Genomic DNA, 56,649 nt, shown 5'->3' on the forward strand with positions numbered 1-56,649 from the left:
GGGTGCCACCGGGTCCGCGGGTGCCACCGGTTCCCAGGGCGCGACGGGGGCCCAGGGTGCCACCGGGTCCGCGGGTGCCACGGGCGCGACCGGTCCGACGGGTGCCGACGGCCCGACCGGGGCCACCGGCCCGACCGGTCCGGTCATCTGCTTCGCGTCCGGAACGATGATCCTGACGCCGGAGGGTGAGCGTCCGGTCGAGGCCCTGCGGCCCGGCGACGCCGTCGTCACCGCTTCGGGCGAGACGGTCGCCGTCGCTTGGGTCGGCCACCGCCATCTCGACCTGCGGCGCCATCCGCAGCCCGAGCGGGCCCAGCCGGTCCGGGTCGCCGCGCACGCCTTCGGCCCCGGCCTGCCGCACCGCGACCTCGTCGTCTCGCCCGGCCACGCGCTCTTCGTCGAGGACGTGCTGATCCCGGCCGGTGTGCTCGTCAACGGCACGTCGGTGGTGCAGCTCGACCGCTCGGAGGTGGTCTACCACCACGTCGAGCTGGCGGTGCACGACGTCCTGGTCGCCGACGGCCTGCCCGCCGAGAGCTACCTCGATTGCGGCAACCGCGGCACCTTCGAGAACCACGACGGCCCGGTCACCCTGCACCCGGACCTCGTCGCCTCGGCGCTGAACCTGGAGCTGGCCTGCGCGCCGGTCGTCCTCCACGGCCCGGTCGTCGAGCGGGTCCGGGCCCGGCTCGCCGCCAAGGCCGAGGTCGAGGCCGAGGTCAAGGCCGGGCGCTCGGTCCTCGCGCGCCTCTTGCGGCGGGCTTGAGGACGCCGCGCCGGCTCCGGCCGGCGCGACCTTCCGCGACGAACCCGGCCCGCGGCGCCCCGACGGGCGCGCCGCGGGCCTCGTCGTGACAGGGCCGCGGCAGCCCGGGGGAGGCGATTCCACCCAGGCCGCGTCCCGGACTCATTCTCGGATCATCCCCGCCCGAACCGTCTCACCCGGCGATCCCCGGCGCCTCCGCCCGTCACCAGGAACCCGCATGACCCCATCCGGCCAGACCGTCTGCCTCGCGATGATCGTCAAGAACGAGGCGCCGGTGATCCGCCGGTGCCTGGAATCGGTGCGCCCGCTCATCGATCACTGGATCGTCGTCGATACCGGCTCCACCGACGGGACCCAGGACCGGGTGCGGGCAATCCTGGCCGACCTGCCGGGCGAGTTGGTCGAGCGCCCTTGGGTCGATTTCGCCCATAACCGCTCCGAGGCCCTGGCGCTGGCGCGCGCCCACGGCACCTACACCCTGGTCATCGACGCCGACGACGAGATGCTCCTGCCGCCCGGCTACGGGCTGCCCGACCTCACGGCGGAGGCCTACGAGGTCACCATCACGGATGCCCCGCTGACCTACCGGCGGATCCAGCTGGTGCGGAACACCCTGCCGTGGCGCTACCGCGGGGTGCTGCACGAATTCGTCGAATGTCCGGAAGCGACGAACCGCGCCGTCATCGACCTGACCATGCGGCGCAACCACGACGGCGCCCGCCGCCGCGACGGCGAGACCTACCGGCGCGACGCCGCGATCCTGGAGGCGGCGCTGGCGACGGAGACGGACCCGTTCTTCATCGCCCGCTACACCTTCTACCTCGCCCAGAGCTACCGCGATTACGGCGCCCACGAGCAGGCGGTGGCCGCCTACCTGCGGCGGGCGGATCTCGGATACTGGCAGGAGGAGGTCTACGTCGCGCTGCTTGCCGCCGCCCGGCTGATGCCGGGCCTCGGGCGCCCCGTGGACGACACCCTGGCGGTCTGTCGCCGGGCGATCGCGCTCTGCCCGCACCGGGTCGAGGCCCATCACTATGCCAGCCACGTCTGCCGCCTCGCCGAGCGCTACGAGGAGGGCTTCCGCTTGGCCGAAGCCGCGTTGACCTTCAGGCTGCCGGAGGGCGCCCTGTTCATCGAGCCCTGGATCTACGACTACGGCCTGCGGGACGAATACGCGGTCAACGCCTACTGGGCCGGCCATTACTGGCACAGCCTTGCCGCCTGCCTCGACCTCATGGCCTGCCCGACGGCGCCGGAGGGCGAGCGCCAGCGCTTCGCCGTCAATGCCCGCTTCGCCCTCGAGAAGCTGCCGATCCCCCTCGAAGGGCGGCGCGGCTTCCTGCAGACGACCCGCCCGGGCCTCGCCCCGAGCGACTTGCCGGGCTTCTGGTCCGGCTTGACCCGCGCCGCGCCCTGGGTGCCGACGCGCCCGCAGGGCGGAACGGAGCTGATGCACGAGGGCCTGTCGCGGCGTCTCGGGCCGGCGCTCGCGGGTATTCAGCTCTGCCTCAACGGCTACGACGAGGGCCGGATCGACGGGCGCCCGCTCGTGGTCTGGATCCACCACGCCCCCGACCAGCCGGCCGTGGCCTGGCTCCGCGAGCCGGCCAAGGTCGCCCGCGTGGCGCGCTTCGTCTTCGTCTCCGAGTGGCAGCGGGCGCAGTACCTCGCCACCTTCGCCCTCCCGGCCGAGCGCTGCCTGGTGCTGCGCAACGCCACCGAGGTGCCGGAGCGCGACCGCGCCCCCGGCCGGCGCCGTCCCCTCAAGGTCGCCTATACCAGCACGCCCTATCGCGGGCTGTCGGTGCTGCTGGACGCCTGGGCGCAGGCCGCGCCCGAGGCGGCCGAGCTGCACGTCTGGTCGTCGCACAAGCTCTACGGCCCGGGTGCCGACGACGCGCCCTACGCCGAACTCTATGCCCGGGCGGCGGCGCTGCCGAACGTGCACTACCACGGGCTCCTGCCCAATGCCGAGCTGCGCGCGGCGCTGGCCGACATCGACATCCTGGCCTATCCGAACACCTTCGCGGAAACCTCCTGCATCGCCGTCATCGAGGCGATGGCGGCGGGCTGCCGGGTGATCTGCCCGAGCCACGGAGCGCTGCCGGAGACCACCGCCGGTTTTGCCCGCCTCTACCCCTTCGTCGCCGATCCGGCCGAGCACGCGCGCGTCTTCGCAGCGATCCTCGCCGAGGAAATCGCCGATCCGTGGCGGGGGGAACCCGAGCGGGCGGCGGCCCAGCAGGCGCATTGCCGCCTGACCTACGACTGGACCGCCCGCGTGCCGGAGTGGCAGCGCCTGATCGGGGGCTTGCGCGCGCCCGCACCCGCGCCTCGTTTCGCGCCGAGCTTCCGCCGGGTCGAGGCGCGACACGGCGCCTTCCTGGTGGTGGAGCAGGACTTCATCGGCCGGACGATCGCCCAGACCGGCGAGTGGGAGCCGCACCTGATCGACTTCGCCCGCCTGGTCCTCGACGAGGCCTCGCACGTCGTCGATCTCGGCGCCAATCTCGGCTACCACACGGTCCGGCTCGCCGGCCTCGTCCCGCGCGGCTCGGTCCACGCCTTCGAGCCGCTCGACCTGTGCTTCTCGCTCCTGCAGCAGAACGTGCTGGCCAACCGCTGCGACCACGTCCGCACCTACAAGATGGCGGTGACCGACCGCTCCGGCGACACGGTCGAGATGGAGCCGCTGGAGGCGACCCTGACGGCGGCCGGCACCGTCAATATCGGCCATACCGGCATCGGCCGGAGCAGCGCCGGCCAGGCCGGAGACCTCGTCTTCACGGTCCGGCTCGACGACCTGCCCCTGCCGCCGATCGCCCTCGTCAAGATGGACATCCAGGGCGCGGAGGCCGCGGCGCTCGCCGGGATGCAGGACCTCATCGCCCGTGACCGCCCGGTTCTGTTCATCGAGATCGAGGAGGAGCACCTGCGCCGGCACGGCTCCAGCTCCAAGGCGGTGATGGAGCACCTGCTCGGCCTCGGCTACAGCCTCCTGCGGATCCGCAACGAGTGGCCGACCGACCACCTGGCGATCCCCAACGAGCGCGCCGACCTCATCGCCCGCTGCCGCGGCCAGACGCAGTACGCGACGGACTGGATCGCCGGCTCGCGGGTCGAGCTGCATTTCGAGACGACGCATCACTACGCGTCGGTCGTGGCGTCGTGACGGGCGCCAGCCGGTCCGGCGCCCGCTCCGCCGTCGCGCCCGATACCCCGGATGGCCGTCGTTTCCCCGGCGCGCCATGACGAGAGCCAGCGACGACGACCTCATCGCCCGCTCCGGGCTGTTCGACGTCAACCACTACCTGCTCGAATCGCCCGATGTCGTGGCGGACGGGGCGGATCCGCTGGAGCATTTCTGCCGCTTCGGCGCCCGCGAGGGTCGGCGCCCGAACCTCTATTGCGATCCAGCCTGGTACGCAGCGCTGTATCTCGGCGGGAATCCGGAGGGCGTGAACCCGCTCTGCCACTATATCCGGATCGGCGAGCGCTCAGGCTACCGGCCAATCCCCTATTTCGAGCCGGCCTGGTACGCGCGCGTCTACGCCTTGCGCCCCGGCACCTCTGCGCTGCGGCACTACCTCACCCATCGCCGCAGCCAGCTCTACGCACCCAATTCCCGCTTCGACCTCGCCCACTACCTCGCGCGCTACGGCGCCGAGATCGGCCGCAACCGCGACGCCTTCGCGCACCTGCTGCGCCACGGCGCGCGGCGGGATCTCGCCTCGTCGGCGGATTTCGACGCGGCAGCGTACCGGGTGCGGCATGGCCTTCCGGCGCAACCCGCCTCGGCGCTCATCGCCGATCAGGAGGCGTGCAACCCGCTGGTCCACCGCCTGACGCAGGAGGCCGCCGAGGAACAGGCCCGGCGGTCGGGTGCGGGGCGATCCTCGTGGTGGCGGTGCCTCCTGAACCGCACCCGATGACGATGCGCCGGTCGCTGCGCGGCCGGCGCATCGCGCGGGGATCGCGCCTCAGTTCAGGAGGGTTTTCGGCTTCACCAGCGTGCCGCGAGCGGAGAGGAACGCCACCACGATCCACGGGCAGACGAAGACCAGGAAGAACAGCAAGCCCATCACGCGCCTCCTTCGGTTTCACCGGATTCCAACCCCGTCAATGCCGTGCGGCCGGCGGGGGTTGCACGCCTCGGCCCCACGCTACTCCTCTCCCGCCGGCGCGCCGGTGTCCCGGGCGCGGTGGAGCAGGAAGATCGACGCCACCATCACCAGGATCAGCCCGGCGAGCACGCCGAGCTCGATCATCGAGGCGCGAAACAAGGCCTCCTTCTGCGGGCTCCACTCGGTGGCGTGCATCTGCTCGGCAGTCTGGAGCGTCAGCACCAGCACGCGCCGGATCGAGGCGATCAGCCCGACGATCAGGAACGGCTCGCAGGTCAGCCGGCCCGAGCGCATCGACACCCGCACCGTGTGCAGGATCTCGACCAGCATCAGCAGGAAGAGCAGCCGGTCGACCACGTCGAGGAGCTGCGCGGCGGCGCCGACCGCGGTCACCGCCTTGAGGGTCATGCCGGCGGCATCGATCAGCGCCATCACGGCGGTCAGCGCCAGGAGCACGCCCAAAGCCGCGTAGATCGCGTGCTCGGTATGCAGGAAGACGAAAGCCGAGAGCCGGGTCAGCCACCCGCCCTCCTTCTCGGCCTTCTCCAGTTTCGCGGTCTCCACCATGGCGGTCTCCGGGGGCGGGTGGCGCGGCAGGCTCAATGCCGGGGACGGGGCATGCGAAAGGGCAGCATGAACCGCACCAGCGGGTGGGTGAGCCGGTCGCAGTCGAGCGATTCGTGGACCGGCCGCACCGCCTCGCCGCAGATCCGCGCCGAGAGGAGCGAGCGGGAGTAGAACGGTGCGTCCTCGAAGCGGCGCAGCAGAGCGGCCTGCCCGTCGTCGCTGCGGGTGGCGCGGGGCAAGCGCCAGAGCGTGCGCGGGAGCGCGGCAGGGACCGGCGGCGCGATCGGGCGCGGGGTGCCGTCGGGGTCGAAGCGCAGGGACAGGTCCTGGCGGCTGCCGTCGCGCCGCTCGACGTCGTAGAGGATCGCCGCGCCGTGCGTCAGCGTCGCGCGCGACCAGGTCCAGCTCCTGAAGGAGTCCTCCAAGGGCACGTCGCCCTCGTTGGTGTCGAAATAGGCGTGGCCGCTCCAGCGCAACGAGGGCTTGTCGAACGCGACCTCGACCCGCGAGGAGGGAGCGAGCGGCCACCAGCGGTGGCGGCCCTCGCCGTCGAGGGTGAAGGGGGCGGGCGTGAACCCGCCGGGGCGGACCCGGATCGTGCCCGCGAGCCGCGAGGGTAGGGGGGTCGTCACCTCGTCGACCCGGATCGTCAGGCTGGTGCCGTCCCAGTCGAGGGAGCTCGGGCCGATGGCGAGCGAGGTGGCGGTCCGGTTCACGTGGCGGCGGCTGCGCTCGGTCATCGCCCAGGCCTTGGGGCGACCGTACAGCACCACGTTGATCGCCGAATGGTTGATCGGGTCGCCGCGCCCGCTCCAGGCGTAGTAGGGCGAGAACACGCTGCCGAGGAACGCGATGATCGTGAGGCCGTGCTGCCCGTCGTCGCTCACCGCATCGACGTACCACCAGGCATAGCCGCCCGGCGCGACGGGGAGGTCGAAGCGAGGTCCTGCAGAAGGCTCGCCGCCGCGAGCCGCCCCGATTGCGCCGCCATCGGCACGCCCGGCCCCGGATGGGCGCTGCCCCCCGCCAGGTAGAGCCCCGGCAGCTTCGTGCGCGCGCCCGGACGGCGGAACGACGCCATCCAGCCGTGCGACGCCCGGCCGTAGAGCGCCCCGCCCGTCGCCGGAAACAATTTTTCGAAATCCGCCGGCGTCGTGGTGGTTTGCGCCGTCTCGTCGATCGTCAGGCCGCAGGCGGAGAGCCGCCGGCTCATCGTGTCGTGGCATCGGGCGATCTCCTGAGGCGACAGGGCGGCGCCGCGGGCCGGCGCGTTGACGAGGCAGAGCAGGGCTTCCGGCGCCTCCGGCGGCGCGCCGTCATCGCCACGATCCTGCGCGCAGACGTAGACGGTCGGGTCCCGCGGCGGGCGGGCGCGGTCGGTGAGGTCGGCGAACTCGGCGGCGTAGTCGCCCGAGAAGAAGACGTTGTGGCGCACGAGCGGAAAGCCCTCGGGCCGCCCCGCCACCGCGAAGGTCACCGCCGAGAGCGAGCGCTCGCGCTCCGGTACCGGATCGGCCGCCCGGGCGCCCTCCGGCCCGAACAGCCCCTCGGCCAGGGCGGCGGCGTCGCAATTCGCCACCACGGCGGTGGCGGGCAGCCGCTCGCCGGTGGCGAGGAGAACGCCGGCGACCCGCCCGCCCTCGACCAGGATCCGCTCGACGGCGGTGCCGTAGCGCAGCTCCGCCCCGTGCTCGGCGGCGAGTTCCGCCACGGCGCCCGCCAGCCGCGACAGGCCCCCCGCCACGGTCCAGACCCCCGCCATCTCGACATGCGCCACCAGCATCAGGGTCGCGGGGGCGGAAAACGGCGAGGAGCCGCAATAGGTGGCGTAGCGGCCGAAGAGCTGGCGCAGGCGCGGATCGCGAAAATGCTCGCCCAATGCCGCCCACAGGGTGGTGAAGGGCTGGATCCGCATCAGCCCGCCGAGGCCGCGCGGCCCGGCCCGCCGCACGAGGTCGAGGGGGCTCGGCCGCTCGCCGCGGATGAACGGTCCTTCGAGGGCGCGGTAGATCGCGCCGGCCTGCTCGCGGAAGCGCAAGAAGCCCTCGGCCTCCCGGGGACCCGCGAAATCCGCGATGGCCCGGGCGGACCGGTCCGGATCGGCGAAGAGGTCCAGGCGCTCGCCCGCGCCCCAGGCGTGACGGGCGAGGATGTCGGCCGGCCGCAGGGCGACGCGCCGGGAGAGGTCCGCGCCGCACTCCGAAAAGATCTCGTCGAAGACCCACCGCATGGTGAAGACCGTCGGCCCGGCCTCGACCGTGAGCGGCCCGGCCGGGACCCGGCGCATCTTGCCGCCGGGAGTTTCCGCCTTCTCGGCCAGGGTCACCGGCAGGCCGGCGGCGGCGAGCCTCAGGGCGGCGACGAGGCCGCCGATCCCTGCACCGATCACCACCACCCGTTCGTCCGGCACGGCGTCGATCCTCCCTCGTCACTGTCAATCTAAATTGACAGTTTGAAATGTTCAAACAAAATGACGCCTCGACGCGAGGCCCGGGACGACGACGCGAGACGACGGACCGTGACCGGTGCGCGGCAGGATCCCAAGGAGGAACGCATGGACGACGGTCGGCGCATCGAGCAGGCCCTGGACGTGGCCGTGTCCTACGCGGAGGCGCCGGGCGCCCCGCCGCGCCTGGCGGAGGCGATCCGCTACGCGGTCTTCCCGGGCGGCCACCGGATCCGGCCCAGGCTCTGCCTCGCGGTGGCGCGCGCCTGCGGCGACGACGACCCGGCGACGACGGACGCCGCCGCCGCGGCGATCGAGCTCCTGCACTGCGCCTCGCTGGTCCACGACGATCTGCCCTGCTTCGACGACGCGGCGGAAAGGCGCCGGAAGCCGGCGGTCCATGTCGCCTACGGCGAGCCGGTGGCGGTCCTGACGGGAGACGCGCTGATCGTGCTCGCCTTCGAGACGCTCGCTCGCGGCGCGGCCCGCCGTCCCGCGCGCCTGCCCGCCCTCGTCGGGCTGGTGGCCCGCGCCGTGGGCTCGCCCGCCGGCATCGTGGCGGGACAGGCCTGGGAATCCGAGCCGCAGGTCGGGCTCTCGGCCTACCAGCAGGCGAAGACCGGGGCGCTCTTCGCCGCCGCCACCGTGACGGGTGCCGCCTCGGCCGGGGCCGAGCCGATGGGCTGGCGGCTGCTCGGCGAATATCTCGGCGAGGCCTACCAGGTCGCGGACGACTTGCGCGACGTCGCCTGCCGCCAGGAGGAGGTCGGCAAGCCGGTCGGGCGCGACGTCACCCTCGGGCGCCCCAACGCGGCGGCCCTCCTCGGCATGGACGGGGCCCTGCGCCGCCTCTCCGACCTTGCCCACGAGGCGATGGAGGTCATTCCCGATTGCCCCGGGGTCGCGGCGTTGCGGGAGGAGATTTTGGCCCAGACCCGGCTCTTCCTGCCGGCGCGGCTGGCGCAGAGCCTGGTGGCTTGAAGCGATGGCCGGGGTCGCTCGCGCACGAACCCTTCCCCCTCTGCAAAGGACTGTCCGGGGACAGGAAAAGGCGCGGGTTTCCCCTCTCCCCGCGGGCGGGGAGAGGGCTGCGAACCCCCTGTCGGGTTCGCGGCGAGCCCGCAGGGCGAGGGTGAGGGGGCGGTTCCGGATGAGACTCCTCCGGCACCCCCCCCTCACCCTCGCTCCGGCTGCGCCTGCGCTTGCCGACGACACGACAAGGTGTAGTCGGCCCTCTCCCCGCCCGCGGGGAGAGGGGATTGCCCGCGACAGACCCTTCCACAGACAGCCCTGCGCAGAGGGGGGAGGGTCATGAGGCCCGGCCCGCACGCACTTCCGACAGCCCCGATCGCCTCGCCGTCACATCCCGGATGGCGCGACCGCCTCCTCGCCTGGCGCCACCGCCTGATCGCGAGCCCCCGCTTCCAGCGCTTCGCCGCCGCCTTCCCGCTCACCCGGCCGACCGCGCACCGCAACGCCAGCGCCCTGTTCGATCTCTGCGCCGGCTTCGTCTACGCGCAGGTGCTGGCGGCGTGCTTGCGCCTCGACCTGTTCCGGATCCTCGCCGACGGCCCCCTCGCTCCCGACGACCTCGCCCGGCGCCTCGACCTGCCGCCCGACCGGGCGCTGTGCCTCCTGCGCGCCGCCGCCTCCTTGAACCTCGTGACCGCCTTGCGCGACGGGCGCTTCGCCCTCGGCGATCTCGGCGCGGCGCTCCTCGGCAACCCGTCCGTCGCCGCGATGGTCGCGCATCACGCCATGCTGTACGACGACCTGCGCGATCCCGTGGCGCTGCTGCGCGGCACGCACGCGCCGACCCGGCTCTCGGGCTACTGGGCCTATGCGGGTTCCGACGATCCGGCCGGCATCGATGGAGCGGCGGTCGAATCCTACAGCGCCCTGATGGGCGCCTCGCAGGCGCTGGTCGCCCACGACATCCTCGACGCCTATCCGCTCAAGCCTCACGCTCATCTCCTCGAGGTCGGTGGCGGGGAGGGCGCCTTTGCGGTCGAGGCGGCGCGAAGCGCTCCTCGGCTGCACGTCACGTTGTTCGATCTGCCGCCGGTCGCCGCCCGGGCCGAACGCCGCTTCGCCGCCGAGGGGCTGGCGGGGCGCATGACGGCCCGCGGCGGCAGCTTTCACGAGGGGCTGCCGCATGGGGCCGATGCGGTGTCGCTGGTGCGCGTGATCCACGACCACGACGACGGGCCCGCCCTCGCGCTCCTGAAGGCGGCCCGCGCGGCGCTGCCTCCCGGCGGCACGCTGCTTCTCGCCGAGCCGATGGCCGGCACGCCCGGCGCCGAGCCGGTCGGCGACGCCTATTTCGGCTTCTACCTCCTCGCCATGGGAAGCGGCCGGCCGCGCACGCCGGGCGAGCTCACCGGCATGCTCCGCGAGGCGGGCTTCGCGCGGGTGCGCGAGCACCGGACCCGGCGCCCGATGCTGGTCCGCCTGCTCGTCGCGACGGCTCCCTGACCGATGCAGCCCGCGGTAAAAGTGTAAAGTAAACTTGACGCATGATGATGTTGAACTAAGATGACATTCGCCGCTTCGAGCGGCGTCATCCGCATCAGGCGGGAGGCCGAACCGCATGCACGCGCAGGCCGTGATCCTCGACCGTCCCGAACGGCTCGGCCTCGCCGATCTCGCTCTCGACGCGCCCGGCCCCACGGACGCCGTCGTGGCGGTCGCGTGGAGCGGCATCAGCACCGGCACCGAGCGGCTGCTCTGGTCGGGCCGGATGCCGGACTTTCCCGGCATGGGCTACCCGCTGGTGCCGGGCTACGAATCCGTCGGAATCGTCGTCGAGGCCGGCTCCGAATCCGGCCGGCTCGTCGGCGAGACGGTGTTCGTGCCGGGCGCCCGCTGCTTCGGTCCCGTCCGCGGGCTGTTCGGCGGCGCGGCCTCGCACCTCGTCTCCGCCGGGAGCCGGCTGCGGCCGATCCCCGAATCGCTGGGCGAGCGCGGCATCCTGCTGGCGCTCGCCGCCACCGCCCGTCACGCGCTCGAAGGTAGCCGGGCCGAAGGGCGCCAGCTCGTCGTCGGGCACGGCGTGCTCGGACGGCTCCTCGCCCGCCTCCTGCGGGCCTCCGGCCTCGATCCGGTGGTGTGGGAGCGCGATCCCGCCCGCCGTGACGGCGCCGACGATTACGCGGTGATCGATCCGAGCCAGGACGAGACGTCTTACGCCCGCATCATCGACGCCAGCGGCGATGCCGGCCTCCTCGACACCCTGATCGCCCGGCTCCAGCCCGGCGGCGAGGTGGTGCTGGCGGGCTTCTACGAGGCGCCGCTCGCCTTCGCCTTCCCGCCGGCCTTCCTGCGTGAGGCGCGCATCCGCGTCGCGGCGCAGTGGCAGCCCGGCGACCTCGACGCCGTAGCGGCGCTGGCCGGCGCTGGGACGCTGTCCCTCGACGGTCTCGTCACCCATCGCCGCCCGGCCGGGGAGGCGGCGCAGGCCTATCCCGTCGCCTTCGGCGATCCCGCCTGCCTCAAGATGGTCCTCGATTGGAGAGCCCAGTCATGAACGCTTCGCTGACCGGCGCCGCCCTCCAGGCCTCGATCCTGCGCGCCGAGGCCGCGATCCCGCCGGATCCGGTGCCCACCACCGCGACCCGCGAGACGCAAGTGATCGCGATCTACGGCAAGGGCGGCATCGGCAAGAGCTTCACCCTCGCCAACCTGTCCTACATGCTGGCCCAGCAGGGCAAGCGGGTGCTGCTGATCGGCTGCGACCCGAAGAGCGACACGACCTCGCTGCTGTTCGGCGGCCGGGCCTGCCCGACGATCATCGAAACCTCGACCCGGCGCAAGCTCGCCGGCGAATCGGTCGAGATCGGCGACGTCTGCTTCAAGCGCGACGGCGTCTTCGCGATGGAGCTCGGCGGGCCGGAGGTCGGCCGCGGCTGCGGCGGGCGCGGCATCATCCACGGCTTCGAGCTCCTCGAAAAACTCGGCTTCCACGAATGGGGCTTCGACTACGTCCTGCTCGATTTCCTGGGCGACGTGGTCTGCGGCGGCTTCGGCCTGCCGATCGCCCGCGACATGTGCCAGAAGGTCATCGTCGTCGGCTCGAACGACCTGCAATCGCTCTACGTCGCCAACAACGTCTGCTCGGCGGTGGAGTATTTTCGCAAGCTCGGCGGCAATGTCGGCGTCGGCGGCCTCGTCATCAACAAGGACGACGGCACCGGCGAGGCCCAGGCCTTCGCGGAAGCGGCCGGCATCCCGATCCTCGCCTCGATCCCCGCCGACGACGACATCCGCAAGAAGAGCGCGAATTACGAGATCATCGGCCGGCCGGACGGGCGCTGGGGCCCGCTCTTTGCCGAACTCGCCGACAATATCGGCACTGCCCTGCCGCATCGCCCGACCCCGCTCAGCCAGGATCAACTGCTCGGCCTGTTCAAGGGCGAGGCGGTCGGGCGCGGGGTGGTGCTCGATCCGGCGAGCGACGCCGACATGCGCGGCCGGGCCGTCGCGCGAAAGCCCTCCCTCGAAGTCGTCTACGAGGCGGTGTGACCATGGGCGCCTCCCTCGACCTCAAGGCGCTGCGCGCCCGAAAGCCTGTCGATGCCCCGGTCAACCTGGACGCGACGCGGCAGGACGGGCTCGGCTGCCATTCCGGCAAGGAGATGATGCAGAACGCGGCGAAAGCCGCCGGCATGGGCGAGACCCTGGACGCCCTGAAGCGCGACTATCCGGTCGGCCCGCACGACCAGCCGCAGAGCATGTGCCCGGCCTTCGGGTCGCTGCGGGTGGGCCTGCGGATGCGCCGCACCGCCACGATCCTGTCGGGCTCGGCCTGCTGCGTCTACGGGCTGACCTTCACCTCGCATTTCTACGGCGCGCGGCGGACCGTCGGCTACGTGCCGTTCAACTCCGAGACGCTCGTCACCGGCAAGCTGTTCGAGGACATCCGCGACGCGGTGCGCGAGACCGCCGATCCGGCGCTCCACGACGCGGTCGTGGTCATCAACCTCTGCGTCCCGACCGCCTCGGGCGTGCCGCTGCGGCTCCTGCCCCGCGAGATCGACGGGGTGCGGATCATCGGGATCGACGTTCCGGGTTTCGGCGTGCCGACGCATGCCGAGGCCAAGGACGTGCTCGCCGGCGCGATGCTGAAGGTCGCGCGCGGTGAGGCGGAGCACGGCCCCGTCGCCGCCCCGCGCCAGCCCCGCGACGGCCGCCCGACGATCGCGCTGCTCGGCGAGATGTTCCCGGCCGATCCGATGCAGATCGGGGCGCTTCTCGACCCGCTCGAACTCGCCGCCGGCCCGGTCGTGCCGACGCGGGAATGGCGCGAGCTCTACGCCGCTCTCGACTGCACGGCGGTGGCGGCGATCCATCCGTTCTACACCGCGTCCTTGCGCGAATTCGAGGCGGCGGGCCGCCCGGCGGTCGCCTCGGCCCCCGTCGGCCATGACGGCACCGCCGCCTGGCTCGACGCGATCGGCGAGACCTGTGGCGTCTCCCCCGCGATGGTCGCGGCGGCCAAGAACCGGTTCCTGCCGGCGATCCGCGGTGCCCTTGCCGCCAACCCGATCCGCGGCCGGATCACGCTCACCGGCTACGAGGGCTCGGAACTGCTGGTCGCCCGCCTCCTCATCGAGAGCGGCGCCGAGGTGCCGTATGTCGGCACCGCCTGCCCGCGCACGAAGCATTCCGAGGCCGATCGCGACTGGCTCGAGGCCCATGGCGCGCGGGTGCAGTTCCGCGCCTCCCTGGAGCAGGATCTCGCGGCGGTGGAAGAGTTCGGGCCCGATCTCGCCATCGGCACGACCCCGGTGGTGCAGAAGGCCAAGGAGCGGGCGATCCCCGCCCTCTACTTCACCAACCTGATCTCGGCCCGCCCGCTGATGGGCGTCGCCGGGGCCGGTTCGCTCGCGCAAGTGATCAACGGCGCTATGGCACAGCGCGAGCGGTTCGACGCCATGCGGTCGTTCTTCGCCGGTGTCGGCACCGGCCACGCCGCCGGGATCTGGGAAGAGGTGCCGAAAAAACGGGCGGCGGTGAAGCGTGCGGCGCCCGAGAAGCCGGTCGGGGAGATGGCCTGATGCTCGTCCTCGATCACGACCGCGCCGGCGGCTACTGGGGCGCCGTCTACGTCTTCACCGCGGTGAAGGGCCTCCAGGTGGTCATCGACGGCCCGGTGGGCTGCGAGAACCTGCCGGTGACCTCGGTGCTGCACTATACCGACGCGCTGCCGCCGCACGAATTGCCGATCGTCGTCACGGGGCTCGCCGAGGAGGAGCTCGGCCGCCATGGCACGGAAGGCGCGATGCGCCGCGCCCACGCGACGCTCGATCCGAAGGAGCCGAGCGTCGTCGTCACCGGCTCGATCGCCGAGATGATCGGCGGCGGCGTCACGCCGGAGGGCACCAACCTCCAGCGCTTCCTGCCCCGCACCATCGACGAGGACCAGTGGCAATCGGCCGACCGGGCCCTGTCCTGGCTCTGGGCCGAGTACGGCGCCAAGAAAGCGGCCAGGAAAGGCGTGATCCCGCCCCGGCCGGAGCGGGCCCCGGGGGTGAAGCCGCGGGTCAACCTGATCGGCCCGGCCTACGGCACCTTCAACATGCCCTCCGACCTCGCCGAGATCCGGCGCCTCGTCGAAGGCATCGGTGCCGAGGTGAACCTGGTCTTTCCGCTGGGCAGCCACCTGTCCGACATCCCGCGCCTCGTCGAGGCCGATGCCAATATCTGCCTCTACCGCGAATTCGGGCGCCTCCTCTGCGAGGCCCTCGACCGGCCCTACCTCCAGGCGCCGATCGGCGTGCACAGCACCACCAAGTTCCTGCGCGCGCTCGGCGAGATCTTAGGTGTCGATCCCGAGCCGTTCATCGAGCGGGAGAAGCACACGACCCTGAAGCCCCTGTGGGACCTCTGGCGCTCGGTGACGCAGGACTTCTTCGCCTCGGCGAGCTTCGGCGTGGTGGCGACCGACACCTACGCTCGCGGCCTGCGAAACTTCCTCGAGGACGAGATGGGCCTGCCCTGCCGGTTCGCCTTCTCGCGAAAAGCCGGCGCCAAGCCCGACAATGCGGCGGTCCGACAAGCCATCCGCGAGACGCCGCCTTTGGTCCTGTTCGGCTCCTACAACGAGCGCCTCTACCTCGCCGAGAGCGGGGGAAGGGCGATGTTCATTCCGGCCTCGTTCCCCGGCGCGGTGGTGCGGCGCCATACCGGCACGCCGTTCATGGGCTATTCCGGCGCCACCTACCTGGTCCAGGAAGTCTGCAACGCGCTGTTCGACGCGCTCTTCCACATCCTGCCGCTGTCGCGGGACATGGACGCCGTCGAGGCGACGCCGGCCCGCGCGCATCGCACCCTTCCCTGGGACGACGAGGCCCGCCGGCGCCTCGACGCCTCGGTGGAGGAAAGCCCGGTCCTGGTGCGGATCTCCTTCGCCAAGCGCCTGCGCGACGCCGCCGAGCGCGAGGCCACGCGCGCCGGGTCCGACAGCGTGACCGGTGTTTGCGTCGAGCGCGCCCGCCTCGCCCTCGCGGCCGCCTGACGGCCGAAGCCTTTTCCGGCGCGGCCTCCGTCGCGCCGGCCACCGAGACGCCTCGCGAATCCCGCGAGCAGGGAGGAGATCCGAGATCATGAGAGCCGGAACCATGTCCCGTTCTTTCTTCACGGTGTCGCGGTCCCGTTCGGAGGCGGTCCAGTTCCGGGCCATCCTGGCGGCGACCTACCCGGTCTTCCTGGCCGCCGCCCTGGTGCAGCGCCTGCGCCCGGGCGTCGCCGGCCCCCGCCGCTCGGTGTTCGGCGAGGCCCGCGCGATGGCGCTCTCGGCCATCCCCTTCGCCTTCATGGGGTGAGGCCCTCGGGCCTGACTCCCTCTGGGCCGAGTTTCCGCCGCCGTCCCCGGCGGCGGAGAGACCGCCCGTCCGTCGCGGCCGGGCAAGCCCGCGCGGGAGCCCCCGCGCGGATCCGCATCCGGAGGTTCGGCAATGGCCAACGGCATGGACAAACCCAGCGTACTGTCAGGACTCACCGAAGAGGAGGCGAAGGAGTTCCACGGCATCTTCGTCACCAGCTTCATCATCTTCACGGCGATCGCGGTCGTCGCGCACTTCCTCGTCTGGCTGTGGCGGCCCTGGCTGCCCGGGCCCAACGGCTATTCCGCGCTGGAGAGCGGCGTGAAGTATGCCGCCACCGGCATCCTGCCCTTCATCTCGTAGGCAAGGAGCACACGCCATGCACAAGGTCTGGCTTCTGTTCGACCCGCGCCGCACGCTCGTCGCGCTCTTCACCTTCCTGTTCGTCCTCGCGCTGATCATCCACTTCATCCTGCTCAGCACCAACCGGTTCAACTGGTTGGAGGGCCCGGCGGCGAAGAAGGCGGAGATCGCGCAGACCCACGTCCTGCCGACCTGACCGGCCGGCGGACCGGGTGCTCCCTGGAGCGCCTCCGCACCGCGGACGGGCCGTCACGGCCCCGCCCGCGGCCACCACGCTCTTTGCGGACGGGGAGGGCCGCGCCATGGCCATGCTGAACTTCGAGCGCAAATACCGGGTCCGCGGCGGCACTCTGCTCGGCGGCGACCTGTTCGATTTCTGGGTCGGGCCGTTCTATGTCGGCTTCTTCGGGGTGACGGGCCTGTTCTTCACCCTGCTCGGCACCGGCCTGATCGTCTGGGGCGCGGCGCTCGGGCCGACCTGGAACGTCTGGCAGATCAACATCGCGCCGCCCGACCTCAAATACGGCCTGGCGCTGGCCCCCTTACGCGAGGGCGGCCTGTGGCAGATCATCACCTTCTGCGCCGTCGGATCCTTCGGGTCCTGGGCGCTGCGCGAGGTCGAGATCTGCCGCAAGCTCGGCATCGGCTACCACGTGCCCTTCGCCTTCTCGGTGGCGATCTTCGCCTACGTCACCCTGGTGGTGGTCCGGCCCGTGCTGATGGGGGCCTGGGGCCACGGCTTCCCGTACGGGATCCTGAGCCATCTCGATTGGGTGTCGAACGTCGGCTACCAGTATCTCCACTTCCACTACAACCCGGCGCACATGCTCGCCGTGACGTTCTTCTTCACGACGACCTTCGCCCTGTCGCTGCACGGCTCCTTGATCCTGTCCTCGACCAATCCGCCGAAGGGCGAGGTGGTCAAGACCCCCGAGCACGAGGACACCTTCTTCCGCGACACGATCGGCTACTCGATCGGCACGATCGGCATCCACCGGCTCGGCCTGTTCCTCGCCCTTTCGGCCGGGTTCTGGAGCGCGGTCTGCATCGTCATCAGCGGTCCGTTCTGGACCCGCGGCTGGCCGGAATGGTGGGGCTGGTGGCTGAGCCTGCCGATCTGGCGCTGAGTTCCGATTGGCGCCGAGTTCCATTCTTGCCGCGTTCGCCCCACACCCTTCAGAAGGCATCCGCCGCCATGGGGTATTACCAGAACATCTACACGCAGATCCAAGTCCATCCGCTCCACCCGGAGGCCGGCGTCGAGATCCCGGAGATCGAGAACCGCGTCGGCAAGGGCGGCTTCAACTATCTCGCCGGCCTCGTCGGCAACGCCCAGATCGGCCCGATCTACCTCGGCACCCTCGGCACCCTGTCGTTGGCCTGCGGGTTCGTCGCCTTCGAGATCATCGGGCTCAACATGTGGGCCTCGGTGAACTGGGACCCGGTCCAGTTCGTCCGCCAGCTGCCCTGGCTCGCCCTCGAGCCGCCCCGCCCCGAATACGGGCTCAAGATCCTGCCGCCGCTGGCCGAGGGCGGGTGGTGGCTGATGGCCGGCTTCTTCCTCACCGCCTCGATCCTGCTGTGGTGGGTCCGGCTCTTTCGCCGCGCCCGGGCGCTGGGCCTCGGCTACCACGTGCCCTGGGCCTTCGCCTCGGCGATCTGGCTCTACCTGGTGCTCGGCTTCATCCGGCCGATCCTGATGGGGAGCTGGAGCGAGGCGGTGCCGTTCGGGATCTTCCCGCACCTCGACTGGACCGCCGCGTTCTCGCTGCGCTACGGCAACCTGTTCTACAACCCGTTCCACATGCTCTCGATCGTCTTCCTGTACGGGTCGACGATGCTGTTTGCCATGCACGGCGCCACCATCCTGGCCGTGAGCCGCTACGGCGGCGAGCGGGAGATCGAGCAGATCGTCGATCGCGGCACCGCGACCGAGCGCGCCGCCCTGTTCTGGCGCTGGACCATGGGCTTTAACGCCACGATGGAATCGGTCCATCGCTGGCTGTGGTGGTTCGCGTTCCTCACCACGCTGACCGGCGGCATCGGCATCCTCCTCACCGGCACGGTGGTCGACAACTGGTACCTCTGGGCGGTGAAGCACGGCGTCGCGCCGCATTACCCGCAGATCTACGGCCCGGTGGTGGATCCGCTCGCGAATCCGGGAGGCACGCCATGAAGCTCGCGCTCCAAATCCTCGGCGTCGTGGTGGCGGTGCTGCTCACCGGCGCGATGTTCGGGACCGCGGGCTGGACCCGGCCCCCGGTCCGTTCCGAGCAGACGGGTTTTCGCGGCACCGGCATGGTGCAGGTGCAGAACCCCCGTACCCTGGCGGTCAAGCTCGAGGAGAACGCCGCGCCGGCGCCCCAGGACCCGGTCCCGCCCGGCGGCGAACCGGCGACGCAGACCTACCAGAACGTCAAGGTGCTGACCGACCTCTCGACCGACCAGTTCAACCGCGTGATGGCCTCGATCACCGAGTGGGTCGCCCCCGAGCAGGGCTGCGCCTATTGCCACAACGTCGAGAACATGGCCGACGACAGCGTCTATGCGAAGACCGTGGCGCGCTCGATGCTCCGCATGGTCCGCCACATCAACGCGGACTGGAAGAACCACGTCGGCGAGACCGGCGTGACCTGCTACACCTGCCACCGCGGCAATCCGGTGCCGCAGGCGGTCTGGCACGACAATCCCGGGCCGCCCCACGCGCAGGGCTTCGCCGCCCGCGCCAACGGCCAGAACCACCCGGCCCCGGAGGCCGGCCTGACCTCCCTCAACGTCGATCCGTTCCAGGGCCTGCTCGATGACAAGGACATCGACCAGAACGCCATCCGGGTCGCGGCCCGCACGGCGCTGCCCACCAGCCCGTCGAAGCCGATCCAGACCACGGAGAAGACCTACGCCCTGATGATCCACATGGCGGAGGGCTTGGGCGTCAACTGCACCTACTGCCACAACACCCGTGCCTTCTTCTCCTGGGACGAGAGCACTCCGAAGCGCGTCACCGCCTGGCACGGCATCCGGATGGTGCGCGACATCAACGGCAACTACATCACGCCGCTGACGCCGGTGCTGCCGGAGGCGCGCCTCGGGCCCGAGGGCGATCCGCCCAAGGCCAACTGCACCACCTGCCACCAGGGCTTGGCGAAGCCCCTCAACGGCGCCCAGATGCTGAAGGACTATCCCGAGCTCGCCGGAGGACCGATGCCGAAGGCCCCGTGAGGCCGCACCCCTCCGGCCACCTGAGACAGGCCCCGGTTCCGACAGGAGCCGGGGCCTTCTCGGATACGGTGATCATCAATGTCGGGAAATCGATTGCCGACGATCGAAATGTATTGGATGTGCCGTTGTTGCTGATCTTCCTTCCCGTCATCTCATGACGATTTGCCGCAGTGGCGGATTGGAGAGGTCGAAGAGTTGGATTGAAGCGTGCGACGGCATTCCGCCACCCGTGCGCCCATCAACCGACCGCCCTGCGGGGCGCCACGAGGAGGCAACGGCCATGGGCGATTCCGGCCTGATCTACATGCTCGCCTTCACGACCTTCGCGCTCGTCATCCTGTTCCTGATCTGGCAGCGCATGCGCGTCCAGCGCGCCAAGGAGACCGGCGAGCGCTCGACCTTCACCGACCATCATGGCGGCGCGCCGCGGCCGCATCAGGGGGTGGACCCGCGGTGAGGCGAGGCATCCGAGGATCGAAATGCCCGGGGTCGCAAGGCGCGTCGTGCATGTAGCGCTCCCCCGCGAACCACAGGGCTGTCTGGACACACTTTCGAGATAAAAAGAGCGCGGGTTTCTCGGCTCCCCGCGGCTGGGGAGCGGAGAAACCCGCGCTTTTCCTTTCTTCCGGACAGTCACGCGCAGATTGGGGAGCGTTCTCTTGCAAGCGATCAAGCCTGTTTGACCAGATCGACAGTCTTCATACCCTGCTTGTCACTTCGGTGCCGCGCAGCCGAACCCGGAATCCGGAGCCGCGGCTGGTTCAGAACTAAGCGACCTCGCTCCGCTTCATCCGCCACCACCCGAGTATCCGGATCCCGGGCTCCGCGATGCGGTCCCTGAATGACAAGCAGGGCATCAAATCTGTCGCGTGTGACCGGGCCTGACCTCAGAGCCTGTTTGATTGGCACAAGCACTCAATCCCACGTGCGACCTCATCCTGAGGTGACAGTCCATCGAAGATGGACTGGCCTCGAAGGAGGGCTCCAGGGATTGCGAGACTTCCGGAGTTCTCCTTCGAGGCTCCTTTCAGTCGCACCTCAGGATGAGGTCGCGGGTTGGAAAAAATTTCCTCGTAATTTTTTCGTCGCACGTCAAACAGGCTCTCAGAGACAGGTCATGAGCGAATTCGCCGACTATTTCTCCGCCCGGTTCGGCGTCTTGATCTGTCCGTAGACCACGCCGGCAAAGCTGCCGATCGTCGTCGGCCAGTCGAGCCCGGTGGCCTTGTGGTCGGCCACCTGGCAGAAGGTGGCGGTCAGCCCGTTGACGAGGTCGGCCGAGCTCGCCTGCGGGGCGGCCTGGCGCACGGCCGGCAGCAGCGTGGCGATGCGGGGCAGCATCTGCTCGGCCTTCAGGTCCTTGAGCTGGCCGGCTGCGTCGGCGGTCTTCAGGGCCGCGGCGAGCGTCGGATCCGAGACGGTCTCGCAGGGCGCGTTGCCGGCCAGCATCGTCTGGGTGTCGGTGCGAAGGCTCGCGACCTGGCCGGGCTCGGCGGTCGGCGGGGCCTGGTTGCCGAAGGTCTGGCGGACGTAGTTCGTCACCGCCGCCACCTCGGCGTCGGTCATGCCGACGCCGACCGCCGGCATCGCCGCATACTCGCCCTTGGCGTCGAGGCCGCCGAGGATCACCCGGATCATCGTCTCCGGGCCCTTGGCGAGCACCGCGCCGTTGCCGGCGAGCGCGGGGATCGCCCCCGGCATGCCCTGGCCGTCCGGCCGGTGGCAGGCGACGCAGCGGTTGAGGTAGGTGTCGGCGCCCGGCGCCGCCGAGGCCGACTTGAAGTCCGACTTCACGTCGGTCGTATAGGTGGGTTTGGGCGCCAGGGTCTTGAGGTAGACCGCGATGGCGCGCACGTCGTCGTCGGTCATCTTGCTCAGGCTCTCCTCGACGACCTGCCGCATCGGTCCGGCGACCACGCCGGCGCGGCCGGGCGCGGCGCCCGTCTTGAGGTAGGTGAAGAGCTGGTCCTCGCTCCACTTGCCCAGCCCTTCCTTGTCGTCGCCCGACAGGTTGGGCGCGTACCAGCCGTCGATCGTGCCGCCCTCGAGATAGCCGCTCCACTGCGAGGCGCCGACGAGCTTGCTGCCGTTGTGGCATGCACCGCAATGGCCCGGCCCCTCGACCAGGTAGGCGCCGCGATTGACCTGCTCGCTCGCCTTCGGGTCCGGCTTGAAGCGGCCCTCGGTGAAGAAGGCGAGGCGCCAGGCGAGCAGCCCCTCGCGGATGCTGAACGGGAAGGCGATGTCGGCCGGTTTGCGGGGCGCGTTCACCGGCTCGAGGGAGAACAGGTAGGCCTTGATCGCCCGCACGTCCTCGTCGGTCAGCCGCGTGTACCAGGGGAAGGGAAAGGCCGGGTAGAGGTAGCTGCCGCTCTTGGTGATGCCCTCGTGCATGGCGCGCTTGAAGTCGTCGTCGCTCCAGCTGCCGATGCCGGTTTCCTTGTCGGGGGTGATGTTCGGGGTGGCGAGCTTGCCGATGCCGCCCGGGAAGTTGATGTAGAGGCCGCCCGCGAAGGGCTTGCCCCCCGGCGCCGTGTGGCACGCCACGCAATCGCCGGCGGTGGCGAGGTAGCGGCCCTTGTCGACGAGGTCGGAGGGGGCCGGCTGCGCCAGGGCCGCGCCGGCCGCGAGGCCGACGGCGCTGGATCCGACGAGGGCGATGAGCAGGCGGCGGGTGACGGGCTGGCGGCGCATCGGGGCTTCCTCCGGGGTTATGGGGCGGCGGAGCGCAACCGCAGCCAGAGATCGGCGACATGGGCGGCGCCCGCCCCCGCGAGGGCGGCGGCGAGCCAGAATCCGGGTGCCCCGGCGAGGACGAGGCGCAGGGCGAGCATCAGGCAGGCCCCGGAGGCGAGGTTGATCAGGAGGGCGGTCCGTCCCGGTCCGCGCCGCCACAGGGCGAGGTATCCGGCCTCCGCGGCGACGATCACCAGCGCGACATCGACGATGTGACCGGTGGTCAGGAGGTCAGGCACGCATCAATCCTCCTGCAGGCATCGCTGATGCGCAGTCGATCGGGGAGGTAACGTAGGAAACGGTCGGGTCCAGCCCTGCAAACTCGAAAAGCATGGTGCGTGTTCACTGGAAGCCCGTCGCGGTTCACGATGTCGCATGCACTTCGTTCCGGTCCCGTGCGATCCGATTTTTCGCGAGCGAAGTCGTGCGCCGGATCGGGGACATGCAAGGCACCCCCGCCCGTGTGTCAATGCTTGGGACCGCGAGTCAGAACGGCCCGTTCAGCCGCACGATCGACCGGTTGAGCATGGCCGCGATGCCGACCCAGACGAGGTAGGGCAGGAGCAGCAGCGCCCCGAGGCCGGAATGCCGCCCGACGACCAGGATCAGCGCCACCACCGACAGCCACAGAGCCGCAACCTCGACGAGCGCCCAGTCCGGCCGGCGCATGCGGAAGAACACCCCGCTCCAGGCGATGTTGAGGAGGCCGTTGATCCCGAAGGCGACGACGAGCCAGGCCCGCTCGCGCCCCTCCGGGGCGGCGTTCCAGGCCAGGACCCCGGCGATGGCGGTCAGCGTGAAGATGGTGGTCCAGACCGGGCCGAACGCCCAGTCGGGCGGCTTCCAGGACGGCACCCGCAGGCTGCGGTACCAGGGGCCGAGCGCCGTCAGCCACGCGCCCGCCGCCGCGACGACGATGGCCGCGAGCGCCGCGACGACGATCGGGGTCCAGCCCCCGCTCACGGCGACACCCAGCGGAAGAGATGCGCGAGGTCCTTGAAGAAGATCCGGGCATGGGCTGCGGGTTTCGCCCGCACCAGTTCCTTGTTCATGTAGGCGTCCCAGGTCAGCGACTGCACGTCGGGATCGCGGCAGATGCTGACGAAGCGCTCGCGTAACGCATCGTTGCGGTACCAGACCGATTGCATCAGCCGCAGGATCCAGAACACCCGACCATGCGCCTTGAGGAAGCGCTTCCGCGCCTGGGCCAAGGCGCGCGGGTTGCCGGTGGCCAGGAAATCGTGCGCGGCCTCCGCCGCGAGGCGCCCGCCGAACATCGCGTAGTAGATGCCCTCGCCCGAGGCCGGAGCGACGAGGCCGGCGGCATCCCCCGTCAGCAGCACGTCGCGGCCGTTGTCGAACCGTGCGAGGGGCTTCAGCGGCAGCGGCGCACCCTCGCGCCGGATCGTCTCGCCGCGATCGAGCCCGGTCGCCGCGCGCAGGCGCCCGACGGCGCCCCGCAATGAGAACCCCTTGCGGGCGCTGCCGGTGCCGATGCTCAGCGTGTCGCCGTGCGGGAAGATCCAGGCGTAGAAATCCGGCGAGAGGACGCCCTGGTAGTAGACATCGCACCGCGCGCCCTCGACGGCGCCGTCCGGCGGCGTGCGGACGATCTCGTGATAGGCGAAGACCTGCCGCATCCGGGCATGGGCGGGGATCTCCTGGCGCCCGACCGCCGAGTTGGCGCCGTCGGCCCCGATGACGAGGCGGGTGCGCAACGACGCCTCCGTGCCGCCCGCGTCGCGGTAATGCAGCGTGACCGGTCCGTCGCCGTCACGGGCGAGGCGCAGATAGGTGCCGGTCACCCGCTCGGCCCCGGCGAGCGCCGCGCGGGCGCGGAGCCACTCGTCGAAGGGCCCGCGATCGACCATGCCGACGAAGCCCTCGCCGACGGGCATGTCCACGGCACGGTCCTTGGGCGAGACCATGCGGGCGGAGCGGATCTTGGCCACCAGCAGCGCGTCGGGGATCGCGAAGTCGCGGATCAGCCGCGGCGGGATCGCGCCGCCGCAGGGCTTGATGCGACCGGCCCGGTCGAGCAGCACCACCCGGCGGCCGAGCCGCGCGAGGTCCGCCGCCGCCGTGGCTCCGGCCGGCCCGCCTCCCACCACCACCGCGTCGAGGATCGTCTCGTCCATGGCCGTGCCTCCCGTCCGGGCCGCGCCCCGCAGCCGGATCGTGTCGTGTCAGACCGCGTGCCGCACCGACAGGCTCCCGAGCGGCGGCGCGCTCATGGCGGGCCGCCCGATCCGGGCGGCGAGCCCGGCCGCGACGAGGAACAGGGCCGCCTCCGTGACGAAGACCACCGCGTAGGCCAGCACCACCGTGCCGAAGGCGAGGCGGGCGAGATCGACGCCCGCCGCGCCCAGGAAGCCGCCGAGCCCGAAGGCGATGCCCTGCGCCGCGCCCCACACCCCCATGCGGGTGCCGTGGCGGCTCTCGCCGTCCGGGGCGCCGCCATGGCCGGCGAGCGCCATCATCGAGCCGATCGCCGCCACCGCGAACATGCCGTTGAACAGGCCGAGCCCGGCGATGCAGGCCCGCAGCGGCGCGCCCGGCCCGGCAAAGCCGCAGGCCGCGATGGCGACGAGGGCGGCCGCCGAACCGAGACAGCCGGCGATGGTCCAAAGCCGCAGCGAGGCCAGTCTCCCGCGCCCGTTGGCGGTGACGAGCGCCACCAGGACCATGCCGGCAAGCACGCCGCCGTTCTGCAGGCCCGAGAGCTTGGTGGTCGCCCCCGGCGAGAGCGCGAAGACGAGGCCGGCGAAGGGTTCGAGAATCAGCTCCTGGGCGCTGTAGGCGAGCATCGCCAGGAACACGAACACCGTGAAGCGACGCGCCTCCGGCTCGGCCCAGACTTCCGCCAGCACCTTCGCGAAGGGCCGCGCCGGCCCGGGCCTCTCCGGGGCCCGGGCGCGGGGCGGCTCGACGCCCCACAGGGCGAGGAGCGCGACCAGGAAGGCGATCAGCGACACGCCGCCCGAGACCGCGACGAGGCGCTCGCCCGAGAACGGGTCGAGCAGGTGCCCGGCGGTCGGCGCGGTGACGACGAAGCCGGCGATCATCATGATCCAGACGATCGTCGCGGCCGCGCCGCGGCGATGGGGCGCGACGCCGGTCGAGAGCAGGACCAGGAGCGAGGTGCCGGCCGCCCCGACCCCGATGCCGACGGCGAGGAAGGACAGGACGAGGAGGGAGAAGCCGATCGCCGGCTGCCCGGAGAGGAGGGCGGTGCCGAGCGCCGCCCCGGTCCCGCCGAGGGCGAGGAGGGCCATGCCGCCGACGATCCAGGGCGTGCGGCGCCGGCCGAGATCCGAGCCGTAGCCCCAGCGCGGGCGCAGCGCCTGCACGGCGTAGTGCAGAGCCACCAACCCGCCGGGCAGGGCGGCGGGGAGCGCCAGTTCCACCACCATCACCCGGTTGAGGGTGGAGGTGATCAGCACCACGATGGCGCCCAAAGCGGTCTGGACGAGGCCGAGACGGACGATGGTGCCCCAGCCGAAACCCTGCGGCGTGATCATGCGAGGCCCCCGCGCAGGGCGAGCGCCGCGGTCAGCATGCCGAGCACCGACAGGAGCGTGCCGGTGCCGTTGTACCAGGCGGCCCAGCGGTGCGGATCGGACAGGAAGCGGCGCATCAGACAACCCTGGCCGACGAGCAGCCCGGCGACGAGGGCGGCGTGCCACGGCATCCCCCAGGCCGCCAGGGCGGCCACGACCACGACCTGCGGGGCCGCCATGACGAGGCAGGCGAGGCGGGCGGCGGGGCCGGCGCCGAGCTGGACCGGGAGCGAGCGGATGCCGGTTCGCCGGTCGCCGTCCATCGACTTGAAGTCGTTGAGGGTCATGATGCCGTGAGCGCCCAGGCTGTAGAGCGCGGCGACGAGCACGATCCGCCCGTCCGGCAGGGCGCCCGCCATCACGGCGGCGCCGGTGAACCAGGGCAGGCCCTCGTAGCAGAGGCCGCAGGCGGCGTTGCCCCACCAGCCGTTGCGCTTCAGGCGCAGCGGCGGCGCGCTGTAGGCCCAGGCGAGCGCCAGGCCGAACACGCCCGCGCCGAGCACCCAGGGCCCGAGCAGGGCCGCGACCGCGAGCGACAGCAGCGTCCAGGCCAGCGCGACGAAGAGCCCCCAGCGGCCGGGCATGCGGCCCGAGGGGATCGGCCGGTCCGGCTCGTTGATGGCGTCGACGTGGCGGTCGAACCAGTCGTTCGCCGCCTGGCTGGTGGCGCAGACGAGGGGGCCGGCGAGCAGAATGCCGGCCGCCACGACCGGCCAGCGGCCCTGGACCGGGACGCCGGCAGAGACCACCCCGCAGGCGAAGGCCCACATCGGGGCGAACCAGGTGATCGGCTTGAGCAGTTCGAGGAGCACGCCCGGCTCCGGCACCGCCGATGGCTTTGCCAGGAGCGGCGGCTTCATCAGGGGCTTGAGCAGGGGCTCGGTGGTCATGCCGGGAGGGTGGAACCGCCCCACCCGAGTGTCAAGCAAACTTTACACTCGGGGCGATGTCGTCACGGAACCGTGTGGTGTGTCAGGCCTCGCCGTCCTCCGGATCCTCGGAGCCGTCGAGGTCGCCGAGGCCGTAGCGGCGCATCTTGGCATAGAATCCCTGCCGGCTCAGGCCCAGCATCTCGGCGGCCGAGGCGCGGTTGTCGTGGGTGATGCGCAACGCCGCCTCGATGCACAGCCGCTCGATCATATCGGTCGTCTCGCGCACCAGCGCCTTCATCGAGACGCGGCCGACGAGTTCGGTCATGTGCTCGACCGAGCGCGGCAGCTCGCGCGTGCCCGGCAGGCCGCTCGGCACGGCGGCGGCGACGCGCCGGGGCAGGCTGCGCAGGGTGAACCCGAAGCAGGGCCGGTCGCCGCCCGGTACCGAGACCGCCGCGACCTCGACCTCGTCCACCGCCCCGAACTCGCCCCGCACCACGGTGGCGAAGTGGCGCACCGCGCCGTGCTCGGTCAGCGTGCCGAAGAGCGCCGCGATCTCGGTGCCCTCGCGCCCGAGCCAGCGGTCGAGCGGTTCGCCCTTGGCCTGATGCTCGGTGGCGAGCTGGGCGAGGTCGAGGAAGGCGGCGTTGACCCCGACGATGCGCCGGTCGCGGTCGGTGACGACGAAGCCCTCGGGCATCGCCTCGATCACGTCGAGCGCGCCCGAGCGCGGGGCCGCCGGGGCCTCGGCCGGCACGAGGGGGCTCAGGCGGACGAGGACGCTCGTTCCCGCCTCCTCGCGAAAGAGCGTGGCGGAGATCCGTGCCTCGCCGCGCCGCTGGGCGAGGCGGGCGGCGAGGTCCTCGGCCTGGCCGGTGAGGCGCAGGCCGACGAGCAGCGCCTGGACGGCGCGGGCGCTCTCGGGCTCAAACAGGTCGACGAGGTCGCGCCCGACGACGCGCTTGACCGCCCGGCCAAGGAGGCGGGCGGCGGCAGGATTGATCTCGGCGATGCGGCGGGTGGCGGCGTCGACGATCAGGATCGGCTCGCCGGCGAGCTGAAAAAGCACCCGGTAGCGGGTCTCGGCGCCGCGCAGGCGGGCATAGTCGCGCTCGAGCGCCTGCTGCGAATCGGTCAGGCGCTGCTGCAGGGCCGAGAGCGCCCGGAGGTCGCGCCCGATCACGATGATGCGGTCGTCATCGGGCACCCGCAGGGCCGCGTAGCGGATCGGCACGTCGGCGCCGCCCTGCACGGAGGGGTGGTTGACCTGGCGCCAGCGCGTGACGGCCCCGGGCTCGGCATCCTCGATCAGCCGCAGGATCTTGGGCCGGCTCTCCACCGTCACGGTGTCGATCCAGCGCCGCCCGAGCCAGGTCTCGCCGGCCTCCTCCGAGAGGCCGTCGGCCCCGAAGGCGGCGTCGCGGATCACCCCGTCGCCGTCGACCACGAGGGACACGTCGCTGGCTGCAGCGACGAGGCTGCCCGTCATCCGGGGATCGAGGCGGGAGACGGCGTCTCGAAGCACCGCGAAAGATTCCTTCGCAGCAGGGCTCACGGGTCTGTTCAAGGGTCACCAGGCTACGCCGACCGCACCGAACAGGTCTTTCAGCAGGCTCTAATCCGTAGATCAAGCAAGCCTTGCAAGATTCCGGGCGCCTGTCGCGCGTCCTCGACAGCCGCGTCGGCGCCGACGAGCCGGATCCGGTCGGGCCGGCCCGCGAAGGCGGGCCCGCCGACGATCACCCGCAGGTCGCGGTTGCGCGAGGCGCGCCGCAGCACCGGGACCGCCGCCGCCAGCCGCTCGACATGGACGTCGCAGGAGAGGGACAGGCCGAGCACGTCGAACCATTCGGCGCGCAGACGCTCCAGGGCGTCGGTGAGGCAGGGCTCGAAGCTCGCGGTGACCTCCCAGCCCGCCTCGCCGAGGAAATGGCCGGCGAGGGTCAGCCCGAACGTGTGGGTCTCCCCCGGTGCCGGGGCGAGCAGGACCCGCCGGCTCGCCGGATCGACGGGCCGCGGGTCGAGGCAGAGCGTCTCGAGGTCGTGGACGAGGCGGCGCAGCCGCGCCATCGCGGTGGTCACCTGGAGGAAATCGCAGACGTCCTCCTCCCACAGCCGGCCGATATGCCGGGCCGTGGGGGCGAGGAGCCCGGTTAGCACCTCCTCCAGGCTCATGCCGTCGTCGAGGAGGCGGCGGAGCTCCGTCAGGACGTCGCGGTCCTCGGGCAGCAGCAGCAGGGCGCCGAGCCGGTCGATGTCGTCGGCTGCACTCAGACGGGGCGGAATACGGCGCACCGGACGTTCGCCGCGATGGGCGAGCATCAGGCGCGGGATGATCTCGGCCTCGACCACCTGGGCGAGGTCATCGCGCCAGCGCAGCGTCCGATGTACTCCACCGGAGTTCATTTCGCAGGGCGGGCGCTCGTGAAACGTCCGGTCACGGCGGGCCGGCCAGTCGCCCGGCAAGGTCCCGGGCTGTGCTTGATCTCCCACCGGCACCTCCCCGATGCGCAGGAAAACCGATTATGCTCGACTTAGTGTCGGGTTTTCTACGTTGGGCGCGCCGTTGCCAGGGGGCGTCATCCGGATTCATTCCAGGATACATCTCCGGCGTGCCGCCGCAAGGCTCATTCGCAGCGACCTCTCGCGAATGTCACCGATATGAAGTGTCAACTTATGTTGACACTCCCGGGCCGGCGGTCCTAGGCTTTCCCCCATCGGCATCCGCGGCCAACGCGGGTCGGCCAGGAGGGCAGGCGCGATGGCGACGTCCACGGATCGGCCGTTTCTCTACAGCGAGGCCGAGCGCCGCCGCCGCGACGCCTCGCCCTGGACCCTGGTCCAGGGGGTGCTGGCCCCGCTGCAATTCGCGGTCTTCCTGCTGAGCCTCGCCCTGGTCTCGCGCACCCTGGCGACCGGGGAGGGCGTGGCGCTGGCCAATGCCTCGGTGGTCGCCAAGACCTTCGCCCTCTACGCCATCATGATCACCGGCTCCCTGTGGGAGAAGGCGGTGTTCGGGCGCTACCTCTTCGCCCCGGCCTTCTACTGGGAGGACGTGGTGAGCATGGGGGTGCTCGCCCTCCACACCGCCTATCTGGCCGCGCTGGCGACCGGGGCTCTCGGCACGACCGGGCTGATGTGCCTCGCGCTCTCGGCTTACGCCACCTACCTGGTCAATGCCGGCCAGTTCCTGCTCAAGCTGCGCGCCGCCCGGCTCCAGGCCCCCGCCTACGCGATGGGGGCGGCGCGATGACGGCTCTGGCGTCTCCTCTCCCCTCCGCGGTCCCCTGCGGCCCCGAGATCCGGCACGAGCGCGGCCAGCGGGCGGTGTTCTGCGGGCTGACCGGCATCGTCTGGCTGCACCGCAAGATCCAGGACGCCTTCTTCCTGGTCGTCGGCTCGCGCACCTGCGCCCACCTGATCCAGTCGGCCGCCGGCGTGATGATCTTCGCCGAGCCGCGCTTCGCCACCGCGATCATCGAGGAGCGCGACCTCGCCGGCCTCGCCGACGCGCATGAGGAACTGGATCGGGTGGTGCGCCGCCTGCTGGAGCGCCGTCCCGACATCAAGCTCCTGTTCCTCGTCGGATCCTGCCCGTCCGAGGTGATCAAGCTCGATCTCGGTCGCGCCGCCGCCCGGCTCTCGGGCACCTTCGCGCCGGACGTGCGGGTGCTGAGCTATTCCGGCAGCGGCATCGAGACGACCTTCACGCAAGGCGAGGATGCCTGCCTCGCCGCCCTGGTGCCGGATCTGCCCCACAGCAACGACGAGTCCCTGCTCGTCGTCGGCGCGCTCGCCGACGTGGTCGAGGACCAGTTTTCGCGGCTGTTCGCCGATCTCGGCATCGCCGATGTCCGCTTCCTGCCAGGGCGCCGGGCAGCGGACCGGGCACCCATCGGCCCGAAGACCCGCTACCTCCTCGCCCAGCCCTTCCTCACCGACACCGCCCGGGCGCTCGAGGATCGCGGCGCGACCCGCATCCCGGCCCCGTTCCCGCTGGGCGCCGAGGGCACGACCCTGTGGCTCGCGGCCGCCGCCCGGGCCTTCGGGATCTCGCCTGCCCGCCTCGCCGCGGTGACGGAGGCCGGCCGGACCCGGGCGGCCCGTGCGCTCCAGGCCCATCGCGCCTCCCTTTCGGGCCGGCGGGTGTTCTTCTTCCCCGATTCGCAGCTCGAAGTGCCGCTCGCCCGCTTCCTGTCGCGGGAGATGGGCGCCGAGCTGATCGAGGTCGGCACCCCCTACCTGCATCGCGGCCACCTCGCCGACGATCTGGCGCTCCTGCCCGACGGCACCCGGGTGACGGAAGGCCAGAGCCTCGACGACCAGCTCGACCGCTGCCGGGCGGCCCGGCCCGACCTCACGGTCTGCGGCCTCGGCCTCGCCAATCCGCTCGAAGCGGAGGATCTGGCCACCAAGTGGTCGATCGAGCTCCTGTTCACCCCGATCCAGGGCTACGAGCAGGCCGGCGACCTCGCCGGGCTGTTCACCCGACCGCTTGCGCGCCGCGCGCGGCTGGAGGGCTGAGGCCATGCAGCTCACGCTCTGGACCTACGAGGGCCCGCCCCATATCGGCGCCATGCGGGTCGCCACCGCGATGCGCGGCCTGCATTACGTGCTGCACGCGCCGCAGGGCGATACTTACGCCGACCTGCTCTTCACCATGATCGAGCGGCACGGCGCCCGCCCGCCGGTGACCTACACCACCTTCCAGGCCCGCGACCTCGGCTCCGACACCGCCGAGATCTTCAAGCAGGCGGCCGCCGCCGCCTACGAGCGCTTCCGGCCCCAGGCGATGATCGTCGGCGCCTCCTGCACCGCCGAACTGTTGCAGGACGATCCGGCCGGTTTGTCGAAGGCGCTCGGCCTGCCGATCCCGGTGATCCCGCTGGAACTGCCCGCCTACCAGAAGAAGGAGAACTGGGGCGCGTCGGAGACCTTCTACCGGCTCGTGCGGACCCTCGCCCCCGCCGCGCCCGCGCCTGAGCGGCCCAAGGCCAGCTGCAACATCCTCGGGCCGACCTCGCTCGGCTTTCGCCACCGCGACGACCTGCGCGAGGTGCGCGGGCTCCTCGGCGACCTCGGCATCGCCGTCAACGTGGTGGCGCCGCTCGGTGCGACGCCGGCCGATCTCGGGCGGCTGGGGCAGGCGGCCTTCAACGTCGTGCTCTATCCCGAAGTGGCCCGCAACGCGGCGCAATGGCTGGAAAAGACCCACGGCCAGCCCTTCGTCGAGACCGCGCCGATCGGCGTGACGGGCACCACCGCCTTCATCGAGGCGGTGGCGGCGTTGGCCGGCGTCGATCCCGCTCCCGTCCTCCAGGGGGAGGGCTCGCGCCTCACCTGGTACGCGCGCTCGGTCGATTCGACCTATCTCACGGGCAAGCGCGTCTTCGTCTTCGGCGACGCCACCCACGCCATCGCGGCGGCCCGCGTCGCGGCGCGGGAGATCGGTTTTTCCGTCGTCGGGCTCGGCACCTATTCGCGCGAATTCGCCCGCGAGGTCCGGGCGGAGGCGGCCCTCCACGGCATCGAGGCGCTGATCACCGACGATTACCTCGCGGTCGAGGCGGCGATCGCGGCGGCGCAGCCGGAACTGGTGCTCGGCACCCAGATGGAGCGCCACATCGCCAAAAGGCTCGGCATCCCCTGCGCGGTGATCTCGGCGCCGATGCACGTCCAGGACGTGCCGGCCCGCCACGCGCCGCAGATGGGGTTCGAGGGCGCCAACGTCCTCTTCGACACCTTCGTCCACCCGCTGATGATGGGGCTGGAGGAGCACCTGCTGGCGATGTTCCGGGACGACCCGGAATTTCACGATCGCGTCGCCCCCTCGCATCTCGGCGGAAGGCCGCGCGAGGAGGCCGAGACCGCGGTCGTCGCCGCACCGGTCACCGCCGCGACGCCGGTGGTCTGGTCGATCGAGGCCGAGCGCGAGCTGAAGAAGGTCCCGTTCTTCGTGCGGGGCAAGGCCCGCCACAACACCGAACGCTTCGCCCGCGAGCGGGCGCTCCCGCTCATCACCGTCGAGACCCTGTACGATGCCAAAGCGCATTTCAGCCGGTGACGGACCGGGCGCGCTGCCGGAGCTGCGCGTCGTCATCGTCACCCTCGACAACCACCTCGCCGGGGCGGTGGAGCGGGCGCGCCGGGTGCTGGCGACGACCGCGCCCGGCCTGATCCTCGGCTTCCACGCCGCCGCCGAGTGGGAGACCGACCCCTCGGCCCTCGAAGCCTGCCGGGCCGACATCGCGCGGGCCGACATCGTGCTCTCGGCGATGCTGTTCATGGACGAGCATGTCCGGGCGGTGCTCCCCGCGCTGCTCGCCCGCCGGCCCGAGTGCGACGCGATGGTGGGCTGCCTCTCGGCGGCCGAGGTGGTCCGCACCACCCGGATGAACCGCTTCGCCATGGACGGGTCGCAGCGCGGCGCGCTCGACTTCCTCAAGCGCCTGCGCGGCAAGTCCGGGCCGGGCGGCACGCAAGGGAACGGCGCGCGCCAGATGGCGCTGATCCGCCAGATCCCCCGCATCCTGCGCTTCATCCCGGGCTCGGCCCAGGACGTGCGGGCGTACTTCCTGACCCTGCAATACTGGCTCGCCGGCTCGGACGAGAACGTCGTCAACCTCGTGCGCTTCCTCGCCGGCCGCTACGCCGCCGGCCCGCGCGCCGCCTGGCGCCGGCACCTCACGGCCGCCGAGCCGCTCAGCTACCCCGAGACCGGCCTCTACCATCCGCGCCTGGCGGAGCGGGTGACCGAGCGCCTCGACCGGCTGCCGGCCTCCGGCAAGGCCGGACGGGTCGGCCTCCTGCTGATGCGCTCCTACGTGCTCGCCGGCAACACGGCGCATTACGACGGGGTGATCGCGGCGTTGGAGGCCCGCGGGCTCGCCGTGGTGCCGGCCTTCGCCAGCGGGCTCGACAACCGGCCGGCGGTCGAAAAGTTCTTCCTGCGCGACGGGCGGCCGGCCATCGATGCGCTGGTCTCACTCACCGGCTTCTCCCTGGTCGGCGGGCCGGCCTACAACGACGCTCACGCCGCGAGCGCCATGCTGGCGCGGCTCGACGTGCCCTACCTCGCGGCGCAAGCGGTCGAGTTCCAGACCCTGGAACAGTGGGAGGCCTCGGCCCGCGGCCTGTCGCCGGTCGAGGCGACCATGATGGTGGCGATCCCCGAACTGGACGGCGCCACCGCCCCGATGGTGTTCGGCGGCCGCGCGGCCGGTGCCGGCGACTCCCGCGACATGGCGGTGCACCCTGAGCGCGCCGCGCGCCTCGCCGACCGTATCGCGCGCCTCGTCTCCCTGCGGGCCCGCCCGCGCGCGGAGCGCAAGGTCGCCGTCGTCCTGTTCAACTTCCCGCCGAATGCCGGTGCCACCGGCACCGCCGCCTTCCTGTCGGTGTGGGAGTCGCTCCACCGCGTGCTCCAGGGGCTGAAGGCCGACGGCTATTCGGTCGAGGTGCCGGAGACCGTCGATGCCCTGCGCGCCCGGGTGCTGGAGGGCAACGCCGCCCGCTACGGTACGCAAGCCAACGTCGCCCATCGCATCACGGCGGACGATCATGTCCGGCGCGAGGCCCATCTCGCCGAGATCGAGGCGCAATGGGGCCCGGCGCCGGGCCGGCACCAGAGCGACGGCTCGTCGATCCTGGTGCTCGGGGCGCAGTTCGACAACGTCTTCGTCGGGGTGCAGCCGGCCTTCGGCTACGAGGGCGACCCGATGCGCCTGCTGTTCGAGCAGGGCTTTGCGCCGACCCACGCCTTCTCGGCCTTCTACCGCTACCTGCGCGAGGACTTCCGTGCCGACGCGGTGCTGCATTTCGGCACCCACGGGGCGCTCGAATTCATGCCCGGCAAGCAGACTGGGCTGTCTTCCGCCTGCTGGCCCGAGCGGCTGATCGGGGCGCTTCCCAACGTCTATCTCTACGCCGCCAACAACCCGTCGGAAGGCACGCTGGCCAAGCGACGGGCCGCCGCGACGCTGGTGAGCTACCTGACTCCGAGCCTCGCCCAGGCCGGGCTCTATCGCGGGCTCATCGACCTCAAGGCCTCGCTCGAGCGCCGCCGCGCCCTGCCGCCGGAGGAGGCCGCCGAGCGGGCAAAGCTCGCGGTGCTGATCCACGGCCAGGCCTGCGGCCTCGACCTCGACCTCGCGGAGGGCGACGGCTGGGGCGAGGACGCGGAACATCGCATCGCCGATCTCGCGATCCGGCTGATCGAGCTCGAACACACCCTGATCCCGCACGGGCTGCACGTGGTCGGGCAGGGGACGCCGCCGGAGGAGCGCATCGACCTGCTGCTCGCGCTCGCGGAATCCGTCCACGGCCTCGCGCCGGACCGTGCCGGGATCATGCGGCTGGTGGCCGGCGCCTCGCCCGAGGAGATGGCCGGCGCCGACGACGCGGCGCTCGCCGCCTTCCGGGCGCTCGCCGAGACCGACCGGCTGCTCGCCGAGGATCACGAGATCCCGGCCCTGCTCCGCGCCCTCGACGGCCGGTTCATCGCGCCGGTGGCCGGCGGCGACGTGCTGCGCTCGCCCGCGATCCTCCCCACCGGGCGCAACCTGCACGGCTTCGACCCCTACCGGATCCCGAGCGCCTTCGCGCTCGCCGATGGCCGGGCCCAAGTCGAGAAGCTGCTCGCCCGCCACGCATCTGACGGCGGCGCGTACCCCGAGAGCATCGCCCTGGTGCTGTGGGGCAGCGACAACCTGAAGAGCGAGGGCGCGCCGGTGGCGCAGGCCCTGGCGCTGATGGGTGCCCAGCCCCGCTTCGACGGCTATGGCCGGCTCTGCGGCGCGGTGCTGATCCCGCTCGAAGACCTTGGGCGCCCGCGCATCGACGTGGTGGCGACGCTCTCGGGCATCTTCCGCGATCTCCTGCCGCTCCAGACGAAGCTGCTGGCCGAGGCCGCTTGGCTCGCCGCCAGCGCCGACGAGCCGCAAGACATGAACTTCGTGCGCAAGCACGCGCTCGCCCATCAAGCGGCGCAGGGCATCGACCTCGAGACGGCGGCGCTCCGGGTCTTCAGCAACGCGGAAGGGGCCTACGGCGCCAACCTCAACCACCTCGTCGAGTCCGGGCGCTGGGAGGACGAGACCGAGCTGTGCGAGACCTTCTCGCGGCGCAAGAGCTTCGCCTACGGCCGCACCGGCAAGCCGGAACCGCGCCGCGCCCTGATGCAGGCGGTGCTGGCGCAGGTCGACCTCGCCTACCAGAACCTCGATTCGGTCGAGGTCGGGGTGACCAGCGTCGACCATTACTTCGACGGGCTCGGCGGCATGGCCCGCGCGGTCGCGAAGGCCCGGGGCGCCTCGGTCCCGGTCTATATCAGCGACCAGACCCGCGGTGAGGGCCGGGTGCGCTCGCTCTCCGAACAGGTGGCGCTGGAAACCCGCACCCGCATGCTCAACCCGAAATGGGTCGAGGGGATGCTGGGCCACGGCTACGAGGGCGTGCGCCAGATCGACCAGCATCTCACCAACACGGTCGGCTGGTCGGCCACCACCGATGGGGTCGCGCCCTGGATCTACCAGCGCATCACCGAAACTTATGTCCTCGACGAGGCGATGCGCGAGCGCATGGCGGCGCTCAACCCCGCCGCCTCGGCCAAGGTCGCCCATCGCCTGATCGAGGCGCATCGGCGCGGCTTCTGGACCCCCGACCCCGAGACCCGGGCCGCCCTCGACCGGGCCGAGGAGGCCTTGGAGGACCGGCTCGAAGGCATCACCGCGGAGGCTGCCGCATGAACATCGCGATCCGAAACCCCGTTCCCGCGAGGCGGGAAGAGGGGAGCCTCCAGGTCGCCCTCGATCCGGACATCCGCATCGAGACCGCCAAGGTCTTCGCCGTCTACGGCAAGGGCGGCATCGGCAAGAGCACGACCTCGTCCAATCTCTCCGTCGCCTTTTCGAAGCTCGGCAAGCGCGTCCTGCAGATCGGCTGCGATCCGAAGCACGATTCGACCTTCACGCTGACGAAGCGCCTGGCGCCCACCGTCATCGATGCTCTGGAGGCGGTGCAGTTCCACTCGGAGGAGCTGCGCGTCGAGGATTTCGTCGTCGAGGGCTATAACGGCGTGCGCTGCGTCGAGGCCGGCGGCCCGCCGGCCGGCACCGGCTGCGGCGGCTACGTCGTCGGCCAGACGGTGAAGCTCCTCAAGGAGCATCACCTGCTCGAAGACACCGACGTGGTGATCTTCGACGTTCTGGGCGACGTGGTCTGCGGCGGCTTCGCCTCGCCGCTCCAGCATGCCGACCGGGCGCTGATCGTCACCGCCAACGACTTCGACTCGATCTTCGCGATGAACCGGATCGTCGCGGCGATCCACGCGAAATCCAAGAATTACGGCGTGCGCCTCGGCGGCGTCATCGCCAACCGCTCGGCCAAGACCGACGAGATCGACCGCTTCAACGCCGCGGTGGGCCTGAAGCGCCTGGCGCATTTCCAGGATCTCGACGTGGTCCGCCGCTCGCGCCTGAAGAAGGCGACCTTGTTCGAGATGGATCCCTCGCCGGAATTGCTCGCGGTGCAGGCCGAGTACCTGCAACTCGCCGAACAGCTCTGGGCCGGCGTCGACCCGCTCCCGGCGGTGCCGATGAAGGACCGGGATTTGTTTGAATTTCTTGGCTTCGATTGAGGAGAGGCAGGATGATCCTTCATCATCTGTCCCTCGATACAGCGGCTCGCGCGCCAGACCCCTCCCCCCTCTGCGGGGGAGGGTGCCCCGCGGAGCGGGGCGGGAGAGGGGACGCCGCTTCCGGAGATGTCGCGACCGTGATGACGGGCGCCCCCTGGATCAGCGTCGCGCTGCCCCTCTCCCGGCTCGCTCCGCTCGCCACCCTCCCCCGCAGAGGGGGGAGGGTTGATGCGCGGCACAGTGGAGGCACGAACTCATGACCAGCTCCACCTACGCCACCCGCAGGGCCCAGCTCGAAACCTATTTCGACCGTACCGCCGTCGAGGCCTGGGCGCGGCTCACCTCGGACGCGCCGGTGAGCCGCATCCGCGCCACCGTGCGGGCCGGCCGCGACGCGATGCGGGCCGAACTCCTGTCCTGGCTCCCCGCCGACCTCTCCGGCCGGCGCCTGCTCGATGCCGGCTGCGGCACCGGCGCGCTCGCGCTCGAGGCGGCGCGGCGCGGCGCCGAGGTCGTGGCGATCGACGTGTCGCCGACGCTGATCGGTCTCGCCCGCGAGCGCACCGCCAGCCTCCGGCTCGAGGGCTCTCTCGATTTCCAGGTCGGCGACATGCTGGACGAGGGACTGGGGCGCTTCGACCACGTCGTGGCGATGGATTCGCTGATCCATTACCGCACCCCCGACATCGTCCGCGCCCTCTCGGCGCTCGCCCGCCGCACCGACGCCTCGGTGGTGTTCACGGTCGCCCCGCGCACGCCGCTGCTCACCGTGATGCACGCCGCCGGCCGCCTCTTTCCCCGCGGCGACCGGGCGCCGGCGATCGAGCCGGTCGGCGAGGGGGCCTTGCGCCGCCGCATCGTCGCCGATCCGGGCCTTCAGGCCTTCGCCGTCGCCCGCAGCCGGCGGATCAATTCCGGCTTCTACCTCTCCAACGCCCTCGAACTGGCACGCCGATGAGCACGGCCAGCCGCATCGCCCGGGCGCTCGCCGATCTCGGCCCCCGCTACCTGCCCTTCGCGGATGCCGCGACGAAGGAACTGCCGCTCGGCCGGCTGCTGCGCCTGTCGCTGTTCCAGGTCACGGTCGGGATGGCGGCGGTTTTGCTGATCGGCACCCTCAACCGGGTGATGATCGTCGAGCTCGACGTGCCGGCCTGGATCGTCGCCGTGATGCTGTCGCTGCCGCTGCTCGCCGCTCCGTTCCGGGCGCTGGTGGGCTTCCGCTCCGACACCCACCGCTCGGTCCTCGGCTGGAAGCGCGTCCCCTATCTGTGGTTCGGCACGCTGCTGCAATTCGGCGGTTTTGCCATCATGCCCTTCGCCCTCCTGATCCTGTCGGGGGACACGACCGGGCCGATCGTGATCGGCCAGGCCGCGGCGGCCCTCGCCTTCGTGCTCGTCGGTGCAGGGCTCCATACGACACAAACCGTGGGGCTCGCGCTCGCCACCGATCTCGCGCCGGCCCATGCCCGCCCGAAGGTGGTGGCGCTCCTCTGCGCCATGCTGCTCGCCGGCATGATGGCGAGCGCCGTGGTGTTCGGCTTGGCACTCCACAACTTCTCGGCGATCCGGCTGATCCAGGTGATACAGGGCGCGGCGCTGGCGACGCTCATCCTCAACGGCATCGCCTTGTGGAAGCAGGAGCCGCGCGACACCTCGCGCAAATCCGCGCCGGCCCGCCGCTTCGGCGAGGCCTGGGAGGCCTATACGGCGCAGCCGCAGGCCCGGCGGCGGCTCATGGCCACCGGCCTCGGCACGGCGGGGTTTAGCATGCAGGACATCCTGCTCGAACCCTATGGCGGGCAGATCCTGCACCTGCCCGTCGCGGCAACGACCGCGCTCACCGCCGTGCTCGCAATCGGCGGCGGGATCGGGCTTCTCACCGCAGCGCGCTGGCTCAACCGCGGCGGCGATCCGTTCCGGGTCGCGGCGGCCGGGGCGGTCGTGGGCATCGCGGCCTTCTCGGCGGTGGTCTTCGCCGCCCCCTTGGGTTCCGGCGGTCTGTTCGCCTGCGGCGTCGCGCTGATCGGCCTCGGCGGCGGGCTCTTCGCTCACGGCACGCTGACCGCCTCCATGGCCGGCGCTGCACCCGAGCAGACCGGGCTCGCGCTCGGCGCCTGGGGCGCCGTCCAGGCCTGCGCCGCGGGCCTGGCCATCGCGGCGAGCGGCATCCTGCGCGATGCCGGCTCGGCGCTCGCCGTCTCCGGCCGCCTCGGCGAGGCCCTGTCGGAAGCCTCCACCGGCTACCTCGTCGTCTACCACATCGAGATCGGGCTGCTCTTCGCCACCCTGGTGGCGATCGGGCCGCTGGTGCGCCGGCCCGCTCTTCGCCCGCTCTCCGCTCGTCCGGCCCTACCGTAGGAGGCCATCATGCCCAAGGGTGCCCTCACAGGCTATCTCGACGTCGCGCAAGTGGTGCTCTACGCGTTCTGGATCTTCTTTGCCGGCCTGGTCTTCTACCTGCGCCGCGAGGACCGTCGCGAAGGTTATCCTCTCGAATCCGAGGTCCATGGCGGCCTGAAGGGCTGGGACTGGCTGTTCGTGCCTTCTCCCAAAACCTTCCTGCTCGCCGACGGTTCGGCGGTGCTGGCGCCGCGCCCGCACGAGGGCCCGGTCGGCGAGCTCAAGGCGGTCAAGCTCGAACCCTGGCCCGGCGCCCCGATCGTCCCGACCGCGACCGACGATTCCCGTCTCGCCGACGGCGTCGGCCCGGGGGCCTATGCGCTCCGCGCCGAGCGGCCGGACCTGACCTGGGAGGGCAAGACCCGCATCGTGCCGATGCGCGTCGCCGAGGAGTTCACGGTCGCGGCGGACGATCCCGACCCGCGCGGCATGCCGGTCTACGGCGCCGATCGGGTGCTCGCCGGCACCGTCACGGAGATCTGGATCGATCGCGGCGAGTCGCTGCCGCGCTACTACGAGATGGAACTGGAGGGTGCCCGCGACCGCACCGTGCTGATCCCGGTGACCTTCGCCGACGTGCAGCGCTTCAGCCAGCACAAGAAAATTCTCGTCGAGGCGCTGCTCGCCCGTCAGTTCGCCGGCGTGCCGCCGCACCGCGACCCCGACAGCATCACCCTGCGGGAGGAGGAGCGGGTCATCGCCTATTTCGGTGCCGGCACGCTCTACGCCACCGATCGCCGCCAAGAACCGCTGCTGTGACGGGAGCCGCTGCTGTGACGGACCTGCTGCCTCACGGGCTGCCCGGCCCACTGCCCCACGGCGAGCGCCTGCTGTGGCAGGGCCGCCCGGCCTTCCTGAGCCTGGCGCGCCGCGCCTTCCACGTCGATCTCGTGGCGCTGTATTTCGGCGGGCTCGCCGCCTTTCAGGTCTATTCCTCCGGGCGGATCTCGACCGCCTGGCCCGTGCTGCTCGCCGGTGCCCTGGCGCTGGTGATCCTGTTCGCGCTGGCCTGGGGCGCCTGCCGCACCACGGTCTATACCTTGACCGACCGGCGGCTGATGCTGCGCATCGGCATCGCCCTGCAGATGGACATCAATCTCCCCCTGAAGGAGATCGAGGGTGCCGCCTTCCGTCGGCTCAGCGACGGCAGCGGCGACCTGCCGCTTCGGCTCAAGCCCGGCGTGCGACTCGCCTACCTGCATCTCTGGCCCCATGCCCGGCCCTGGCGGCTGACCCGGCCGGAGCCGATGCTGCGCTGCGTGCCGGATGCCGAGGCGGTGGCCAAGCGCATCGCCTCGGCGCTCGCCGAGGCGAACGGCCAGCCGGTCCAGGCCCTGCCGCAGGCTCCGTCTGCCAATCCCGTCCTGCCCGGCCGCCTCGCCGCGGCGGGTCATTAGGGAGGTGGCGATGGCACACGACATCCCGGTCCCGCGGCCGCTCCTGCGCAATGCCGGCCTCCTCGTCGCCTTCTCGCTCGCCGCGGTGGCGATCGGCCGGTTCGGCGGCGTCGGCATCACGCAGATGCCGCCGGCTCTCGCCGTCCAGGTGCTCGACCTCGCGGTCGAGGACCGGCCGGACGGCCGCGTGGATCTCCGCAACGCCGCGAATGGCCGCCTCGTCGCCGAGGTGCAGCCCGGCGAGGACGGGTTCCTGCGCGCCACCCTGCGGGTCATGGCCCAGGGCCGCCTGCGCGAGGGCCTGTCCCGCAACCCGCCGTTCCGGCTCACCCGCTGGGACAACGGCACGCTGACCCTCGACGACGTCGCGTCGGGCCGGCGGATCAACCTCGAGGCCTTCGGGCTCGACAACGCGGTCGCCTTCGCGCGGCTGCTCGAACAGGGGAGGGGCGCATCGTGATGCAGTGGTTCGGCGGCAAAAGCCGCATCGAGGTGCCGTGCACGGTCGAGATCGAGCAGACGGCGGAAAGCCTGCACGCCCATGTCACGCTGGACGGCGGGCTCCTCATCGCCCCGGGCGACGAGGTGACGGTGCACGACGCGCCGACCTCCGTGCCCTACGGCGACCGGATCGTGGTGCGCCGCACCGCCACCGTTTTGCGCGCCGGCGCCATCGAGCGCCTGTGGACCCGCATCGCGGGCCATTTCGAACTCACCGAACTCTACGAAGTCAGCTTCTCGGAAAGGACGCGGCTATGAGCGCGACGACCCTGAAGACCCCGAACGAGAGCACCAAGTCGGCCCAGGAAACCACGTTCCTGAGCCCGCGCTTCTACACCACCAACTTCGAGGAGCTCGACCGCACCAACGTCGAGCCGGTGCGGGCCGAGTGGGACGTGCTCCTCGCCGAGATGCGCGCCGACCCCAACAAGCGCCACTTCGTGCGCAATGCCGACTTCGATCTCGACCTCTCCGGCCTCGACCCTGAGCTGCGCAAGGAATTCCTCGATTTCCTGGTCTCGTCGATCACCGCCGAGTTCTCGGGCTGCGTGCTCTATGCCGAGATGCGCAAGCGCGCCAAGAACAAGGACATCCGCGAGCTGTTCGCCTTCATGAGCCGCGACGAGGCCCGTCACGCCGGCTTCATCAACGATACGCTGAAGGATTTCGGGGTCGGCATCGATCTCGGCTTCCTGACCAAGGCGAAGAAATACACCTATTTCCGGCCGAAATTCATCTTCTACGCCACCTATCTGTCGGAGAAGATCGGCTATGCCCGCTACATCACGATCTTCCGCCACCTCGAGCGCCATCCGGACAACCGCTTCCACCCGATCTTCAAGTGGTTCGAGAAGTGGTGCAACGACGAGTTCCGCCACGGCGAGGCCTTCGCGCTCTTGATGCGCGCCAACCCGAAGCTGCTCACCGGCATCAACTACTACTGGATCAAGTTCTTCCTGCTCGCGGTGTTCTGCACGATGTATGTGCGCGACCAGTGCCGGCCGGCCTTCCACACGGCCCTCGGGGTCGACCCGAAGGAGTACGACTTCCAGGTCTTCGCCATCACGTCGGAGATCTCGCGCCAGGTCTTCCCGCTCACCCTCGACCTCGACCATCCGGGCTTCCGGGCCGGGCTGGAGCGGCTGCTCGCGTGTGCCCGCGGCATCGAGGAGGCGAAGGCGCGGGGCGGCCTGATCGGCAAGCTCAAGCATGCCGGCTACGCGGCGAAGGCCGCGCTCGCCTTCGGGCGGCTGATGGTGATGCCGGCGAAAGCCAACCCGATGCCCGCGCAGATCCGCCTCAGCCCCGCCTGGTAGCGCCCGCATGTCCGACTACGCCGCGCCGATCCTCTATGCCGTCGTGATCTGGTGGTTCCTGACCGGGGCGATCCTCTGGCTGAACCACCGGCCGCGCCGCACCCATGTCTGGAGCTTCGGCGCGACGACCGTGGCTTTGGCCGGCGCGCTGTGGATCATCTCCTGGAGCACCAGCCAGGAGAGCGAGGCGGGGGCCTATGCCGCCTTCACGGCGGCCCTGATCGTCTGGGGCTGGCAGGAGATGGCCTTCTACATGGGCTATGTCGCCGGCCCCCGGCGCACGCCGGGCTCGGCCACCGACCGGGGCCTCGCCCGCTTCGGCGCCGCCGCTGCGACCAACCTCTGGCACGAGGCGGCGATCATCCTCGGCTTTGCCGCCATCGCCTGGCTGACGGCGGGCGGCCCAAACCGGATGGCACTCTGGACCTACCTGGTGCTGTGGGGGATGAATCTCAGCGCCCGGCTCAACCTCTTTCTCGGCGTGCGCAACCTCCACGCCGAGTTCCTGCCCGAACACCTGCGATATCTCGGCAGCTTCTTTCGCCGCGCGCCGATGAACGCCTTGTTTCCGGTGGCGATGATCCTCGCCACCGGCTTCCTCCTGGTGCTCCTGCACCCCGCCGTCACCGAGAGCACGTCGGCCTTCAAGCGCTCCGGCCACACCATGATGGCGACCCTGATGGCGCTCGCCATCCTCGAGCACGGCTTCCTGATGCTGCCGCTGCCCTCGGCCGCGCTCTGGGGCTGGGGGCTGCCCGCCCGCCGCCCCGGGGCCGACGCGGCGCCGTAACGAGAAGAACACGACGAGAGAAACGCCGTACAAGGGGACGTTCGATGGATTACGAAGCGCACTTCTCCGCCGCTCTCCAGGGTCTGCACCGCGAGGGTCGCTACCGGGTCTTCACCGACCTCGAGCGTCAGGCCGGCCGGTTCCCCTACGCCATCCAGCACGGCGCCCACGGCACCCGCGAGGTGACGGTGTGGTGCTCGAACGACTATCTCGGCATGGGCCAGCACCCGGCGGTGACCGGCGCGATGCACGAGGCGATCGACCGCTGCGGCGCGGGGGCGGGCGGCACCCGCAACATCTCGGGCACCAACCATTACCACGTGCTGCTGGAGCAGGAACTCGCCGACCTGCACGGCAAGGAGGCGGCCCTCCTCTTCACCTCGGGCTACGTCTCGAACTGGGCCGGTCTCGGGACGCTCGCCTCGACGCTGCCGGGCTGCGTCGTGTTCTCGGACGAGGGCAACCACGCCTCGATGATCGAGGGCATCCGCTCGAGCCGGGCCGAGCGCCATATCTTCCGCCATAACGACCCCGACGATCTCGACCGCAAGCTCCGCCTCGTCGATCCGCAGCTCCCGAAGCTCGTCGCCTTCGAATCGGTCTACTCGATGGACGGCGACATCGCCCCGATCGCCGAGCTCTGCGACGTGGCCGAGGCGCACGGCGCCATGACCTATCTCGACGAGGTCCACGCGGTCGGCCTCTACGGACCCCGCGGCGGCGGCATCGCCGAGCACGAGGGGCTGATGCATCGCCTCACGGTGATCGAGGGCACGTTGGGCAAGGCCTTCGCGGTGTCGGGCGGCTACATCGCGGCCTCCAGCGCGCTATGCGATTTCGTGCGCAGCTTCGCGTCGGGCTTCATCTTCACCACCTCGCTGCCGCCCGCCATCGCGGCGGGGGCGGCGGCGAGCATCCGCCACCTCAAGGCGAGCGGGGCGGAGCGCGCGCGGCATCAGGACCGGGTCGCGGCGGTGCGCCGGCGGCTCTCGGCCATCGGCATCCCGCTCCTCGACAATCCGAGCCACATCGTGCCGGTGATGGTGGGCGATCCTGTCCAGTGCAAAGAGATCAGCGACACCTTGCTCGACGAGTTCGGGATCTACGTCCAGCCGATCAACTACCCGACCGTGCCCCGCGGCACCGAGCGCCTGCGGATCACCCCGTCGCCGCTGCACAGCGACGCGGATATCGACCACCTGGCCCTGGCGCTCGGAACGATCTGGGGCCGGATCGGGCTGGCGCGGGCGGCGTGACCAGGGCGCGACGCACCCGAACCCTCCCCCCTCTGCGGGGGAGGGTGCCCCGCGAATGCGGGGCGGGAGAGAGGGCGACGCCTCCGAATAAGGCAGAACCGTTTTGAAGGGCGCGAGCTGGATCGGCGTCGCACTACCCCTCTCCCGGCTCACTGCGTTCGCCACCCTCCCCCGCAGAGGGGGGAGGGTTCTCTGCGCTCGACTGATGTGATCCTTCGAAGACGATCGGCGCAAAACTGTCACCCAAAACAACCGTCATTTTCATTAGACAATCCCACCTCTCCGTCCGATCCTACCCCTCTCATCCACCCGCGAGGACATGCACCGTGGCCCCCACCCACTCGGCCCTGTCCCGGCGGCCCCCCAAGCCGGGTTTCTCGAAGCCGATCGTCGTGGAGCCCGCCCCGCTCCCCGAGGCGACGCTGCGTCCGCCCTATCCGTTCTCGGCCATCGTCGGGCAGGACGCGATGCGGCGCGCGCTGCTCGTCGCCGCGGTCGATCCTGCGGTCGGTGGCGTGCTGGTCTTCGGCGATCGCGGCACCGGCAAGTCCACCGCCGTGCGGGCCCTCGCCGCGCTGCTGCCGCCGATGCGGGCGGTGGCGGGCTGCGCCTATTCCTGCGATCCGGTCGAGGCCGCCTCCCTCTGCCCGGCCTGCGCGGCGCGCCGGGGGCAGGGGCTCGCGGTCGAGACCGTGCCGGTGCCGGTGGTCGACCTGCCGCTCGGCGCCACCGAGGACCGGGTCGTCGGGGCCCTCGACATCGGCCGGGCGCTCGGGGCCGGCGAGAGGGCCTTCGAGCCGGGGCTGCTCGCCCGCGCCAACCGGGGCTTCCTCTATATCGACGAGGTCAACCTGCTCGAGGACCACCTCGTCGACCTGCTCCTCGACGTGGCGGCCTCGGGCGTCAACACCGTCGAGCGCGAGGGCCTGAGCCTGCGCCATCCGGCCCGCTTCGTCCTCGTCGGCAGCGGCAACCCGGAGGAGGGCGAACTGCGCCCGCAACTCCTCGACCGCTTCGGCCTCGCCGTCACCGTGACGACGCCGACCGATCTTCCCACCCGCATCGCCATCGTCCGCCGCCGCGACGCCTACGAGCGCGATCCCGTCGCCTTCGCGGCCGAGTGGGCCGGCGAGGAGGCCCGGCTCCAGGGCCGGATCCTGGCGGCGCGGGCGCAATGGCCCGAGGTCGTGGTGCCGGACGCGGTCCTGGAGGCCGCGGCCCGGCTCTGTCTCGCGCTCGGCACCGACGGGTTGCGCGGCGAACTGACCCTGATGCGCACCGCCCGGGCGCTGGCGAGCCTCGAGAGCGCGGCGACCGTCACCCTCGACCACCTGCGCGAGGTCGCTCCGAGTGCCTTGAGCCACCGCCTGCGCCGCAATCCGCTCGACGAGGCCGGGTCCGAGGCGCGGATCGCGCGCGCCCTCGCTGAAACCCTCGCATGAGCGCCGGCCCCGACCCGGCCTGGAGCCGGGCCTGCCTGGCGGCCGCCCTCGTCGCCCTCGATCCCACAGGCACCGGCTCCGTGCTGCGTGCCCGGCCCGGCCCGGTGCGGGAGGCCTGGCTCGACCGGTTGCGGGCCCTTCTCCCCCCGGGCGCTCCCGTGACGCGGCTGCCCGCGGGAATCGCCGACGACGCGCTCCTCGGTGGGCTCGATCTGCCCGCCACCCTGCGGACCGGACGGCCTGTGGCGCAGGCGGGTCTCGCCGCCCGCAGCCATGGCGGCGTGATGCTGGTGCCGATGGCCGAGCGCCTGACGCCGGCCATCGCCGCACGGCTTGCCCAGGCGCTCGATGCCGGCGCCGTCGAGATCGCCCGCGACGGCGTGACGGCAAGGCACCCCGCCCGCTTCGGCCTCGTGCTCCTCGACGAGAGGGAGGGCGAGGACGAAACCGTGCCGGCATGCCTTGCCGACCGCGCGGCGTTCCACCTCGATCTCGATGCGATCCCGGTCGGCGCGATCGCCGCGGCACCGCCGCCGCTCGACCTCGCCCTCGCCCGTGCCGCCGATCCCGAGATGCCGGCCGAGGCTGCGGATACGCTGTGCGCTCTCGCGGCCCGGCTCGGCATCGCATCGCTGCGCGCCCCACTCCTCGCCCTGCGCGTCGCACGGCTGCACGCGGCCCTCGACGGTCGCGCAGTGGTGGCGGAGCCCGACCTCGCCGCCGCCGCAGCGCTGGTGCTCGCGCCCCGCGCCCGGACCTGGCCGCCGGACGACGAGGAGGGGAACGCCCCGCCGCCCGTCGCCGGGATCGATCGGGCGGGTGAACCGGCGAGCGGTCCGGACGACGACGATCGCCGCGACGATCACCGCCCCGCCGACGACCGCATCCTGGCCGCTGCCGCGGCGAGCCTGCCACCCGGCCTCCTCGCCCGTCTGGTATCGGGCGTCACGCCCCGGACCCGCAGCCCCGGCGCCGGTCGGGCCGGGGCCGCCGCCGCCGCGCAGCGCGGCCGCCCGGTTGGAGTCCGGCCGGGTGATCCGCGTCGCGGGCGCCTCGCCCTGATCGAGACCCTGCGCGCCGCCGCGCCCTGGCAGCGCCTGCGCCGGGGCGACGGGGAGGTGCGCCTGCGCATCGCGGCGCAGGATCTGCGCATCCGCCGCCTCGTGCAGCGGCGCGAGACCACCACGATCTTCGCCGTCGATGCCTCCGGCTCCGCCGCCCTGGAGCGGCTGGCCGAGGCCAAGGGTGCGGTCGAGCAGCTCCTCGCCGAATGCTATGTCCGCCGAGACCGGGTCGCCCTGGTCGCCTTCAGGGGCGGGGGCGCCGACCTGCTGCTGGTGCCGACCCGCTCCCTGGTGCGGGCCAAGCGCGCGCTCGCCGCGCTGCCGGGCGGCGGCGGCACCCCGCTCGCGGCCGGCATCGCGGCAGCGGGGCGCCTCGCCGCCGCCGAGCGCCGCGGCGGGCGGAGCCCGGTCGTCCTGCTCCTCACCGACGGCCGCGCCAACATCGACCGCGCCGGCCGGCCCGGCCGGGCCCAGGCCGGCGCCGACGCCCTCGCGGCGGCGCGGGCACTGGCGGCGGAGGGTATCCCCGGCCTCCTCATCGACACCGCGGCCCGCCCGCAGGATGCGGCCCGGGCGCTCGCCGCCGCGATGGGCGCCCGCTACCTGCCGATGCCGCAGGCCGACGCCGCGCGCCTGGCGAAGGCCGTGCGCGAGGTCGCCCCGGCGGCATGACACGATGATGCGTGCGATGGCGTCCGACGACAGGCCCGATTTCGCCCGCCAGGGCCGCGACTGGCCGAACCGGGACACGAGCCGCTTCGTCGCCGCCGGCGGCCTGACCTGGCACCTCCAGGAGGCCGGATCGGGCCCGGTCCTGCTCCTCGTCCACGGCACCGGGGCGGCGACCCATTCGTGGCGCGGGCTCCTGCCGCTGCTCGCCCGCGACTTCCGGGTGATCGCCCCCGACCTGCCGGGTCACGGCTTCACCGACCCGCTTCCGACGCCGTCCCTGCCGCGCATGGCGCGCGCGCTCGCCGCGCTCCTGCGCGCTCTCGACGCCGCTCCGCAGGTCGCCGTCGGGCATTCCGCCGGGGCCGCGATCCTGGCCCGGCTCTGCCTCGACGGCGCGCTGGCGCCCCGCCTCCTCGTCGGGCTCAACGCGGCGCTCAAGCCCTTTCCGGGCATGGCCGGCTTCCTCTTTCCCGCGATGGCGAGGGCGCTCTTCCTCAACCCGGTCACGCCGCGGATCTTCGCCTGGTCGGCCGACCGCGCGGCGGTGGAACGGCTGATCCACGGCACCGGCTCGACCCTCGACCGCACCGGCCTCGACCTCTACCGCCGCCTGTTCCAGACCCCCGGCCATGTCGCAGGGGCGCTCGGCATGATGGCGAACTGGGACCTCGTCCCTCTCGACCGCGATCTGCCCCGGCTCGCGGCCCCGCTCCTGCTGATCGTCGGCAGTCAGGACCGCACCATCGCCCCCGACGCCTCGCTCGCCCTCGCCGATCGCCTCGGCCCCCGCGCCCGGGTCGAGTGGCTGCGCGGTCTCGGGCATCTGGCGCACGAGGAGAAGCCCGAGGTCGTGGCGGAGCTGATCCGGGCGGGCGCGGAGCGCGCCTGAGCCGCTCGAACGACCGCGCGCAGCACCGCGTTTCTCCCCTTGCCACCCGCCCCGACCGGGACAATAGTGTCAACCTATGTTGACACTCGACGATGCGCCGCCGCGGGTCACGTCCGCCCGGCGCCGGCCTCGTGCGGTGGTGATCGGCAGCGGCTTCGGCGGGCTCGCGGCCGCGGTGAGGCTCGGCGCGCGGGGCTACCGGGTCAGCGTGCTGGAGCGGCTCGACCAGCCGGGCGGGCGGGCACGGGTGCACCGGCAGGACGGCTTCACCTTCGATGCCGGACCGACCATCGTCACCGCGCCGTTCCTGTTCGAGGAGCTGTGGGCTCTGTGCGGGCGGCGGCTGGCCGACGACGTGACCCTGGTGCCGATGCGGCCGTTCTACCGCATCCGCTTCGACGACGGCGCCACCTTCGCGATGTCCGGCGACCCGGAGACGATGCGCGGCGAGGTGGAGCGGCTGAGCCCCGGCGAGGCGCCGGCCTACGACCGCTTCATGGCGCTCTCCGACGAGTTGTGCCGGGTCGGCTTCGAACAGCTCGGCGCCGTGCCGTTCGGCCGCCTCACCGACATGCTGCGCATCGCCCCCGATCTCCTGCGCCTGGGCGGGCACCGCAGCGTCTACGGCCTCGTATCGTCGGTGTTCCGGGACGAGCGCCTGCGCACCGCCTTCAGCTTCCACCCGCTCCTCATCGGCGGCTCGCCGTTCCGGGCGAGCGCGCTCTACTGCCTGATCGCGTCGCTGGAGCGGCGCTGGGGCGTGCATTCGGCCCTCGGCGGCACCGGCGCCCTGGTTCGCGGTCTCGTCCGCCTGATCGAGGGACAGGGCGGCGAGGTCCGCTGCGGCGCGGAGGTCGCGCGCATCCTGGTCGAGGACGGCACGGCGCGCGGCGTGGCGCTGGCCGACGGCCGCGAGATTCGCGCCGACATCGTGGTGTCGAACGCCGATTCCGTCGCCACGGCGCTGCACCTGCTGGCGCCGGAGGTCCGCGGCCGGGGGGCCGGGCGGCTCGCCCGGGCGCATTCCTCGATGGGGCTGTTCGTCTGGTATTTCGGCACGCGGCGGACCTACCCGGACCTTCCCCACCACACGATCCTGCTCGGGCCGCGCTACCGCGGCCTCCTCGACGACATCTTCTCCCGGAAGGTGCTGGCCGAGGACATGAGCCTCTACCTGCACCGCCCGACCGCGACAGACCCGAGCGTGGCGCCGCCGGGCCACGACGCGTTCTACGTGCTGGCTCCGGTGCCGAACCTCGCCGGCGGGCAGGATTGGGCGCGGCTCGCCGAGCCGTTCCGCCAGCGCGTCGCCGCGCGCCTCGAAACCACGGTCCTGCCGGGCCTGTCGGATGCCCTCGTCACCTCCCGGGTGACGACCCCGCAGGACTTCTCCGACGACTTCCTGGCCTGGCGCGGCTCGGGCTTCGGCCTCGAACCGATCCTGACCCAGAGCGCGTATTTCCGCCCGCACAACCGCTGCGGCGCGGTGCGCCACCTCTATCTCGTCGGCGCCGGCACCCATCCGGGGGCCGGGCTGCCGGGCGTGCTGTCCTCGTCGAAGATCCTCGATCGCGTGGTGCCCGATGCTGCCGTCTTCGCCTGATGCGCCCCTCGCCCGTCCCGCCGACCACGCCGCCTGCCGGGCCGCGATCCGGGCGGGGTCCCGCAGCTTCTACGCCGCCTCGTGGCTGCTGCCCCGGGCCGTGCGCCGGGACGCCTACGGGCTCTACGCCTTCTGCCGCCTCTCGGACGACGCGGTGGACGGGGCGGGCGCCCGGGCCGACGCGGTGCCGCGGCTGCGGGCGCGGCTCGCCTCGGTCTATGCCGGCCGGCCCGCCGACGCGCCCGCCGACCGGGCGCTCGCCGAGATCGTCGCCCGCCACGCGATCCCCCAGGCCCTGCCCGCCGCCCTTCTCGAGGGGCTGGCCTGGGACGCTGCCGGGCGGCGCTACCCGGACCTCTCCGCCCTCGCCGCCTACGCGGCCCGGGTCGCCGGCTCGGTCGGGGCGATGATGACCCTGGTGATGGGCGAGCGCTCGGCGGAGGCGCTGGCCCGGGCCTGCGACCTCGGCATCGCCATGCAGCTCACCAACGTCGCCCGCGACGTCGGCGAGGATGCCCGCGCCGGGCGCCTCTACCTGCCGGAATCGTGGCTGCGCGAGGCCGGGATCGACCCCGACGCCTTTCTCGCGCGGCCGGAGGCGAGCCCGGCCCTGGCCTCCGTGGTGGCCCGCCTGCTCGCCGCCGCCGACGTCCTGTACGAGCGGGCGGAGGCCGGCATCGCGCTCCTGCCCCCCGCCTGCCGCCCGGCGGTCCGGGCGGCCGGTCTGATCTACGCCGAGATCGGCCGCGACCTGACCCGCTCCGGACTCGATCCGGTCGGCCGGCGCGCCCGGGTGCCGGGCGCCCGCAAGGCCCGGCTCCTCGCCCGCGCGGCGCTCGTCGCCTCGCCCCGCCGCCCCGAGCGGCCGGCCCTGCCGGAGGCGGCCTTCCTCCTCGCGGCGGTGGCGGCGATGCCCCGGCCCATCGCCGGGCCACCCCTGGCCCCGCCTCGCCCGGCCTGGTGGAATGTCGGCGCGCAGGTCGTGCGCGTCCTCGATCTCATCGAGGTGCTGCGCGAGCGCGAGCGCCTGGGGGGCGCGGCGCCGTCGTGAACGAGACGCTGTTCGCGCTCCTCGATTTCGGGCTCGTCTTCGGGGCCGTTCTGGGCCTCGGCTTCTGGCAGCTCTGGGTCCTGCGGCGCGACAGGCGGCAGAGCGAGGCGGACCGGCGCGGCGACGATCCGGGTCCGGAGACGTGAAGGGCTCACGACACGCGGATGGCAACGAAGACGGTCCCGCGACTGCCGGACCGCCACCAGGGAGGAACGCCATGACGGGTCTGCGCACGATGCGCCGAAATACCCTCGTTGCCGGGCTCGCCCTCTGTCTCGCGGCCTCGGCCGCGCGCGCCGAGGTGAAGGCGGGGCCGGTGCTGATGCATTGGGGGACGTGCCAGGCCTCCGGGGCCGTGCCCTACCCGGCCGGCAGCTTCGGCGACCGCTTCCTGGTGGTGAGCGACGGGGACGACAGCTTGCGCCTCTACCGGGCGAACGAGTCCGGCCCGCCGCTGCCCCTGAAGGGCGGTGACCTCGACGCGGCCCTCGCCACCGATGCCCGCGAGGAGCCGGGCCGGTCCGACCTCGAGGCCTTGACCTGGCTCGGCGGCGAGCTCGTCGCGATCGGCTCCCATGGCCGCGATGCCGAGGGCCGGACCCGCGAGGCCACGCGCCAGATCCTCGCCCTGTCGGTCGGCGGCGACGCGGCGGCGCCCGCGGTGACGCCGAAGGGCAAGGCGGTCCGGGGGCTCGCCAAGGCGCTGTCCGATCTCGATCCGGCGCTCGCCGACCGCATCGCCGTCGATCTCGCGGCAAAGCCGAACCTCAGCCCGCAGCGGCGGGGTCTCGCCGTCGAGGGATTGAGCGCCACACCCGATGGGAGCGGCCTGCTCGTCGGCCTCGGCAACCCGCTCAACGCCGACAACGACGCCCTGGTGGTGCCGGTCGAGAACCCGGCCGCGATGCTGGGGGAGGGGGCGGCCCCCAAGCTCGGCAAGCCGATCGCCCTCGACCTCAAGGGCCGCGGCATCCGCGACATCGCCTATGCGGGCGGGATCAAGGCCTACTTCATCGTGGCGGGCGGCCGTGGGGGCGCCTTCGATCTCTACCGCTGGTCGGGCAAGACCGGCGAGGCCCCGTCCCGGGTACCCGGGGCCGCCGAGGCGATGGCGGCGATCCCCGATTTCCAGCCCGAGGGGCTCCTCGTCGCCCAGGACGGCACGAAGGTGCAGCTTCTCGGCGACGACACCGACATCTGTCCGGCGCGCAGGCCGCAGGGGTTCCGCAGCGTGGTGCTGGACCTGCAATGACCACGGATGCGCCGCGGGGCCGGGCCTGACGTCAAGCTTCCCGGTCCGGCTCGCCGGTGCGGGCGGCTTGCCCGGCGACGTAGCGGCGGCGCGCCTCGGCGGCGTCCCGGAAGGTCCTGGAGCGGGGCGGCACCTCCGCCAGCTTGCGGATCTCGCGCAGGATCAGCTCGGCCTCGAACGCCGCGGCACGCTCGGCCGCGGCGGCCCGGCTGTCGGCACCGTGCGAGTCGCTGTAGCGCTCCAGACCGTCGCGGCAGACCGCGACGCGGTAATCGAGCCAGGCGATCACGTCGAGAAAGGCCCGCTCGCGGATCTCCGCGGCGGTGGCCCGGCGCTTCTTGTCGCTCATACCGTCCCGCCTTGGCATCGGCACGTCGATACCACGGCGTCCGGCTCATTGGCGCCGACGCCCATTCGGGCTTGTCTTGCACCTCCGAACGGATCCGTTCGACGGCGCTGCGGTCTCACTCCTCGTCCCGTGGGGACGACGGTCTCGTGCATCGCCCGGCCCGTCCGATCTCGGCCTCGATTCCGGCGGCCGCGCCCGTCGGTATAACGCGTCGCTGCCCGGTCCGCGACGGCGCACGACGAGGGCGGACCGGCGGGACAGGAATCGTTAGGATTTGAGCGATAGTGTCAGGAGGTCCGAAAGGGCCGGGTCTTGCCGGCCCCGGACACGGCTACCGGAAGCCGACGACCTTGCGGTCGCGCTTGCGCTCGGCGGCGGGCTGGTAGGCGATGCGGCTGTGGTGGGTGCAGTAGGGCAGGCCGGTGATCGCCCGGTCGCCGCAGAAACGAAAATCCGGGGTCGAGGGGTCGCCCATCGGCCAGCGGCACATGAAATCCCGCAGCTCCATGATGGTCACGCGGGAGCTCTCCGGCAGCGCGACGGCGGAGGGCGGCGCGGAAGCGGGCTGGATCAGCGCGAGGGCCGGCGGCGCGGGCGCGACCACGCTGGGCGTCCCGCCGACGGAGACGGGGGATTCGGGTTCGGGACGCGGACGGCGACCGGCCTGGGCTCCGTTGGGCTTGGTCACGCGCCCGGCGAGCCCGAGGCGGTGGACCTTGCCGATGACGGCGTTGCGGGAGACTCCGCCGATCTCGGCGGCGATCTGGCTGGCGCTGTGGCCATCGCTCCAGAGCCGCTTGAGAAGCTCGACGCGTTCCTTCGTCCAGCTCGGACCCGCATCCATCATCGCCGCCTCCACTCACCCGACATCACCCATGGAATCGGCAAGCGGCCGCGAGCGGCTCGCCGTTCGACCGCGCGTTCAGTCCGTCCGATCCTGCTGGTGATCGCCGCCACGCTCCGGGCGCTGGCGACGGGGTGAACCTACAGGACGCCCTAACATCCGCGCAAGAGTCCGGCCCCCGGCCGCGCCGGTTTTTCCCCGCACCCGGCGGCCTGCCCGAACCGGGCTTCATCACCCCGTCGCGCCGCCCTCCCGCTGCGCCCGCATTCCTCGCGCATCGATAAATCTCTCTTTCGATCAAAGACTTGTCGGCCAAGTTCGTCGAGCCTCTCGTGCGGTTCCGTCCGGCGAACATGGGTTGAACCGCCGTCGCGCTCCTCGACCTGCGAGGGTTGCCGGTGCGGTCGCCGGCAAGCGTGGCCGCAGCGCCACGGCCCTCGGCCCCACCCCCGTCCGGATACGTTGCCGGGGGGCGGGGCGGGACCTATCTTGCGCGGGAGAAAGCGGGCCGACGCGATCACCGACGGCCCCCGGGAGACCTCATGCGAACAGCCCTCGCGTGCGTCGTGCTCGCGCTCTCGTCGCCCGCCTGGGCAGCCGAGAGCGTGCATCTCGCGCCCCATCGCGCCGTCTACGATCTGTCGCTGTCCGGCAGCTCCGGCACCCGCGCGGTCGAGAATGCCCGCGGCCGGATCGTGTTCGACTTCACCGGCGATGCCTGCAAGGGGTACGCCCTGCAGTACCGGCAGGTCACGGTGCTGGAGAGCTCGGAGAGCGGCAGCCGCACCTCCGACCTGCGCAACACCACCTTCGAGGCGGGCGACGGGCGCAGCTTCCGCTTCCGCACCCAGTCCGACCTCAACGGCAAGACGACCGCCCCGGTGGACGGCAACGCCGAGCGCAGCGACAAGGGCCTCGCGGTCACCCTCAAGCAGCCCAAGCGCGGCGAGTTCGGCGTGCCCGGGGAGGTGCTGTTTCCCGCCGCCCACATGAAGCGGCTGATCGAGGCCGCCCGCGCCGGGCAATCCACGGTTGCCGTCAAGGTGTTCGACGGCTCCGACGACGGCCGCAAGGTCTACGACACCCTGGCGGTCATCGGTGCACGGCGCGTCGCCGCCAAGGCGGAGGCCAAGCCCGACGCGACCGGAACGCCCCCAGCCGATCCCGCGGCGCCCGCCGGGCCGGATCTCAAACCGGAATCCAGGCCGGTTCCGGTCGAGGCGGCGTTGCGCGACGGCGCGATGGCGCTGATGCCGCATTGGCCGGTGACCCTGAGCTACTTCTCGCCGGGGGAAGGGGAGCGCACCCCGGTCTACGTCCTCGCCTTCGACCTCTACGAGAACGGCGTCAGCGCGGCGCTCCGCCTCGATTACGGCGAGTTCTCCCTCAAGGGCGAGCTGTCGCGCATCGAGCTCCTGCCCGAGAGCAAGGATTGCAAGCCCTGACCGGAGCAGCGCCCTAACCGCGCTCCCGTCCCGGCCGGCCGCGGACCGGCCCGTCGAGAGGAGCCCGGTCGCGGGCCGGCTTGCCCGTCGGCATCCGGTCCGCCTCCAGCGGCGCGAAGCCGAGGCCGCGCTGCACCGCGGCGGCGCCGAAACGCTCGCGCAGGGCGTCGATCGCCGCGGCCCGGCTGGCGTCGCGGATCGCCGAGACGTCGGCGAGGTCGCCGCGGTCGGCATGGGCGGCCCCGCACAGGTCGCCGGCCCCGATCCCGATCAGCCTGTAGGCGGTGCCGTCGCAGGCCTCGCGCAGCAGCGCCTCGGCCGGGCGGAAGAGCCGCTCGGCGACCTGCGTCGGGGCGAGCCCCGAGCGGGTGCGGGTGCGCAGGCGAAAATCCCGGTCCTTCAGCTTCAGGGTGACGCTGCCGGCGGCGAACTCGGCCCGCTTCAGCCGCCGCGCCACCTTCTCGCAGAGCTGCCACAGGATCGGCCGCAGCTCGGCGAAGCCGCGCAGGTCCTCCGCGAAGGTGGTCTCGCCCGAGACGCTTTTCGTTTCCCGCGAGGGCTGAACCCGGCGGGGGTCCTCGCCGCGGGCGAGCGCCATCAGGCGGGACGCGTCGCGCCCCAGCCCCGCATGCAGCCGCTCCGGCGCCACCCGGGCGATGTCGCCGACATGGCGGATGCCCAGAGCCGCGAGGCGCTCGGCCGCCGCCTGGCCGATGCCCGGGATGATCCGCACCGGCTTTGCCGCCAGGAAGGCGGCGGCCTCCTCGCGGCCGATGATCGAGAAGCCGCGGGGCTTCTCGAGGTCGGAGGCGATCTTGGCCAGGAACTTGTTCGGGGCGAGCCCGACCGAGACCGTGATGCCGATTTCGGCCTCGACCCGGCGGACGAAGCGCGCCAGCGTGACCGCGGGCGGCGCCCCGTGCAGCCGCTCGGTGCCCGACAGATCGAGGAAGGCCTCGTCGATCGAGACCGGCTCGACCAGGGGCGTGAGGTCCAGCATCATCGCCCGCACCTGCCGGCCGACCCGGGCGTATTTTTCCATGTCGGGCCGCAGCACCACCGCGTCCGGGCAGGCCTCAAGGGCCCGGTACATCGGCATCGCCGAATGCACGCCGCGGATGCGGGCGATGTAGCAGGCGGTCGCCACCACGCCGCGCCTGCCCCCGCCGATGATCAGCGGCCGGTCCCGCAGCGAGGGATCGTCCCGCTTCTCGACCGCGGCGTAGAAGGCGTCGCAATCGATATGCGCGATCGACAGCGCGT

General features: G+C 72.0%; 52 protein-coding genes (1 of these 52 only partly in view). 38 read left to right on the forward strand and 14 right to left on the reverse strand.

All coding sequences use genetic code 11. The annotated features are described in order from the left end of the window. The 3 genes from QR78_RS08515 to QR78_RS08525 all read left to right on the forward strand — a co-directional run. On the forward strand, nt 1-766 hold a 766-nt coding region (locus tag QR78_RS08515), incomplete at its 5' end, for a Hint domain-containing protein (protein ID WP_048427077.1). 217 nt (nt 767-983) lie between these two features. Next, nucleotides 984-3,938 carry an FkbM family methyltransferase gene (locus QR78_RS32565; RefSeq protein WP_082171710.1) on the forward strand — a complete coding sequence of 985 codons (2,955 nt, stop codon included), beginning with the start codon at nt 984-986 and terminating at the stop codon, nt 3,936-3,938. A 76-nt stretch (nt 3,939-4,014) separates the two neighbouring features. Then, nucleotides 4,015-4,698 (forward strand): hypothetical protein, encoded by a 684-nt coding sequence (locus tag QR78_RS08525; protein WP_089504154.1) that lies wholly within the window; start codon nt 4,015-4,017, stop codon nt 4,696-4,698. A gap of 231 nt (nt 4,699-4,929) precedes the next feature. Here the strand turns inward: QR78_RS08525 and QR78_RS08530 are convergent, their stop codons facing one another. The 3 genes from QR78_RS08530 to crtD are packed head-to-tail and all read right to left on the reverse strand — an operon-like array spanning nt 4,930 to nt 7,867. After that, nucleotides 4,930-5,457 carry a phosphate-starvation-inducible PsiE family protein gene (locus QR78_RS08530; RefSeq protein WP_244276385.1) on the reverse strand — a complete coding sequence of 176 codons (528 nt, stop codon included), beginning with the start codon at nt 5,455-5,457 and terminating at the stop codon, nt 4,930-4,932. A 32-nt stretch (nt 5,458-5,489) separates the two neighbouring features. Continuing rightward, complete coding sequence (locus QR78_RS08535) at nt 5,490-6,344, reverse strand: carotenoid 1,2-hydratase (protein WP_048427078.1); 855 nt, start codon at nt 6,342-6,344, stop codon at nt 5,490-5,492. Next, the gene (gene crtD, locus QR78_RS08540) at nt 6,341-7,867 is read right to left on the reverse strand and encodes a 1-hydroxycarotenoid 3,4-desaturase CrtD (protein ID WP_048427079.1); all 1,527 of its coding nucleotides are present in this window, start codon (nt 7,865-7,867) and stop codon (nt 6,341-6,343) included. The genes QR78_RS08535 and crtD overlap by 4 nt, the downstream gene beginning before the upstream one ends. A gap of 144 nt (nt 7,868-8,011) precedes the next feature. Here crtD and QR78_RS08545 point away from each other — a divergent pair, with 144 nt between their 5' ends. From QR78_RS08545 to QR78_RS35480, 13 genes are all read left to right on the forward strand, one after another. Continuing rightward, nucleotides 8,012-8,884, forward strand: a complete 873-nt coding sequence (locus QR78_RS08545; RefSeq protein WP_048427080.1) for a polyprenyl synthetase family protein — start codon at nt 8,012-8,014, stop codon at nt 8,882-8,884. Between the two features lie 330 nt (nt 8,885-9,214). Continuing rightward, a complete protein-coding gene (locus tag QR78_RS08550; protein ID WP_048427081.1) occupies nt 9,215-10,378 on the forward strand; it encodes a methyltransferase in 1,164 nt (387 codons plus the stop codon). A 115-nt stretch (nt 10,379-10,493) separates the two neighbouring features. Beyond that, on the forward strand, nt 10,494-11,429 hold the full coding sequence (gene bchC, locus QR78_RS08555) for a chlorophyll synthesis pathway protein BchC (RefSeq protein ID WP_048427082.1): 936 nt from the start codon (nt 10,494-10,496) through the stop codon (nt 11,427-11,429). Beyond that, a complete protein-coding gene (locus QR78_RS08560) occupies nt 11,426-12,424 on the forward strand; it encodes a chlorophyllide a reductase iron protein subunit X (protein ID WP_048427083.1) in 999 nt (332 codons plus the stop codon). The genes bchC and QR78_RS08560 overlap by 4 nt, the downstream gene beginning before the upstream one ends. A 2-nt stretch (nt 12,425-12,426) precedes the next feature. Then, entirely contained in the window at nt 12,427-13,959 is a 1,533-nt protein-coding gene (gene bchY, locus QR78_RS08565; RefSeq protein ID WP_048427084.1) for a chlorophyllide a reductase subunit Y, read from the forward strand. Then, nucleotides 13,959-15,419: a chlorophyllide a reductase subunit Z gene (gene bchZ / locus QR78_RS08570; RefSeq protein WP_048427085.1), complete on the forward strand. Its 1,461-nt coding sequence runs from the start codon at nt 13,959-13,961 to the stop codon at nt 15,417-15,419. Before bchY ends, bchZ begins: the two co-directional genes overlap by 1 nt. 103 nt (nt 15,420-15,522) lie before the next feature. Beyond that, the gene (locus tag QR78_RS08575; protein WP_048427086.1) at nt 15,523-15,726 is read left to right on the forward strand and encodes a hypothetical protein; all 204 of its coding nucleotides are present in this window, start codon (nt 15,523-15,525) and stop codon (nt 15,724-15,726) included. Nucleotides 15,727-15,858: 132 nt separating this feature from the next. Then, nucleotides 15,859-16,089: a light-harvesting antenna LH1, beta subunit gene (gene pufB / locus QR78_RS08580; protein ID WP_048427087.1), complete on the forward strand. Its 231-nt coding sequence runs from the start codon at nt 15,859-15,861 to the stop codon at nt 16,087-16,089. 16 nt (nt 16,090-16,105) lie between these two features. Beyond that, complete coding sequence (gene pufA, locus QR78_RS08585; protein ID WP_048427088.1) at nt 16,106-16,285, forward strand: light-harvesting antenna LH1, alpha subunit; 180 nt, start codon at nt 16,106-16,108, stop codon at nt 16,283-16,285. A gap of 106 nt (nt 16,286-16,391) precedes the next feature. Beyond that, a complete protein-coding gene (gene pufL, locus QR78_RS08590) occupies nt 16,392-17,216 on the forward strand; it encodes a photosynthetic reaction center subunit L (protein ID WP_048427089.1) in 825 nt (274 codons plus the stop codon). Nucleotides 17,217-17,284: 68 nt separating this feature from the next. Next, complete coding sequence (gene pufM, locus QR78_RS08595; protein ID WP_048427090.1) at nt 17,285-18,265, forward strand: photosynthetic reaction center subunit M; 981 nt, start codon at nt 17,285-17,287, stop codon at nt 18,263-18,265. Beyond that, the gene (gene pufC / locus QR78_RS08600) at nt 18,262-19,308 is read left to right on the forward strand and encodes a photosynthetic reaction center cytochrome PufC (protein WP_048427091.1); all 1,047 of its coding nucleotides are present in this window, start codon (nt 18,262-18,264) and stop codon (nt 19,306-19,308) included. Before pufM ends, pufC begins: the two co-directional genes overlap by 4 nt. A gap of 280 nt (nt 19,309-19,588) precedes the next feature. Beyond that, complete coding sequence (locus QR78_RS35480; protein WP_165602002.1) at nt 19,589-19,765, forward strand: hypothetical protein; 177 nt, start codon at nt 19,589-19,591, stop codon at nt 19,763-19,765. 677 nt (nt 19,766-20,442) lie between these two features. On the opposite strand, the gene QR78_RS08605 is transcribed toward QR78_RS35480, so the two are convergent. The 8 genes from QR78_RS08605 to QR78_RS08645 all read right to left on the reverse strand — a co-directional run bounded on the left by QR78_RS08605 (nt 20,443) and on the right by QR78_RS08645 (nt 28,882). Then, complete coding sequence (locus QR78_RS08605) at nt 20,443-22,002, reverse strand: c-type cytochrome (protein WP_048427092.1); 1,560 nt, start codon at nt 22,000-22,002, stop codon at nt 20,443-20,445. Nucleotides 22,003-22,019: 17 nt separating this feature from the next. Then, a complete protein-coding gene (locus tag QR78_RS08610; protein WP_048427093.1) occupies nt 22,020-22,283 on the reverse strand; it encodes a hypothetical protein in 264 nt (87 codons plus the stop codon). A gap of 247 nt (nt 22,284-22,530) precedes the next feature. After that, nucleotides 22,531-23,007, reverse strand: a complete 477-nt coding sequence (locus QR78_RS08620; RefSeq protein WP_082171709.1) for a TspO/MBR family protein — start codon at nt 23,005-23,007, stop codon at nt 22,531-22,533. Next, on the reverse strand, nt 23,004-24,182 hold the full coding sequence (locus tag QR78_RS08625; RefSeq protein ID WP_048427095.1) for a geranylgeranyl diphosphate reductase: 1,179 nt from the start codon (nt 24,180-24,182) through the stop codon (nt 23,004-23,006). Before QR78_RS08625 ends, QR78_RS08620 begins: the two co-directional genes overlap by 4 nt. Before the next feature lie 48 nt (nt 24,183-24,230). After that, nucleotides 24,231-25,565, reverse strand: a complete 1,335-nt coding sequence (locus QR78_RS08630) for a BCD family MFS transporter (RefSeq protein WP_048427096.1) — start codon at nt 25,563-25,565, stop codon at nt 24,231-24,233. Next, nucleotides 25,562-26,464 carry a chlorophyll synthase ChlG gene (gene chlG / locus QR78_RS08635; RefSeq protein ID WP_048427136.1) on the reverse strand — a complete coding sequence of 301 codons (903 nt, stop codon included), beginning with the start codon at nt 26,462-26,464 and terminating at the stop codon, nt 25,562-25,564. Before chlG ends, QR78_RS08630 begins: the two co-directional genes overlap by 4 nt. Nucleotides 26,465-26,576: 112 nt before the next feature. Next, nucleotides 26,577-28,001, reverse strand: coding sequence for a transcriptional regulator PpsR (ppsR, locus tag QR78_RS08640; RefSeq protein WP_048427097.1), 1,425 nt, complete (start codon nt 27,999-28,001; stop codon nt 26,577-26,579). A gap of 80 nt (nt 28,002-28,081) precedes the next feature. Continuing rightward, nucleotides 28,082-28,882 carry a cobalamin B12-binding domain-containing protein gene (locus QR78_RS08645; RefSeq protein WP_089504153.1) on the reverse strand — a complete coding sequence of 267 codons (801 nt, stop codon included), beginning with the start codon at nt 28,880-28,882 and terminating at the stop codon, nt 28,082-28,084. Between the two features lie 355 nt (nt 28,883-29,237). On the opposite strand from QR78_RS08645, the gene bchF reads away from it, so the two are divergent. The 21 genes from bchF (at nt 29,238) to QR78_RS08745 (ending at nt 52,748) form a co-directional block, all read left to right on the forward strand. After that, nucleotides 29,238-29,729, forward strand: coding sequence for a 2-vinyl bacteriochlorophyllide hydratase (gene bchF, locus QR78_RS08650; protein ID WP_048427098.1), 492 nt, complete (start codon nt 29,238-29,240; stop codon nt 29,727-29,729). Then, a complete protein-coding gene (locus tag QR78_RS08655) occupies nt 29,726-31,000 on the forward strand; it encodes a ferredoxin:protochlorophyllide reductase (ATP-dependent) subunit N (RefSeq protein WP_048427099.1) in 1,275 nt (424 codons plus the stop codon). The genes bchF and QR78_RS08655 overlap by 4 nt, the downstream gene beginning before the upstream one ends. A gap of 4 nt (nt 31,001-31,004) precedes the next feature. After that, nucleotides 31,005-32,540: a ferredoxin:protochlorophyllide reductase (ATP-dependent) subunit B gene (bchB, locus tag QR78_RS08660; RefSeq protein ID WP_048427100.1), complete on the forward strand. Its 1,536-nt coding sequence runs from the start codon at nt 31,005-31,007 to the stop codon at nt 32,538-32,540. Then, nucleotides 32,515-36,222: a magnesium chelatase subunit H gene (locus tag QR78_RS08665; RefSeq protein ID WP_048427101.1), complete on the forward strand. Its 3,708-nt coding sequence runs from the start codon at nt 32,515-32,517 to the stop codon at nt 36,220-36,222. The genes bchB and QR78_RS08665 overlap by 26 nt, the downstream gene beginning before the upstream one ends. Then, nucleotides 36,219-37,112 carry a ferredoxin:protochlorophyllide reductase (ATP-dependent) iron-sulfur ATP-binding protein gene (bchL, locus tag QR78_RS08670; RefSeq protein WP_048427102.1) on the forward strand — a complete coding sequence of 298 codons (894 nt, stop codon included), beginning with the start codon at nt 36,219-36,221 and terminating at the stop codon, nt 37,110-37,112. Before QR78_RS08665 ends, bchL begins: the two co-directional genes overlap by 4 nt. A 256-nt stretch (nt 37,113-37,368) precedes the next feature. Next, the gene (gene bchM / locus QR78_RS08675) at nt 37,369-38,070 is read left to right on the forward strand and encodes a magnesium protoporphyrin IX methyltransferase (protein ID WP_048427103.1); all 702 of its coding nucleotides are present in this window, start codon (nt 37,369-37,371) and stop codon (nt 38,068-38,070) included. Next, nucleotides 38,067-39,473 (forward strand): BCD family MFS transporter, encoded by a 1,407-nt coding sequence (locus tag QR78_RS08680; RefSeq protein ID WP_048427104.1) that lies wholly within the window; start codon nt 38,067-38,069, stop codon nt 39,471-39,473. Before bchM ends, QR78_RS08680 begins: the two co-directional genes overlap by 4 nt. Nucleotides 39,474-39,482: 9 nt before the next feature. Further along, nucleotides 39,483-40,274, forward strand: a complete 792-nt coding sequence (puhA, locus tag QR78_RS08685; protein ID WP_048427105.1) for a photosynthetic reaction center subunit H — start codon at nt 39,483-39,485, stop codon at nt 40,272-40,274. Between the two features lie 14 nt (nt 40,275-40,288). Further along, complete coding sequence (gene puhB, locus QR78_RS08690) at nt 40,289-40,912, forward strand: photosynthetic complex putative assembly protein PuhB (RefSeq protein WP_244276384.1); 624 nt, start codon at nt 40,289-40,291, stop codon at nt 40,910-40,912. A 10-nt stretch (nt 40,913-40,922) separates the two neighbouring features. Beyond that, nucleotides 40,923-41,372 (forward strand): photosynthetic complex assembly protein PuhC, encoded by a 450-nt coding sequence (puhC, locus tag QR78_RS08695; RefSeq protein WP_048427107.1) that lies wholly within the window; start codon nt 40,923-40,925, stop codon nt 41,370-41,372. Next, complete coding sequence (locus QR78_RS08700) at nt 41,372-41,671, forward strand: hypothetical protein (protein ID WP_048427108.1); 300 nt, start codon at nt 41,372-41,374, stop codon at nt 41,669-41,671. Before puhC ends, QR78_RS08700 begins: the two co-directional genes overlap by 1 nt. Continuing rightward, nucleotides 41,668-42,729, forward strand: a complete 1,062-nt coding sequence (gene acsF / locus QR78_RS08705; RefSeq protein WP_048427109.1) for a magnesium-protoporphyrin IX monomethyl ester (oxidative) cyclase — start codon at nt 41,668-41,670, stop codon at nt 42,727-42,729. The genes QR78_RS08700 and acsF overlap by 4 nt, the downstream gene beginning before the upstream one ends. A gap of 7 nt (nt 42,730-42,736) precedes the next feature. After that, nucleotides 42,737-43,519 carry a putative photosynthetic complex assembly protein PuhE gene (gene puhE, locus QR78_RS08710; protein ID WP_048427110.1) on the forward strand — a complete coding sequence of 261 codons (783 nt, stop codon included), beginning with the start codon at nt 42,737-42,739 and terminating at the stop codon, nt 43,517-43,519. Between the two features lie 44 nt (nt 43,520-43,563). After that, the gene (hemA, locus tag QR78_RS08715) at nt 43,564-44,775 is read left to right on the forward strand and encodes a 5-aminolevulinate synthase (RefSeq protein ID WP_048427111.1); all 1,212 of its coding nucleotides are present in this window, start codon (nt 43,564-43,566) and stop codon (nt 44,773-44,775) included. 386 nt (nt 44,776-45,161) lie between these two features. Then, the gene (bchI, locus tag QR78_RS08720) at nt 45,162-46,217 is read left to right on the forward strand and encodes a magnesium chelatase ATPase subunit I (protein WP_280137048.1); all 1,056 of its coding nucleotides are present in this window, start codon (nt 45,162-45,164) and stop codon (nt 46,215-46,217) included. Beyond that, entirely contained in the window at nt 46,214-47,953 is a 1,740-nt protein-coding gene (locus tag QR78_RS08725; RefSeq protein WP_048427113.1) for a magnesium chelatase subunit D, read from the forward strand. Before bchI ends, QR78_RS08725 begins: the two co-directional genes overlap by 4 nt. A gap of 7 nt (nt 47,954-47,960) precedes the next feature. Then, entirely contained in the window at nt 47,961-48,842 is an 882-nt protein-coding gene (gene bchO / locus QR78_RS08730) for an alpha/beta fold hydrolase BchO (RefSeq protein WP_048427138.1), read from the forward strand. Between the two features lie 76 nt (nt 48,843-48,918). Further along, nucleotides 48,919-50,445: a phytoene desaturase family protein gene (crtI, locus tag QR78_RS08735; protein WP_048427114.1), complete on the forward strand. Its 1,527-nt coding sequence runs from the start codon at nt 48,919-48,921 to the stop codon at nt 50,443-50,445. After that, nucleotides 50,426-51,496 carry a phytoene/squalene synthase family protein gene (locus QR78_RS08740; RefSeq protein ID WP_048427115.1) on the forward strand — a complete coding sequence of 357 codons (1,071 nt, stop codon included), beginning with the start codon at nt 50,426-50,428 and terminating at the stop codon, nt 51,494-51,496. The genes crtI and QR78_RS08740 overlap by 20 nt, the downstream gene beginning before the upstream one ends. Next, entirely contained in the window at nt 51,493-51,642 is a 150-nt protein-coding gene (locus QR78_RS34875; RefSeq protein ID WP_158004026.1) for a hypothetical protein, read from the forward strand. Before QR78_RS08740 ends, QR78_RS34875 begins: the two co-directional genes overlap by 4 nt. A gap of 71 nt (nt 51,643-51,713) precedes the next feature. After that, complete coding sequence (locus QR78_RS08745) at nt 51,714-52,748, forward strand: SdiA-regulated/phytase-like domain-containing protein (protein WP_244276475.1); 1,035 nt, start codon at nt 51,714-51,716, stop codon at nt 52,746-52,748. 31 nt (nt 52,749-52,779) lie between these two features. Here QR78_RS08745 and QR78_RS08750 read toward each other — a convergent pair whose 3' ends face one another. Next, the gene (locus QR78_RS08750; protein ID WP_048427116.1) at nt 52,780-53,097 is read right to left on the reverse strand and encodes a hypothetical protein; all 318 of its coding nucleotides are present in this window, start codon (nt 53,095-53,097) and stop codon (nt 52,780-52,782) included. A 331-nt stretch (nt 53,098-53,428) separates the two neighbouring features. After that, a complete protein-coding gene (locus QR78_RS08755) occupies nt 53,429-53,944 on the reverse strand; it encodes a GcrA family cell cycle regulator (RefSeq protein ID WP_048427140.1) in 516 nt (171 codons plus the stop codon). Nucleotides 53,945-54,483: 539 nt separating this feature from the next. Between QR78_RS08755 and QR78_RS08760 the strand changes: the two genes are divergently transcribed. Next, nucleotides 54,484-55,386 (forward strand): cell envelope integrity EipB family protein, encoded by a 903-nt coding sequence (locus QR78_RS08760; RefSeq protein ID WP_048427117.1) that lies wholly within the window; start codon nt 54,484-54,486, stop codon nt 55,384-55,386. 13 nt (nt 55,387-55,399) lie between these two features. Here the strand turns inward: QR78_RS08760 and QR78_RS08765 are convergent, their stop codons facing one another. After that, nucleotides 55,400-56,649: the 3' portion of a DNA polymerase IV gene (locus tag QR78_RS08765; RefSeq protein WP_082171895.1), read on the reverse strand. It continues 106 nt past the right edge of the window; only the last 1,250 of its 1,356 coding nucleotides appear in the window; its start codon lies beyond the right edge, outside the window — the gene reads right to left on this strand; its stop codon occupies nt 55,400-55,402.

Source organism: Methylobacterium indicum (genome assembly GCF_001043895.1).
GTDB lineage: Bacteria > Pseudomonadota > Alphaproteobacteria > Rhizobiales > Beijerinckiaceae > Methylobacterium > Methylobacterium indicum.

Coding starts and splice junctions, on each gene's coding strand:
- QR78_RS08625 (WP_048427095.1), bottom strand. CDS start 24,182: ATGGACGAGACGATCCTCGACGCGGTGGTGGTGGGAGGCGGGCCGGCC.
- QR78_RS08550 (WP_048427081.1), top strand. CDS start 9,215: ATGAGGCCCGGCCCGCACGCACTTCCGACAGCCCCGATCGCCTCGCCG.
- puhC (WP_048427107.1), top strand. CDS start 40,923: ATGGCACACGACATCCCGGTCCCGCGGCCGCTCCTGCGCAATGCCGGC.
- bchB (WP_048427100.1), top strand. CDS start 31,005: ATGCAGCTCACGCTCTGGACCTACGAGGGCCCGCCCCATATCGGCGCC.
- puhA (WP_048427105.1), top strand. CDS start 39,483: ATGCCCAAGGGTGCCCTCACAGGCTATCTCGACGTCGCGCAAGTGGTG.
- pufL (WP_048427089.1), top strand. CDS start 16,392: ATGGCCATGCTGAACTTCGAGCGCAAATACCGGGTCCGCGGCGGCACT.
- pufA (WP_048427088.1), top strand. CDS start 16,106: ATGCACAAGGTCTGGCTTCTGTTCGACCCGCGCCGCACGCTCGTCGCG.
- bchM (WP_048427103.1), top strand. CDS start 37,369: ATGACCAGCTCCACCTACGCCACCCGCAGGGCCCAGCTCGAAACCTAT.
- QR78_RS08655 (WP_048427099.1), top strand. CDS start 29,726: ATGACGGCTCTGGCGTCTCCTCTCCCCTCCGCGGTCCCCTGCGGCCCC.
- QR78_RS08645 (WP_089504153.1), bottom strand. CDS start 28,882: ATGAACTCCGGTGGAGTACATCGGACGCTGCGCTGGCGCGATGACCTC.
- pufB (WP_048427087.1), top strand. CDS start 15,859: ATGGCCAACGGCATGGACAAACCCAGCGTACTGTCAGGACTCACCGAA.
- QR78_RS32565 (WP_082171710.1), top strand. CDS start 984: ATGACCCCATCCGGCCAGACCGTCTGCCTCGCGATGATCGTCAAGAAC.
- QR78_RS35480 (WP_165602002.1), top strand. CDS start 19,589: ATGGGCGATTCCGGCCTGATCTACATGCTCGCCTTCACGACCTTCGCG.
- QR78_RS08745 (WP_244276475.1), top strand. CDS start 51,714: ATGACGGGTCTGCGCACGATGCGCCGAAATACCCTCGTTGCCGGGCTC.
- bchL (WP_048427102.1), top strand. CDS start 36,219: ATGAACATCGCGATCCGAAACCCCGTTCCCGCGAGGCGGGAAGAGGGG.
- chlG (WP_048427136.1), bottom strand. CDS start 26,464: ATGAAGCCGCCGCTCCTGGCAAAGCCATCGGCGGTGCCGGAGCCGGGC.
- pufC (WP_048427091.1), top strand. CDS start 18,262: ATGAAGCTCGCGCTCCAAATCCTCGGCGTCGTGGTGGCGGTGCTGCTC.
- QR78_RS08630 (WP_048427096.1), bottom strand. CDS start 25,565: ATGATCACGCCGCAGGGTTTCGGCTGGGGCACCATCGTCCGTCTCGGC.
- QR78_RS08575 (WP_048427086.1), top strand. CDS start 15,523: ATGTCCCGTTCTTTCTTCACGGTGTCGCGGTCCCGTTCGGAGGCGGTC.
- QR78_RS08740 (WP_048427115.1), top strand. CDS start 50,426: ATGCTGCCGTCTTCGCCTGATGCGCCCCTCGCCCGTCCCGCCGACCAC.
- QR78_RS08725 (WP_048427113.1), top strand. CDS start 46,214: ATGAGCGCCGGCCCCGACCCGGCCTGGAGCCGGGCCTGCCTGGCGGCC.
- bchY (WP_048427084.1), top strand. CDS start 12,427: ATGGGCGCCTCCCTCGACCTCAAGGCGCTGCGCGCCCGAAAGCCTGTC.
- bchZ (WP_048427085.1), top strand. CDS start 13,959: ATGCTCGTCCTCGATCACGACCGCGCCGGCGGCTACTGGGGCGCCGTC.
- acsF (WP_048427109.1), top strand. CDS start 41,668: ATGAGCGCGACGACCCTGAAGACCCCGAACGAGAGCACCAAGTCGGCC.
- QR78_RS08525 (WP_089504154.1), top strand. CDS start 4,015: ATGACGAGAGCCAGCGACGACGACCTCATCGCCCGCTCCGGGCTGTTC.
- bchO (WP_048427138.1), top strand. CDS start 47,961: ATGCGTGCGATGGCGTCCGACGACAGGCCCGATTTCGCCCGCCAGGGC.
- QR78_RS08545 (WP_048427080.1), top strand. CDS start 8,012: ATGGACGACGGTCGGCGCATCGAGCAGGCCCTGGACGTGGCCGTGTCC.
- QR78_RS08560 (WP_048427083.1), top strand. CDS start 11,426: ATGAACGCTTCGCTGACCGGCGCCGCCCTCCAGGCCTCGATCCTGCGC.
- QR78_RS08605 (WP_048427092.1), bottom strand. CDS start 22,002: ATGCGCCGCCAGCCCGTCACCCGCCGCCTGCTCATCGCCCTCGTCGGA.
- puhE (WP_048427110.1), top strand. CDS start 42,737: ATGTCCGACTACGCCGCGCCGATCCTCTATGCCGTCGTGATCTGGTGG.
- QR78_RS08530 (WP_244276385.1), bottom strand. CDS start 5,457: ATGGTGGAGACCGCGAAACTGGAGAAGGCCGAGAAGGAGGGCGGGTGG.
- QR78_RS08755 (WP_048427140.1), bottom strand. CDS start 53,944: ATGATGGATGCGGGTCCGAGCTGGACGAAGGAACGCGTCGAGCTTCTC.
- QR78_RS08700 (WP_048427108.1), top strand. CDS start 41,372: ATGCAGTGGTTCGGCGGCAAAAGCCGCATCGAGGTGCCGTGCACGGTC.
- QR78_RS08680 (WP_048427104.1), top strand. CDS start 38,067: ATGAGCACGGCCAGCCGCATCGCCCGGGCGCTCGCCGATCTCGGCCCC.
- QR78_RS08760 (WP_048427117.1), top strand. CDS start 54,484: ATGCGAACAGCCCTCGCGTGCGTCGTGCTCGCGCTCTCGTCGCCCGCC.
- QR78_RS08750 (WP_048427116.1), bottom strand. CDS start 53,097: ATGAGCGACAAGAAGCGCCGGGCCACCGCCGCGGAGATCCGCGAGCGG.
- bchF (WP_048427098.1), top strand. CDS start 29,238: ATGGCGACGTCCACGGATCGGCCGTTTCTCTACAGCGAGGCCGAGCGC.
- bchC (WP_048427082.1), top strand. CDS start 10,494: ATGCACGCGCAGGCCGTGATCCTCGACCGTCCCGAACGGCTCGGCCTC.
- hemA (WP_048427111.1), top strand. CDS start 43,564: ATGGATTACGAAGCGCACTTCTCCGCCGCTCTCCAGGGTCTGCACCGC.
- pufM (WP_048427090.1), top strand. CDS start 17,285: ATGGGGTATTACCAGAACATCTACACGCAGATCCAAGTCCATCCGCTC.
- crtI (WP_048427114.1), top strand. CDS start 48,919: ATGTTGACACTCGACGATGCGCCGCCGCGGGTCACGTCCGCCCGGCGC.
- QR78_RS08665 (WP_048427101.1), top strand. CDS start 32,515: ATGCCAAAGCGCATTTCAGCCGGTGACGGACCGGGCGCGCTGCCGGAG.